A 55,057-nucleotide genomic window follows, 5' to 3' on the forward strand; every position below is an offset into this window, starting at 1 on the left:
CGCTTTGCAAAACATCTTGCCAAACTTCTTTTTTTCTAAGTATCGATGTTAATTTTTCCTCCCATTTGAATCGTAACGTAAGCTGATAGTCTTTAGCTAATGCTTCATTGACCGAGTGCATAATAGTCAAAGCATCAGAGGACGGTTTATTTTTAAGAATTTTTAATTTTTCACGCACAATTCGGCGTGGACCTACGAAATGAGAAGAATGATAACTTGAACTATGAATAAAGCTATCTACCTTATTCAAAAAGGTGAGGGCAGAGGGCTGTAGATAAACTAAGCGCCATGTTTTATTGCGTGAAATTTTTTTATTGTAATAACGATTAAACTGTTCAATTACTTTTTCTAAATTAAACATAAATATAATATTTTATTAATAAAAAGTTATTTTTTATTTAATTACTAAATATAAAAAATCATAGTCTATATTTTGTATTAAAAAATATAGACTATGCTTAAAAATTTACAAGAAAACTTTATTCACTTGAGCGCTCCCTTCTATCTTTTATAGAATATAGTTACATAAATATATTTTTTGAATCTACTTGAGTGAGATAAATAAAAAAGTATTCTCGAAAAAATAACTTTTATTATTGTTTGATTTCTTTATTTTCAGAGCGGTAGATAAAATTTAGAATTTCCTTCTTATCTCGATTTAAAATAACTTCTTGCTTACGAATACTAAAATTTGTTAATTTTGCAGCAGTAGAAGGTGCAAGTTTTTTTTCATCAACATACTGAATGAGCTTTGGGCTACCTAATAAACAAATCTTTTCAGCGTGCCGATAACTTTCTTTACAACCAAAGCCCAGTAAATTTGCCAAAATAACATCGGTTCGCCCCCTGACTCGGTCAGAATTTTGCCCAAGTTTAAGATCAGTACGCTCACCCTGACGATTACCAAGATACCGCTTCACGGCAATCCCGATGGCGGCTCGTTCGCTCAATAAAAAATTTTGGAGAAGTTCCGTCAACGAATATCGTTTTTCCAGTAAGCGGGAAAATAAAATCTGCCAGGCAGGAATGGTTTTCTTATCTTGTTGAGCGTAGATTAAATAAGTCGATGTATTTGCTATTAGTTGCCCATTTTCATCCACCAGGATAGGTCGCATTTGATTTAGATCAGGCTTAAGCTGACTCAATCGATTCAATTGCGCTTGTGTCGCACGGTACTGTACGCTATGTAAAGGAATCTTAATCAATTCAATAGACTGCTCTGTGCAAGGAAGACTTAGATTTTTCAACTGATGCCTTAACCAGGGGGAAACCAAATCTAAATGATTGATCTTCTTACCTGTATGCTCACGCATGTATTTTTCAATTTTTAAGGCATACAATAAACTCACTTCAATCAAGCCACGTCGCATTGAGCTTAAGTGCTCACGCTTGAGCGAAAGTACTTTCGCTGCACGGGTGACTGAGCCACATTCCTGAATAAAATCTTCTATAATATTATTTTCCATCACAGAGTCCTCCCGAAATTTTTATTTTTAGAGGCTTCTATTTTATAGAAATGTTTTGGAACATATTTTCCGCAAGCAAGGATCGTGTGCAGACAAAGACGTTAATAATTTTTTAGAAGAAAACTATTAGTGAAAAATCTTGATCAAGGGAGTAAGTCTTATTGAAAATCTATACCAAATTAATTTTTAAATGCATAATATATTAATATAAAAATGTATAAACCTTTGCTCCAATCAGGTAAGGTCATTGAAACATCAACATCTAAATCAATTGATATTAAATAGTGCTCCCCCTCATACATGTTGAATAGTCCTCTTTTTAAGAGATTCACCACTTCCTCTTATCCATAACAAAGGCAGAAGTATACAAAATATCTATCTGCTGATACACAGTATCAATTTTATCAAACAAATTTATTAAAGCACCTCCAACACGATAGGCTCATCCGATCAAAATGCCACTAAATTTATATTGATGAAGAATAAAACTAAAAGACAGCTTTATGAAATAGCCGGGAGATTTATCAATAAAATATTTAAGGTGTACAAATTTGTAAGAAAGGCTGACGGCAAAAAATTATTTTGAATATTGATCTTGGCGCCCCAGGCCGGATTCGAACCGGCGACCTGCCCCTTAGGAGGGGGCTGCGCTATCCAACTGTGCCACCGGGGCTTTTGTGCAAATCATCGCTGAATCATTATACCTTTTTTTGTAGGTATACTCATTTTATCTCTCTACGTTTCATTGGGTTAGAGCGGAAGAAGTAACGCTACAATTTACATTGTAAAAATCAAATTACTTTATTTAACATCGTCTTTTCTACTCACGGTGCATTGCAAGTGAGCTCACTCACGCGATGACGCCACCAAACCTTTCTTACGTGAAGGGATTGATAACAAACCATAACCGACTATCGCTGAAAGTGCGGATCCGGCCAACACACCCAAACGGACTAAAGCAGAGCTCTGTTCAGTAGAAAATGTTAAATTAGCAATAAATAAACTCATCGTAAACCCAATACCACAAATGAGCGCTGTCCCATGTAAATGTGTCCAGGTCATATTACTGGGTAACTTCGCCCATTTTGCCTTAATCGCAATCCAACTTGCGCTCATAATACCGATTTGCTTGCCTAAAAATAGACCCAGAATAATCCCTAAAGGCAAAGGATGTAGCAAATCAGCCCAACTCACTTTTGCAAAGGAAAGCCCCGCATTCGCAAAAGCGAAGAGAGGTAAAATGGCAAACGCTGTCCAAGGATGAAGACGATGCTCTAATTGTGTTAATAAAGCCGATTGCAACGATCTTTTTTTAGTCAAAGGGATTGTTAATCCAGCAATCACGCCAGCAATCGTGGCATGAATACCCGATTGTAAAATAAAAAACCATAAGGGTAAGGCAAAAAGGAGATAATAACGAAAACGATTGACATTTTTATAATTGAGAACGAGTAAAGCGACCACACAGAATGAGGCCCATACTAAATTTAGCCAAGCAATTTGTTGTGTATAGAAGATGGCAATCACTAAAATCGCACCTAAATCATCGATAATCGCCAAAGCCGTTAAAAAGACTTTGAGTGATCGCGGAATTTTATGATTGAGTAATGAAAGAACCCCTAAAGAAAAAGCGATGTCTGTCGCCATAGGGATAGCCCATCCTGACAGGTATTCCGCGGAAGGCCGGTTTACAAACCCATAGAGTAACGCTGGAACCAACATCCCCCCTATGGCAGCAACGGTGGGTAATAACGCTTTACGGACACTATTGAGTTCACCTTGCAGCAATTCACGTTTAATTTCTAAACTCACTAAAAAAAAGAATACGGTCATTAACCCGTCATTAATAAAATGTAATAAAGAAAAATGTGCTTCGCCGACGGTCAAACTCGCCGCGAGGAAGGTAAATGTCACGTAAATGGTGAATTAGCTAATAATAACGCAGCGAGGGTGGCTATCCCCAAAAGAATACCCGCTGAAGATTCAAGTTGGATAAAGTGATTGAAGAGTTTACGCATAGGTTTGAATTCCAGTTTTTAATCTACTGATTTTATTCTTGCGACCAAAGACAACGACCGCTTTGTTCTTTTAACTGCTTAAGAATATGGTGATGTGCGTGACACTCTTCCAATGTTGCAGCTAAAATCGGTAGTTCTGTAAACGGGTCAGAAACTTTATTGCTCGTGTGGTCCGTCACTGATTTGGCATAATCCACAGTCAGATCAATCGGGTGCACCCCATCAAATAAACTAGTTTGTCCGCCCGTCATGGCAAGATAAACTCGTGCCAACAACTCAACGTCAATTAACGCACCATGGCGTTCTCGCTTAGAGAGATCAATCGCATAACGTTTACATAGGGCATCCAGACTGTTTCGCTGTCCAGGATGAAGTTGGCGGGCGAGAGGAAGAGTATCTAATACCCGGCAATAATCGGTCATTTTTTTATAGTCTTTCTGACATAGCGCCAATTCTTGATCTAAAAAAGATAAATCAAACGGTGCGTTGTGGATAATCAATTCAGCACCTTCAACAAACGCAATGAAGTCATGCGCAATCATCGGGAAAAGTGGCTTATCTTGCAAAAATTCGGTGGTCAATCCATGAACCGCCAAGGCGCCAGCCTCACTCTCACGCTGAGGATTCACATAGCGATGGAAGTAACGTTCCGTCAAACGACGGTCCACCATCTCGAGGCAACCAATTTCGATAATTCGGTGTCCTTCGTTGACTTCTCGACCGGTCGTTTCGGTATCTAAAATAATTTGGCGCATAACAAGAGCTAAAAAAATAACAGAAAATAAGCGTTAGTTTTTGACAATTTGATATTGTATACAGAATGTTCAGCTAGTATAAAGGACTCAAGCCTGAAAAGTAAGGTTGAGTACCTAGGCATGAGGTACTCAACCTAAATTGATGACATCATGCTGAGGCATGAATTTAAATAACGGAATGACTGATTTCTAAAGAAAATCAGCTGTTTAGCAACTCAGGGGTTATCGAGGAACATAAGACTCTGATCTAACAGGAGAATAAACTTCATCTTGATCAAATTTTGTCTTTTTATACCCGCAAAATAATCCACATGTCCATTTAGAAAGCTTACCCTTGCCCTTATTTTTTTTCTTTTCAAGCGGCGTATCCAAAGATAAGGTACCATGAGAAGCAACTTTCAAAGGTATTGAGTACAGTGAAGACTTTGAAAGGCGCCGCTCTTGTGTAGAAGATAAATCACTTACACCTAAAGCCACATCATTTAATCTTAATTTACATTTTGATTCAGATTGATCTTTATTTGCGTTCATTACTTCCTGATTTTTAGGAGACAAGAAGTAATCATTGAACAATAAAGTACTTTCTGTACTTCCTCCCCTTTTTTCTATAAACAACTGCAAATTTTCTTCTTTAAAACCAAAAAAATTCATCATATCTTTAAAACAATGTATTTTATTAAATGTATCTGCGGGTAATTTTCTTTAATTACGCATATCACACTCAAGTGAAATAAAAAAAGGAAGAAATTTTTCGGCAGACAAAGAAATAGATGCTTGCTCGATAAGTCTATCATCAAACTTTGATCTAAACTGCTGAGTGAAAACTTGCTCCAGTTTCTCTTTAGAGCTATCTAAATTTTTATCTAGCTCTTCTTCAGGTTTATCCAATAAAATCAAATGTCTAGAAAAACTATCTGTTTTTTTATTTTCAGTTCGAAAGTTGTCTTTCAAGTATTCTTCACATTCCGTTTTCAAAGAATCAATACTCGGTTTAATTACTTTCGATTTTAAAGATTCTTTTAAATAGCTTTTTACTTTCTCTCTTGGCTCGAAAAGATATATTTTACGCTCCCATTGATAACTCTCACTATTAAAAATATAATTTAAACGATTATCAAAGGATTTTGTCAATCTTGAGGTCAACTTGAAGCTTAAACTAGAGACTAAATGACTATAAAAGTTAGTCTTTAAATTACGAATACCTACGCTATCTAAAGGTAATGGCAAATATGTGGCTGTTTGCTCATTTAAAGTTAATTTAACTTCATTTTTAATTACCTTATTAACCTGTTCCAACAGGTCAGGAACAAGAATTTCCAACAGGTCAGGGGCAAGAATTTTATTAATATTATCCTCAGTTAAACTCTCTAACCCTTCTATATTTTTTATTTTTGCGTCCAACATTTTTTGGAATGCAGATTCTATTTTTATACTCATATGAGAAACGAGCAAATCGATTAATTTTTCATCTTTCTTTGTAATGATCCGCTTTTCTTTAATAAAATCATTAAATATTGAATGCTCAAATTTAAATTTTTCTAATAAACTTTTCTTTTGATTATCGTCGAGACCAATCATTTTGAAAAATGACACTATGGAATAGGAATCTAAATCTAATTTAAATAATAGATGAACTGCTTCATCACCTAAAACCGTTCCTTTTTTCAAATTATAATCTTTTAAAATATTGATAAAATCAATAAATTTTCTTCTATCTTTTTGAAAAATATCTCGATTATCTTCGAAAACTTTTCGAAGATTTATCTCATCTGTAAAAATAGAAATACCCTTTATTTCAAGACCAAGTTTACTATTCACTTTAGGAATATCATTTAACTTTTCAGCTGGCATAACTAGCACCCTCAATATTATTATTTTTATGTAAATCTTAAGAAGGCAGTTAACCTTCAAAAATGACTAAACCATTTAAACTATTCTTACCTTCTAAGAACTAACTCAGGAGTGAATACTTTGCTATTTTCCTTAGAATACTCTAAATCTTGTTGTTTGTTTTTATTAATCAAATAATCGAATCTATTATTGAAATCATCAAAATAATATTCAGTATCCATTACATTTTCTTTTATTTTATTTAAAGCGCTCAGAAATCGCTGCGCGTTGTTATTTTTTTCAGATTGAGGAGAATCGCTTAATAGGGCTGCTATTTCTTTTTTTGAGGACTCACTCAGAATGCAATTATTATTATCTTCAATATCTAAATCCGTGACAGGGATTTTTTTTTGTTCAGTTAAGCTGTATTCAGATTTTTTTTCTAATTTCTGTTTAGCTAAGTCAGTTATATCTAAAATAAATGATTGGTAGGTATTAAATGCATTTTTAATATTTTTTTGATCATCTATATAAGACGAAGATTGACTGAATAAGATTGATGGAAAAAATTTTTCAAAATTCAAATTCATCTGATCGAGAATTTGTTTTAGGTCATCGTTATTTATATCCTTTGAAAGAAATAAATCATAAATCTCACTTATTATTTTGATATTTTCATTCAATTTTTCTTCGATTTGAGCTGGTAATCTTCTTATAGACTCTGACAATTGAGTGGATGAACATCCATTACTCAGAGTATCGACTTCCTCCCAATCTTGATCGTCAATCTTCGAAATACAAGCAGTTTTTACTAAAAAATTATTTTTTTCGTCGATCTTTCTTTTCTTGATAAGAATCCTTGATTAATAATTAATCCAAAACTGGGCTCTTTTACAGAGACTCCCCACTCAATTTCATCTGCTGTTAAAAGCCGATATGAACCAGGCAATCCACTCGGCATGCATTCTTTCTTTTCCAAAACAAAAATGTGCTTTAGGCGCGCAAAAAAAGAATGGTTATCTGACAAAGAAAGTTGTTTTTTATGTGTACTCTGCGAAGAAGCACTACTGATATTCCTCTTTAAATAAGGGCCGCTCAATAATGAAATAATCTTACTAACTTGATGTGGAATAGAGTCAGGAACTAAATTTTTTCGATTTAAAAATTTAAAAATGGGGTGAAACTTATTACTTATTGACATTTGTAGACTTATTCTCTTTATGCGGATTTAAAATTATAAAATATATTTTTAACAGATATTATATTTTTAAGCAAAATAAGTCAAAGGCTATAAGATAAAGTTTTATTTAATTTGAAATTAGATTTATTAACTATTAATCAGCTTATTATTTTTTAATTGTTGATTTATTGTTTCCTTGTAGTTTAATGACAGTGTCTTTTTTATAATTATTCTTTATAATAAAAACCTGAATAAAATAAATTTCTACTAAAATAATTTAATTGCTTTTAGTTTCATTTTCACTTAAAAATATGGAACGATATTCAAGATATACTTGATTGCAAATATAAAATAAGATAGCTATAGGTTTGCTTCACTTATATAGCAAAACAAAGAAAGGTTTTATGCAGTTTCTGTACCGCCTAGGTAGAGGGGATTATCCTCTACCTAGAGCTAGCAAAATGGCGCGTAGTGAGCTTAATGTTAATAACGTCCTGGGTCGGCATGGAGCTTGGCGCTGTCAAACCGATGTCGTGGAAAAATAACTTATTCACCTTGCTTGGTATTGCCCTGATCGCCAGTGCTGCGGCAAGCCTGAATCATCTTTTAGCTCGGCAACGTGACGCATTAATGCGTCGTACGCAATCACGTCCATTACCACAAAATAAAATTTCCACTCAACACGTGCGCAGCCTTGCTATTATAACGATATTTTTTGGTAGCTTATTACTCTACTTTTTTAGTAATTCATTAACACTTTTACTGAGCTTGCTGAGCTTATTCGGTTATTCGATTTTTTATACTCTTTATTTAAAACACGTTACCGTACAAAACATTGTCATTGGTGGATTAGCGGGCGCCAGTTCACCTTTGCTCGGCTGGACAGCGGTCACTGGACAAATTCAACCCGGTGGCTTGCTATTAACACTCGTTCTTTTTACGTGGACGCCCCCGCATTTTTTGGCATTAGCCCTGGCACGTTATCAAGATTACGTTAAAAGTGAATGACCTATCTTACCGGTAAGATACGGGATCCCTCTCGCTAAACAGCATATTTTACTTTATGTACTGTTATTAAGTACGGTCACTTTACTCCCTTTTAGCATTGGAATGAGTGGTTTTTTTTACCTGATTATTGCACTCATACTCAACAGCGGATTTATTTTAAAAACCACTCAATTAATAAAACAAAAAAAATCATCAATGGGCTATTAAGATATTTCATTATTCAAATTTTTACTTATTGATGTTGTTTATTGGTTTACTGATTGATCACTCATTAACACAGAGTACTGGATATGTTCGATTCTTCTGCTAATAAAAACAGATTATTGTTAATTTTGTCGTTGATTGCACTCCTGTTTGGATCACGTGTGAATACCTGGTATCGAACCCATCAAGCAACGACTCTGTCCTTTTCAGGAATAATGATTCAAAAACCATTAGTGGTACCTGCTTTTGAGCTGCAAGATGAAGCAAAACAACGTTTCACACAAAAAAATTTACATGGCCAATATAATTTTTTATTTTTTGGGTATACCCACTGTCGGGGGATTTGTTCTTTAACGATGATGAAGCTAACCGAGCTTTACAAACAAATCCAAATCAAGAAGCTTCCCATTCCGCGCATTTTATTTATTTCTCTCGATCCTAAGCATGATAAACCCGCTATACTCCGTAACTACGTTCAAGCTTTTCATCCAGCATTCAAAGGTGAGTCAGCAAATGGGTGTTGTTTATATTCGATCTCAAGAAGATAAACAGAATTCACAAGAAGAAATTAATCACATTGGTGCACTTTATCTAGTCAATCCGAAGGGGCAGTTAATCTTGATATTTTCACCGCCTCATAAAAAATCGACTTTATTACAAGACTATCAGCACTTAACGCAAAATTAATTCGTGACAAATCCCCCTATCCTATGTTAAATCCGACTTTTGAGCTTTCAGATAGGGTCTATAATGAATAACAAACGGGTCATGGTCGGATTATCTGGGGGCGTGGATTCATCCGTTGCGGCACTTTTATTGCAACAACAAGGCTATACCGTCGAAGGCTTATTCATGAAAAACTGGGAAGAAGACGATACGGAAACCTATTGTCCCGCCAGTATCGATAGAGCCGATGCCGAAGCCGTGTGTCAACGATTGGATATCCCGCTGCATACAATTAATTTTGCGGCCGAATATTGGGAACGGGTGTTTACTCATTTCTTAAAAGAATATAAAGCCGGTCGCACGCCGAATCCCGATATTTTATGTAATAAAGAAATCAAATTTAAGCTTTTTTTAGACTATGCTTTACATCGTGGCGCCGATTTCATCGCAACCGGTCATTACGCCGGGATAACACATCAAGATACGCACTATTTACTCTCTAAAAGTCGCGATACCAATAAGGATCAAACTTACTTTTTATATACGTTAGGACAAACTCCGCTAAAAAGGACACTGTTTCCGTTAGCGAATCATCTGAAAACTGAAGTGCGCACCTTAGCGAAAGCCGCAGGCTTACCTACCCATGCGAAAAAAGATAGTACAGGAATCTGCTTTATTGGTGAAAGGAAGTTCCGGCAATTCTTAGCTCATTATTTACCGGCCACGCCCGGCCTGATTGAAACACCAACCGGTCAAGTGATCGGTGAGCATCACGGTTTAATGTATTATACCTTGGGGCAACGACAAGGCTTAGGTATCGGTGGCCAAAAAAACGCCTCCGAACAGCCGTGGTATGTGATAGCAAAATACGTCGATCGCAATGTTCTCGTGGTGGCACAGGGGAAAAACCATCCAGCACTGTATGCACACACATTACGTTGTGCGCAGCTCCATTGGGTAACCGGGGAAAAACCAACCTTTCCTTACCGCTGTACCGCGAAAATTCGCTATCGGCAAGAGGAAACGCCCTGCTTCTTGACAGAAGAGAGCGCTGATTCCCTGCAAGTGGTTTTTTCTGAAGCACAATGGGCAATCACTCCTGGACAATCGGTTGTTTTTTATCAAGGACCCTATTGCCTAGGTGGGGGCATCATTCTTTGAGGCGCTTGCACAAGTGATCGCTTTTGTTTAACTTCATTGTAGAATGCTTGATTCTTATTCATTCCGTTTGAGCTTGCATCGCTACCGATTCAACTCAGATACGGTTTCATGGCCCAACGTGTTGGGTTTATTTGAGGTTATATGGTTGAACCGACTCCAACATCCCCACATTTGATCATCGGCTTAGGCCAAACCGGCCTTTCTTGTGCACGCTATTTTAAACGACAAAACGCTCCGTTTATCGTATTAGATACCCGACAACATCCACCGCAACAAGAAACATTTTTACAAGAATTTCCTGGTGTGCCACTTTACCTAGGGCATTTACCGGACTCAATCTTACCGACACTCAAATCACTGGTTGTGAGCCCGGGGGTCCATCGCACAGCACCTTGGTTCACGAACCTGGTTTCAGCAACACAACTGACACCGTATGGCGATATTGAATTATTCGCTCAACAAGCAAACGCACCGATCATTGCTATCACCGGAACGAATGCGAAAGGAACAGTCACGACCTTAGTCGGTGATTTCTTAAGTGCAGCCGGTTATAACGTGGTCGTCTGTGGCAATATTGGTCAGCCCGTATTGGATCAACTCACCCAACCCACGCCGGATTTTTATATTTTAGAAATTTCGAGTTTTCAATTAGAAACAACCGTCTCACTGCGTGCACACGTTGCGACCATTTTAAATATTAGTCCAGATCATTTAGATCGACATCAGAATCTGCATACCTATCAACAAACCAAACAACGTATTTATCAAGGTTGTCAAATTGCAGTTTGGAATCAAGTCGATCCTGCAACCTATCCACAAGCGGAGAATCTTGAAAAATCAGCAATCATTCGCTCTTTTGGTTTTGCAGCGGACGAACAAGAAATTGAGGCTTTCGGACTGCATGCGTTTGATAACAAACACTACCTAACTTACGGCAAAAAACCACTGCTCTGTGTAGACAGTTTATCGATTAAAGGCCAGCATAATTGGCTGAATGCCTTAGCTGCGTTGACGATTGGAAACGCTGTGGGTATTTCCGTTTCAACGATGAGTGATGCACTGCGTGCATTTAAAGGCCTCACCCACCGTTGTCAATGGATCCAAGAAATAAAAGGGGTCGCTTGGTATAATGATTCGAAAGCAACGAATGTTGGCGCAACGTTCGCTGCATTGCAAGGATTAGGGTCCTCGATCAGCGGAAAAATTATTTTAATTGCCGGTGGCTTAGGAAAAAATGCCGACTTTACTTTACTGCGTGACAGTGTGACGCGTTATGTCAAAACGGTGATCCTCTTCGGTCAAGACGCGCCACAGCTAAAGAAAGCATTACAAACCTGTACCGTGCTTCACTCTGCAGCGGATCTACGCAACGCCATGACTCTAGCCAAACAGAATGCCGAACCCGGTGATATTGTATTATTATCACCGGCCCGCGCAAGTTGGGATATGTTTAAAAACTATGAGGAGAGAGGTGATCAATTTATACAAATTGTAGAGGAATTCAGTAAAAATGCCAACTAAAATTTCCCCTAGGCGTGAAACCATGCAAATTTATGACCGCTATTTACTTTTTTCGATGGTCAGTTTATTCAGTTTTGGTTTATTAATGGTTGCTTCCACCTCAATTATGATTTCCGAGCGACATTATGGTCAGCCTTTCCACTTTTTTTTTCATCAATTATTTTATTTGATACTCGGTATCGTGACGGCGGCTCTTTTTTTTCAAATTAAAATTGAATATTGGAAAAAAGCAAGCTTGTCTTTGCTTGTGCTAAGCATCGTTCTACTCATTCTGGTTTTAATTCCAGGGTTAGGACGACATGTAAACGGGAGTATACGCTGGTTAGGCTTTGGTCCGATTGGCCTACAAGTCTCTGAATTTGTTAAATTAGCGATGATTATTTATTTAGCCGGTTATCTTGTCCGTCAAGAAGAAGAAGTGCGCACGCAAATCCGTGGTTTTTTAAAGCCACTGGCTTTATTGGGTATTATTAGTTTTTTACTTTTACTCGAACCTGACTTTGGTGCTACCGCGGTCATTCTGGTCACCAGTTTAGGGATGTTATTTTTAGCTGGTGTTCGAATTTGGCAGTTTGCGCTTTTATTTTGTGGTGTCAGCGGCGCACTGGCTGTTTTAGCGATCAGCTCACCTTATCGTTTGGCGCGTCTGACCACATTTATGAACCCTTGGGCAAATCAATTTGACTCCGGTTATCAACTGACACAATCTTTAATTGCTTTTGGTCGAGGAGGTTGGTTTGGCGTTGGACTCGGTGAGAGTATCCAGAAGTTATTCTACTTACCGGAATCCCATACCGATTTCTTATTTGCCATCTTAGCTGAGGAATTAGGCTTAGTCGGCGGTTTATTAATGATATTTTTATTTTCGGTTTTAGTCTGGCGCGCCTTATGGATTGGTTATCAATGTTTTAAAATACAGCGTTTCTTTTCTGCTTACTTAGCCTACGGCATTGGTATCAATATCGCGTTGCAAGTCATGATTAATCTAGGTGTAAATATGGGGGTTTTACCGACAAAAGGACTCACCCTACCATTAATGAGCTATGGCGGAAGCAGTTTGCTAGTAACGTGTATGATGCTTTCTATATTACTACGGATTGATTATGAGCGTCGTTTAGAAAAAAGAGGAATCCGTAATCCTTAACTAACAAACTCCTTTCCTAAAAAAGAAATCCATTTTTCTGAAACAGAGGATAAGGCCACGATTTAGATTGTGTTTTACGACACTCCCAATTACGTAAATAGTCTTGCGCAACTTTCTCATTCGAAATAAAAAGAATATTTTCAGCATTATGTTTTTGCGCTGAATCAGTAAAATTAAATGATCCAGTAATCACTTCTCGTTGATCAATAATCATAATTTTATTGTGTGCAATAGTCGGTTTGGTATCAATCCATACTGGGACACCTGATTGATGAAGAAAAGAGAGCATACTGTATTTCGATTTAACTTGGCTTTTATCTAAAATAACTTGCACGGATACACCTCGATTTTGTGCAGCAACCAATGCATCGGCGATGGGCTGGCTTGTAAACTGGTAAGCCTCAACTAAAATAGAAGATTGCGCTTGCATCAATTGTGCAGTTAACTTATCGACACAGTTTTGTCCTGGAGTAAAACAGGTCTCGACAGCGAGAGGAGTATTCAGTACTGGTTAGATCATTTTCTGTGTTATCCATACGATCCTTTCCTTTTTATGATGCCGAACCACATTAAATTGTGGTTCGGCAGGATAATTGAATTAAACTATTTTTTATTTAGAAAAATAGTTTAATTCAATGGTATAATTAAAACAAATTATATTGTTACATGCCTTTGTTTGTTTCGTAAACAGGAAAACTTGATCTATTTATTTTCATTATTAATCCTTAGCGTTAAACATTAATTATCTTGTATCTATTAAATAAATTATTATCTTTAATACGTAAACTAACTATCAATTGATTAGAAAATAAAATTACAATAATTATATCTAATTGATCTTATCGTGTAAAAATTTTTTGGGAAACGGAGTTTAATGACTCAACTTATGAAAGAGAAAGTGAAATACATTTATATTATTACGTAGAATAAAGAATAGTCTCGTCGAATAGATTTTTAAACTAAATATTTTGTAAAGACTCAATGAGGTTATTAATTGTTTTTAATCAATCCTTAAGAATCTCTGTGTTAATATCTTATACTATTATTAACCATATTATTTATCTATTATGTTTGAGATTAAAAACTTCAGTCGACTTTTCTTTGTCTTCAAAAATAAAAAACAACCTGTAAATACCTATGAAGATGAAAAAATATTAGCAATCTTCATGGAGTATGAATATAGAAAGAATCATGTAAAAATTAATGATCGCTATATAAAAGCGAGTGAAATAACTGATCATCTTAAAAAACAAGGATATCAGGTTGATTATATTTACACTGCCAAATTTAGCCAAAAAAATACAACGCCTTGGCCAGAAATAGAAAAAAAAGAACCGCTCGTATTATATAAATGGCTTTTAAAACATTTACCTGACGATCCTATCGAAGAAGATCACACGCTTAACGAGAAGATACAACAAGAAGAAAAAGCCAAAATTGATTGCATCAAACAAACTTTAGATTTTTTGTGGGAAAAATCATTTGCAATTGAAGATAACTTAATAAGTTGTCGACCTTCAACAAAAATAAGCGATTTTTTCTCTACCCTTAATGAAAAAGGATATAAAAATGAACATATTAGCAATGTTGAAGCGATCCTACAAAGCAAAACGGTTTTAACGAAAAGCTAAAAAAAGTATTTTAAAAAATCTTAGTTATTCTTCTGGAACTTATTCACTGATCTCATAGCAAAGATAGGTTAATGTAATCTAGTTTTTTCAGTATGCACGCTTATAGTGCATAATGCTTCAACATAAATGCCTTATTTATCTAGCAACGCACAGGACTACGGTGCAATGGCGCGCAGTTTCCATAATCAAACTCTGTTTGACTTGATTGCAACGTATTTGCAGAAGACTGTTTCATTGTAAATAACCCTATCCCTCGGCGATACATTTTCATCTATTTTGATTGAATAACTTCCTTTTTCTCATGATCAATTTTTTCTAATAATTCAGTCATCGATTGCTGAAGAGAATTAAGAAGGGTTAGATAGTCTTTCTTATCTGCATCCGACAAATTCTCGTAAGCGTTTTTACACTCTTCAAGAGCAGTGCAGATCCAACCTAACTGTTTTTCTAAATCTTTATATACGCTTTCTATATCATTAACCCCCTATCCAAATCATGCCATTTAGAAAAAGGAAGTAATATTTTTTAGGTCTTTGCTAAGGGGGCATAATGGACAAAAGAAGATAACAAAGCACTGAAAAGAAAACTCAAACAAACTTCTAGTTCATTACCTTTCGCCTTTTCTCCAAAAATTAGACTGAAATTACTTAGAAAAAACATACTTGTAGACAATAAGAGATAACCTAGATTCACTGGGATTTTCTGCAACCAATTCCCTTTCTCACTCAGTGGTTTTAATAAAGATTGAACCTTGCTATTAATTAGCGCCTGCACCAAACCTTAAACCTAAATCGACTGAAAAATAAATACCCCCTACGGCCATTTCACTCAAGTTAAAAATCATTCCTTTTGTTTTCGACAAAAAAATATTATTGATAAATAATCGCTAGAAAACAGGATAAATTTTTATATAAAAAATATATTATAAAAATAAAATATAACCTAAAAAATAAATTTTATTAACTTAATATCGAAAATGAAAACAAGCGCTATTATTTAAATAGGTAAGGATACTCAGCCCTATCTCTGATAGGGACATTCCCCACATTGTATTAAATAACATTTGCGGGGTAAATCTATTATTTCAAACAAAATAACGTTTAAATCGTTTTTTTTGCTAGGAAAATACCTCCTAACGCAACCAGTAAGCCGGTTATTTGAAGCAACGATAACTTTTCTGCAAAAAAGAACCATCCCGCCATCGCCGCGATCATCGGTTGCACTAACAGGGTGGTCGCAGCAAAAGTCGCTGGCAAATAAGGAAACGCGTACGCGATTAAAATATGTGAAAAAAACGCCAAGCCCAATAAAACGAACCAACCCGTCAGCGACACAGGGAACCAAACTTCTCCGGTTCCCCACATCAATAATGCAAGGAAAAGCATACTCGAAAAACTTGCGATAGCCATGCTCACCACCGCACTAAATATACGGCGCGCACGATTCATCGCTAATAAATAAGCCGTGTAATAAAAGGAGGTAAAAAAAGCCAGCGCATCGCCACGCCATGTGGATTGACCCAATTGCAAATTGGGATGAACTAAAATTGCCACCCCTAAGATCGCTAAAACCAGCCCCCAAACTAATTGGGCCTGAGGACGCTGGCCTAAAACAAGCCATCCCCACAACGCTAAAATAACCGGAGAAAAATTGGCTAACAATGTCGCATTGGCCACTGTTGTATAATGAATTGAGAAGTGCCACGTTGCAAGATCTGCGCCAAACAATACTCCAGCGAACAAAATCCAAGCATAATCACGCCAAGAAATCGGTTGGCTTGTATCGGGCTGTGTCGTTCCTTGATCGATAGAAAATAACGTTAACAAAGGAAATGCCAGCGCTACGCGCCAAAAACCAGTGGCAATAGGCCCCACTTCACTTAAACGAACAAAAATGGGTGCAAACCCAATGGCGACGGCACCCAAGATGAGATAAAACAAAGGAAGTCTATATTGACTTTTCAAGAGAGAAGTCATCTGAGTTTGCATGGATGAATCCTTGTATGGATAATTTTAAAATAATGGTTAAATAGAAATCAAAATATCCTTTAATCTATCAACATTAAGCTGTTTTTTATACCCTAAGCCTCGCCGACACAAGAATTTTTGCGTAAGCATCCGGCCACACCGTTTATAGAGGCTTGCCTTCTCTTTCGTGATAAAAAATACTGGCTCATTTTTCGTTATTATTTTGCACTTAAGTAAGACAGTCTGTCTATTTTTAAAGCACCCCTCAGAAAATTTTCTTTCTAAAAGGCTCAAGTCGCTTAAGAAGAAAAAAGTTTGGACAAGTATAGCGATCCATTTCGTTTGGAAAGCTAACGGCCTAAAGTTCTGCAAAATATAAACTATGCTAGATATAATTACTATGAATGCTCCGCATGAAGCCGGCTTACTCTTGTTTTGTTTTTGTCTCAGTAGTTGCAAGGTCGGGCCTAATTTTCATCCACCGATTCCTCCATCGAGTAAACACTATTTACCGACACCGATTGCCCAGCGAACGATACAAACATCTGGTCATGCCGGCGCTGCGCAATGTTTTTTACCCGACTATGGCTTACCCACCTCCTGGTGGCGATCGTTTCGTTCACCAAAATTAAATCGTCTGGTGTGTCGCGGATTAGCACATAGCCCTACGCTGCAAAAGCGGGATTACGACAAGCCAATCAACAATGGAAAGCGAGTGTGGGTAATTTATTTCCAACACTCACCGCTCAATTTTCAGCAGAAAGAGACTCTAGTTCCAGTTTTTTAGGTTTTAATATTTCCTCTGCCGGCAGGAATAATTCAACAATGATATTTAATGAGTTTAATACTTCTGTCGATATCAATTATGTATTTGACGTGTTTGGTGGTGTGCACCGCGAAATAGAAAACTTACGCGCACAAGTTGATGATCAGTATTTCCAATGGAAAGCCGTGCAGCTTAACCTGATCAGTAAAGAGCAAGAACAACAATGGTCGATCATGAAAAAACAATTTATCTTGGGAGGCGTTTCGGGTGCTGATCTTTTTGCGCAAGAGAATCAAGTTGCACAAACTCGTGCGACACTCTCTCCCTTAGAAAAACAAAAAGCACTTCTTCAACATACTTGTCAATTCTATCCGATGATTTTCCAAGTACTCCCTCTATCCCATTTATTGCTCTCAATGAATTCACCTTACCTAAAAAATTACCTTTACGTCTTCCCTCTCAATTAGTTCGCCATCGTCCAGATGTGCTTACCGCCGAAGCTTTATGGAAAGCCGCTAATGTGCAAGTACGCGTAGCGACTGCTCAGCTTTACCCACAATTTACGTTAACCGGAATGAACGGCCATTCTAGTCCAGTTATCAATCAATTTCTGAGCTCACAATACGCTTTATGGAATTTAGGTGGTTCGCTATTACTAACCGATTTTTAAAGGGGGAAACTTAGGAGCACAATGACGTGCTGCAATCGCCACTTATCATCAAACGGCAGCCGAATACCGTATCGTTGTGCTGCAAGTATTTAAAAATGTCGCCGACAGTTTACGCGCACTTGAAATTGATGCACGCACGCTGCATGCACAAAAACAAGCAAATATGCAGCACGTCAATATTTACTGATTGCACGACAACAATTCCAATTAGGTGACATCAATTATTTAACCCTGTTAGACGCACAACGCCAATATTAACAAGCACGAATTCAGTTAGTCCAAGCCCAAACACAACGCTATGCCGACACTACCACTTTATTTCAAGCGTTAGAAGGAAGATGCATTGGTTAAAAATTTTAAGGGTCACACTTTCTGGCATACCGCTTCCTGGAATCAGTTTAGGCGATGCACTCGATAGTCTTAAAAAACAGGGTAAAAAAACTTTCCCGCCCGATTATTTCGCAGATTACGCGCGCCAATCACGACAATATCAACAAGAGCGCAGCGTATTAATCTTAACCTTTTTTATCGCACTGATCATTATTTTTCTCTGTTTAGCGGCCCAATTCGAAAGCTTTCGTGACCCGCTGATTATTTTGATCGGTGTTCCGATGTCGATTTGCGGGGCTTTAGTATTCATTAGTTTAGGGATAGATGGGCGAGCTTAAATATTTTTACAGAAGTCAGTTTAGTTACATTGATTGGACTGATCAGCAAACATGATATTTTGATCGTTCAATTCGCCAATGATTTACAAAAAACGGGTCACAGCAAACAAGAAGCGATTCAACTAGCAGCTGGTATACGATTACGCCCTATTTTAATGACGACTGCCTGCCGCAACTGTTTTTGGCGTCATTCCACTTATTACTGCAACAGATGCCGGTGCCATGAGCCGTTTTAACATTGGTTTAGTCATCGCCACGGGTATTTCGATCGGTACTTTACACTTTGTTTGTGGTGCCAGCGATCTATTTACTGCTGGCTGGCGACCATTCTTCTTCACCGCCCGTGAAAACAGCAATTTAAAATTAAAATTTCGCTAAGATTGTTTTTTTAATATCACTAAAACTATATTGGCTGGCTGATTTATGATGTGAAGAGGATGCTTTATTTTTTAGCATCGCATCATTGGCTGGCTCAGAAACCGCACGACGATGACGCCAATTTTCGAGGTACTGTTTTGCTAATTCTGCATCATTAATTACTAATAAATTCTCTGCATTACGATATTGAGCCGCTTTTGTGAAGTTAAACGATCCCGTAATAATTTTTTTTTCATCAATTATCATGACTTTGTTATGCGCAATCGCAGGCTTATAATCAATCCATACCGGTATTTTTTGATTTAAGAGAAAACGTGCCGCACTGTATTTTTCACTTTTCTGACTTTTATCGAGAAGCACTTTGATGTCCACGCCGCGTTTTTTTGCCGCAATTAAATGTTTGGCTATCGGCTCAGAAGTAAAGCTATACGCTTGAACTAAAATTGAGTGTTTAGCATGATCTAAGGCTTGAGTAATTTGCGCCGTACAATCTTGTCCTGGAGTAAAACAAACCTGAATATCTGCCTTACTCACAGAACGCGCCGCCGCATACGCGGGCGATAATTGAGAAAAAATAATTAAAAAAAGATAAATTAAACGCATAAAAAATTCCTCTTATTATTTTTGATCAGTCTATCAAATACTAAAAAATTAGTTTAAATAAGGCTATCCCCGAAGTCAGAGTAAACACCGCATTCAAACAACCCCAAATCCATCCAAGCATGACCCCTTTTCTTACCGCTGCAAATGAAAAAAGCGTCAGGAAAAGTCCACCTAGAAAGTAAATAGCGGGGTACGTAATGGCATATCCGATTGCTAAAAAAATTAAGCCTAAACAACCTATTTTATTCCAAATATCGTCCAACAAGCCTTTTTTAAATAAAAACAAGATAACAAAAACACTTAGACTAATCGGGACCATGCAAACGCGATGAGCGCGCCCGAACTAATCACTATTTGCAATAAACTAAAAAATAACTGGCGTTCTAAAATAGAAGATAATAATAAAAATAATCCTCCAACCAGATAACATATCTTTTGAGGATAAACCGAGGTCGTTAAAGTTCCTGCAATAATAATCAGCATTCCCACAACGCCCAAGCCAATGTTAGCGTAGTGGTTTCCCCATGATTTAGGTAAAGTTAATTCACTCATTTAGCGATCCCCCCTGTCTTAAAAAGGTTTATTTAGCAATGTGTTTAAGAGTAGCGCATGTTCGCGTTTTTGCACGTCACTGCGAAGACGACGTACTCTTAAAATTGCATTGAGGTCCGCTAAGGCACTTGCAAAATTATCATTTAACACCAAATAATCGTATTCATCATAATGAATTAACTCCGCACGCGCCTCTGCCATGCGTCGTTCAATGACCCGTTCATCATCCTGAGCTCTTAGACGAAGTCGCTTTTCCAATGTTTCCCAAGAAGGTGGAAGAATAAAAATACTCACCGCTTGTGGGATCTTTTTTCGAATTTGCTGTGCGCCTTGCCAATCAATTTCTAAAATAATATCTATGCCCGCTTGTAGTTTTTCTAAAACCCAAGCAAGAGACGTACCATAATGATGATTAAAAACCAGCGCATGCTCTAAAAAGACATGCTGCGCGACGAGTTGATCAAAAGAAGTTGGGTCAACAAAATAGTAATCCACCCCATTTTTTTCTCCAGGTCGAGGCGGCCGAGTGGTATAAGAGATAGAAATCTCCAAATTAGAAACCGATTCTAGCAACGCATTGACTAGACTGGTTTTTCCACCGCCCGAAGGGGCTGAGATGATATAGAGTGTGCCAGGAATGTTCATAAGCTATTCGATATTCTGCACTTGTTCGCGTATTTCTTCAATAAGGATTTTCATATTGATGGCTAAAAGACTTAATTGAGCATCCGGTAACTTCGAAGTGATGGTATTTGCCTCGCGATTTAATTCTTGAAGTAAGAAGTCTAACGATTTACCTTGCGGTGTATCCTGCTGCAAACATTTAGAAAACTCACGCAAATGAATCTGTAGACGATCCAGCTCTTCGGTAACATCAATTTTTTGGGAAAAAAAAGCATTTCTTGTTCTAAACGCTCAGAATCTAAGCGAATACTTGCTTCATGAAAACGCTTCACCCATTTTTCGCGTTGCATTTTACGTAGCAGGGGTAGCTTTTCTTGTGCAACATCGATCAAATTTTGTAGGCGCTGTAAGCGTGGTTCAATCACTTGCGCAATGGCTTGACCTTCGCGAGCACGCAATAAACAGAAGTCATATAAAGCTTCAGAAAAAAGCGTCATTAATTCTGGATGAAAAGTAGAATAGGTGATTTCAGGTAGTTTCAGCACATGAGGCCAGCGAAGCAACTCCGTAGGATCCAAAGGCTGTGACGAGGAAACAATCGTCGCTAACTTCGTATACGCCTCGATTAACGAAGCGATCAAATTTTGATCGATTTCTAGACTCGCCGCAGCATTAGGCACTACTTTAGTGCGTAGCTTGATCTCTACCTTTCCACGCCGCAAAGATTGCGTTAATTGTTGACGCAGCGTCGGCTCTAAGTAAGTAAAGACATCGGGTAGAGAAAATCCTAATTCAAGGTAGCGGTGATTCACACTACGAAGCTCCCAAACGGCATGCCCCCATGGTGCTTGTTTTTCTTTTCTTACAAACGCAGTCATACTACAAGTTGTCATCTTTCACCCAAAAAGTATATTTTATTTGCTTTAACCGTTTATTCTAATTACTCTTGTCATAAAATCTAGCTTTATCTCCAAGGAAAATAATGATGCGCGCGACTTCACGCCTAGCAAATGCACTTCGCACCGTACGCTTAACTCGTCACTACATCCCCTACGCCGAAGGCTCCGTTTTAATTGAGTTTGGTCAAACGAAAGTATTGTGTAACGCAAGTTTTGTTCCAGGGGTACCACGATTTTTGAAAAATAGCGGGCAAGGTTGGATTACCGCTGAGTATGGGATGTTACCCCGTGCCACACATTCACGGACTGAGCGTGAAGCACGCTTGGGCAAACAAACCGGACGTACCTTAGAAATTCAGCGTTTAATTGGCCGTGCGTTACGAACCAGCGTTGATTTAAAATGCTTGGGAGAAAACACAATTGTTATCGATTGTGATGTACTGCAAGCCGATGGTGGAACGCGCACTGCGGCCATTACTGGTGCTTCAGTTGCCTTAATCGACGCACTGAACAAGGTTAGGAAAGCAAAAAAGATTATGCGTGATCCGATTCGCTTTTTAGTTGCGGCGATTTCGGTCGGAATTTATCAAAATCAACCTATTTTAGATTTAGACTATACTGAAGATTCCAATGCAGCGACCGATATGAACGTCGTAATGACGGAAGAGGGCAATTTCATCGAGTTACAAGCCACTGCTGAAAAAAAATCCTTCCGTAAAGGCGAGTTTGATGCGCTCCTTACGTTAGCCGAAGAAGGTATTCAACAATTGTTTGCGACACAGCGTGCGGCGTTAACTGAAATGGAAGCGACACAAATCGCTTGCTAACTAGACTTTGCCGACAAAATGTTATCCTAATAATAAACTAAACGACTCGGAACAAAATTGTCGGCAGATATTACATAGGCTAAAACGAATATTTCCATATAAAACAGTATGCGGGAATTTCAATATAAGCGATTTTTCTAAAAATTGGTTTTCATTAATTAAAACTTTCTGCCTATCTTGTCAGCCAAATAAAAAATAAAAAATAAAAAATAAAAAAAATTTTTATATACTCATTGTTTTCTAGATAAAAGTCTAGATCAGTAAAAATAAATCTTTTTATAAAATATAAAAAAGCGCATTCTTGTTTAAATTAAGACGCTCGAAAACAAACTCTTAAAGCGTAACAAACAAATTTAGAAAAAATCTGCTAAAAGCTACGAAAAAAGTTAACTGATCTTCTTTTAATAAACTCTTCCCTAACATTCACACTATTCTACAAAAGTGTGGTCAAGTAAGCGATTATTGAGCATCTCTTCTATATAGACTATTTTTGCACGACAAGACAAGGTATCCTCATAAATACCATCTAGAATAAATAAGAAAGCGCGTGTGTCCCAATAAAGTAAGTCCAAGCAACACCTAGAAAATAGTTTTATCGATACTAGATAAGGAGATAGTCGGTGTTAAAACGTGATATATCCACGGTAAATGTCCTAATCGCAGCAGCAGGCGGTATGATTGGCTCAGGATGGTTATTTACCCCGTTTATTAGCGCACAAATCGCTGGCCCAAAAGCGTTATTGAGCTGGATTTTAGCAGCGTTATTTATGATTTTTATTGCGTTACCGCTTTGTGAATTGGGGGCAATGTTGCCTTTATCCGGGGGAATCGCTAATTATCCTACCTTTACACATGGCCGGATACTCGGTTTTTTATTTTCATGGATTACTTGGCTCTCTTATGTCGTGATGACACCGATTGAAATTCAAGCCATACTACAATACAGCAGTCATTTTTTTCCGCAATTATTAGTTAAGGAAAGCACTTATTTTAAACTATCAGGGCTGGGCTACTTTGTCGCAATTTTAATCATGTTTTTTGTCGTCCTATTAAATAGCTATGGAATTAAATTTTTAGCACAGTGTAATAAATATACCAGCATACTCAAATTTATTTTACCCGCTATCGCTATTTTTGCTTTATTAAAAACAGCGCCTTCCTTGCAAAATCTACAGCCGAGTCATCTTGATCCAAGCTGGACTTCTATTTTTACAGCACTTTCTACCGGGGGGATTGCGTTTGCATTCACTGGCTTTCAAAACGGCTTAATGCTCGCCGGAGAAGTACAAAACCCGCAAAGAAATATTCCTATCGCCATTCTTGGCGCAATTTTTATTGGATTTATTCTTTATTTTTTATTGCAACTAAGTTTATTGGTGGCGATTCCCGCTCCTTTTTTACAAAAAGGCTGGACTTTATTAAGTTTTCCAGGCGATAGTGGGCCATTAGTCGGCTTAACATTGTTGCTCGGCTTAAACGTTATTGCTTTTTTATTGCTATTTGACGCGGCATTTTCACCGTTTGGAACCACCTTAGTGTATACCGCTGCAACTTCCCGTATTTTATATGGTATGGCGACCAATCACTATTTACCGTCGTATTTCTTAAAACTCAATCGTCATAAAATTCCTTACGTTACATTATATGCAAATTTTATCATGGGGTGTTTTGTATTTTTACCTTTTCCAGGATGGCAAAAGATGGTCGCGTTTCTTTCTTCAGCCAGTGTTTTATCTTATGGAATTGGGCCGATCTGTCTTTTAGCCTTACGGAAGATTCATCCAGAGAAAGCACGTCCTTTTTATTTAAAACAAGCTACTTTTTTCTGTTACTTCGCTTTCTATGTATGTAATTTAATGCTGTATTGGTGTACTTTTGCCGTATTATGGAAATTATTTGTCGCCATTCTCATTGGAATAGGCTTAAGTTATTTTTTTCAATCTAAAGAACAGGCCGCAAATAAATTGAGTTTATACTGGTTCTTTATTTATTTGAGTACTTTAGTCTTTTTTTCTTATTTAAATACACTTCCAGGCTCTTTATTTCGATTTCCTTTTGATCTGATTCTACTTTTTCTATTTAGTTGTTTAATATTGTATACGTCACAACGCTGTTTAGTCGCCGAAGAAGCGCGCGCGGCGGCGAATGCTTCGTTAAATAGACAACTTCGCGAAAATTCTTAACACTGCGGTTAAGGATGACCGACGATATGCACTTCAGGAATGAGCGTAATATTTTGTTGCTGAGAAACGGTCTGTTGAATGAGTGTAATCAATTGTTCAATTTCAGCGGCCGTCGCCTGACCTTCATTCACAATAAAATTCGCATGCTTCTCTGAGATCACTGCATCACCAATTCTTGTTCCTTTTAACCCACATTGCTCGATTAAACGCGCGGCGTATTGCCCAGGTGGATTACGGAAAACCGAACCACAGCTCGGTTCATTGGTCGGTTGCGTGCGCGTACGATAATCCAGCAAAATACGAATTTTTTCTAAACTCGTTTCTTTTTCGCCAGGCATCAATTCAAAGTGCGCTGCTAAAAAAATTCATCTTCTTTAGCCTGCACGCAACGATAAGCTATTGCATAATCCTTAGGATAACGTATTTTCTTTTCACCATGGCGATTGACCACTTCAACCGTTTGCACAATTTGCCAGGTTTCTTGTTGATTACAACCCGCATTCATGGCCAGTGCTCCACCGATTGTGCCAGGAATACCTGCTAAAAATTCAGCGCCGCTCAAATAATGACGTGCAGTAAAACGAGCAAAAGCGGGCGACGCGACGCCCGCTTCGGCACGCACCGTGGTGGGTTTTAGTTGTTCCAGTTTCTGTAATGCGCCTTGCGTAATGATCACCGTTCCATGAAACCCACCATCCCGAATTAACGTATTACTCCCCAGCCCCAAAAAAAGTAACGGTTCTTTTTCAGGTAATTGTTTTAAGAAAGCGATTAAATCATTACTATCTTGAGGCAAATAAAGCTGTTTAGCTGGACCCCCGACCCGCCAAGACGTATATTCAGACAACGGCGTATTCGATAATAAGCGTCCATTGAAACTCGTCATTTTGCCCCATCCACTTTTGGAAATGAACGTGCTAATTCTTGCGCAAGCCCTCCTACGTCACCCGCACCTTGGAGTAATAAAATATCGTCCGTTTGTAATATGCTTGCAAACTGACTGGCTAATAAACGATGATCCATTACAATTTTGGGGTTCAAAGTTGTTTTTTGAGCCAAACGTTCTACTAACGCTAGACTATCGGCACCATCAATCGGTGTTTCACCCGCTGAATACACATTCAGTAAAATGAGCGCATCAACCTCCGATAATACGGAAACAAAGTCATCAAATAAATCACGCGTACGAGTATAGCGATGCGGTTGATAAACCATCACGACACGTCGCTTCGGCCAAGCCTGGCGAATGGTTTGCAAGGTGGCCGCAATCTCTCGAGGATGGTGACCATAATCATCCATCAACAAAACTGACCCCGTCGGAAAAGCATATTCACCCCAAATCTGAAAACGTCGATCAACACCACTAAAGTGAGCCAACGCAGCATGAATCGTCTGATCATCAATATTTAGCTCTGTAGCAATCGCAATCGCCGCGACCGCATTGAGAGCATTGTGTCGTCCAGGAATATTTAAAACGACCTCCAGTGGCGAGGCATCCTTACGTAATACCGTAAAATGATTTTTAAGTCCTTTTTGTCCAAAGTTTCGAATTGTTACATCGGCATCTTCACTAAAACCATAGGTAATCACTGGGCGTTTAATTTCCGTTAAGAGTTCACGAATCGTCGGATCATCCACACATACAATCGCTACGCCATAAAAGGGAAGCTGTCTTAAAAACTCGATGAAATTTTGTTTAAGACATTCAAAATCTCCTTGATACGTTTCCATATGATCCGCATCAATATTCGTTACAATCGCTAACATTGGCTTTAAATAAAGAAACGATGCATCACTTTCATCCGCTTCTGCGACAAGATAACGTCCAGAACCCAATCGAGCATGGGTACTCGTACTATTGAGTCGTCCGCCTATGACAAAAGTAGGATCAAATTGACCTTCATTCAAAATACTGACAACTAAACTGGTTGTAGTCGTTTTGCCGTGCGTGCCCGCAATCGCGATGCCATAACGAAAACGCATCAGCTCGCCCAACATTAAAGCGCGTGGAATCACCGGAATATGGGTTTTTTTAGCCGCAATTAACTCAACATTTTCAGTAGACACTGCGCTTGAGTAAATCACTACGTCTGCGTGCTCAATATGGTACGCCTCGTGACCGAGATAAAATTGGACTCCCAATTTTTGTAGCCTTCGGGTCATACTATTTTCCTGGAGATCGGACCCGGATACGGTATAGCCTTCATTGAGTAAAATTTCCGCAATACCACCCATCCCCGCACCACCTATCCCCACAAAATGTAGGTGTCGAATACGTCCCATTGGATTTTCTATCAAAAGTGGTTTCATGCGCTAAAGACCTATTTATTGTCATAAAGGGACCGGTATTGTGTCACTAGTTATTGATTAGCTCAATGTTGAACAATAAAAAAACAGCGGATTATTCACTGAAAAAGCAGCCTACTAAAATGTTTTATTGCATAATTAAGTGAGCAGGCTTTCTTTTAAAAATAGCTAAAAATGAGCGATTTTTCTATTTTACTTGAATTACCCATGTCACCCTATTGCGTTCATAACGATTGAGAATAAAAACCTTCGATGAGATAAAGAGAGTAGAACTAAAGCAAAATAAAGTCGAAGAGTCCGCGATAGGTGTGCGTTGACCGGCGAAGCTGGCAATGCAGGACACCATAAAGTCTGGTCGGGGAGAGCGGGGGTATGCGCCAAACGAATCACGGCCTACTTTCAGCTGTGTCATTCGAGATCATTTCAGGCACAATGTTAAAATTTTTCGCGGGAATAGCGCCTCGCTTATAAAAAGGCTTTTTAAGTTTATTCTCTTTGTTTAGCTTAAGTTTATTCCCGAGGAAAATATAAAAATATTTTTAGGAAAGACGATAAAATAGATAGAAAGAATAAGCTAAGATGTTAGTAATTATATAAAATCAAGTTCATTGACTTATTCACAAAAAGTTTCAGTCACTCGATCAAAAATTTATTGTACCACATCATTAAAAAATTCGGTTGCGATAGGCTTGTATCTGGTTCAGAGTATCCTCTGGAGTGCATATCTCAGATCAACTCCACAATAGCTCACAGTCCAGGATATTCCCTATTTCACAGGTCAATACACACTTATCGCCCCCTCGAGCATGAACCTAGTTTTTTCACTCGTTCATCACATATTATAAAAGAGAGTAATATTTTATCTGAAATGTTACTCTTATTTTCAATCAAACCTTTAATGGACAAAACTAATTAAGATTTTGGATCAAGTTAAAACGACGATTGACTAAACTAATCTTTCTTCCTATAAAGAAGAAAAGTCTATGCTATCGTGATTAATTTGATCTTTGATATCAATCTTAATATCAGTTGCTGAAAAATTAGGACTCTGATTCTTAAACATAAATTTAATAGAATATTCTTTACCTAATTTAATTTTATCTGGTAATGGCTCAATAAGCTCTCCGATAATCGAAATGCTCTCAACTATGATTTCTTTACCGTTTTGGCTACCAACAATCTCTACCCCTTTTTTATATTCATTTTTTTCTAAATATTGAGCTTCGTCATAGTTAATCCAGGTACCTAATTTAAATAAACCTGAATCGTTAATAATCACCTTCCCTTTAACACGAAATTGTCGATAACTATCTAATACTTTTTCATTTTTTTGTTTCAGATTAAATTCTTCAAGAGAAAAATCATTAATTTTTTCAACTACCTCAAATTTTTCGTTGATTGATTCTTCAATAATTGTAATATCTTCCAACACACCAGGGATGATATTAATATCAGTTGCATCAAGCCCATATTTATTAATAATTAAAAATTCAACTTCATGCTTACTCTTTGCTGCCACTTTTTCTGGAATAGATTTTATCATTTCAAGATTAAGCTGAACTTGTACGACTTCTGTTTTAGTAAATAAATCAATTGAATCTCCTTCTTTATATGAAAAAGAGACTGATAGTTTTTCTTCTCCGCACTTTTTAGCAATAAACGTTCCAACCAAAATTACCGAGGATTCTTTTTGTAAAGAATGTCCAATATTTTTACTATCTTCTTCATTTAAGACAAAATATTGACTCGTATTATTTATAACATCAAAATTATTCTTATCTATAGTTAAGTAAGAACCTTTATCGTTATTATTTTCTTTCATAATATTCCTCAATTATTTATTATATTTTCCTCTACACCTATTTCGAGACATTTTTAAAAATTAGAGTGTTTGATATCTATGTTAATTTCTGTTATCGAGTAACTTCCTTCATTTTTAAATAGAAAAATTACTTCCGTTTTCTGCCCAAGTTTCATAAGCTCCGGCAAGCTTTTTTTGACAATACCCTTTACTGAAGGAGGACTTTTGACAGTTAAAGTTCTCTTTATCAGATCGACTTTAAGTCCTCTATTTCTTGCTGCCACATAAAGTGTAAGTTGATGATTGCCTGGGGTTTGAGGAGAAAAAATGATACTAAATTTTTTGCTTTGAGTTTTTGATCTCATTAATAATAAATTCGTATTGTCTCCAAATTTAAAACTATCTCCTTCTAATACTATGGATCTATCTGTAGGCAAAGATAGTTTTAACTCATACTTACCAATATAGGTTTGTTTCGTAAAGTAGTCCTTTTCTATAGTTAGAGCGCAACTATCCTGTTCTTGTAAGCGAGGATCGATTTTATTTTCTTCACTCGTATCGGTAAAAGCCATAAATTATTCCTTTAATTATTATTAAAACATATTCATTTTAAACCTATTAATCTTTTTAACTAAAGATATAACGTAATGAGAAGAATATATCATATCCACTGTTTCGATCTTTAAGGAATTGTCCTTCTGAAAAATGTTTAACTGATTCCCCACTAGTGATCTGACCAAAATTATTGTAACGATAACCCAAACCACTCCATATATTTTTAGTTAACTGATAATCAACACCAACCCCTAAACTATAACTCAAATTCGATTTGGCTTTATTAGGAAAATAGGGGTTAATATGCTCAGAATCTAGCATAGACAATTTACTTTCATCATATGTAGTAAATTGATTCCAACTCATACCAATACCTGCTACGATATAAGGCATCCAACCTCTCCAACAATATAAATTCGCTTTCCCAAGTAAATGTAAATTATGATGGGAAAGTTGATAATGATAGCCAAAATGAATATCTTCATGCGAAGAATAATCTTCAATAAATCCGGAAATTTTTCCTGAGAAATAACGAGCATATTCTAAACCCAAGCTAACAAAAGGCAAAAAGGAAGTCGATCGTGACCAAACATAGCCGCCTGATAACAAAGCTACGTCGACATCCTGGATCGAAGATGTATTATATTTATCAGGCAGTTCTTCAGAATTTAATAAGTTAAACGTTCCTAATTTTTGTTTAAACATCGTTCCCAATCCCATATCTAGATACCACTTCGATCGACGATCTATTGAAGCGATACAAGTTAGATTTGATTTTTTTTCGACAGAACAACTACGGCTATTAGTAGCGTTAGCTAAGCCAGGTATTGCTATAAAAAAACGAATGATAATATCTTTAAATAGAAAGTTCGCATTCTAATCTCCCTGAAATAGATGGCTATATTTTTTATAACAAAAATAGATAAAATATAGCTGCGGAAATAGATTAACTTAAGCTTATGAAACTAATTTAAATTAATCAAATAAAATTAGCGGTGTTACATATGAATACAAAGAATTATATTATCTAATATAGATTATACAAAAAATATGGTAAATTACTTTCTAAAAATATTAGATTTAATTTGTAAGCATAATTTATAGTGCGATAAGCTTAAATATGAATATTAGCATTTCTCTTATCGTTAACAACAATATATCACTATTCAAGGTCGACGTTGTAATCCCTACAATCAAATAAAAATTGAATCAAAACTATTTTTTGTCCTTATATTAATCATTTTAAATTTTTGAAAAAAATAATTAGGATTGGGTATCACTAAAATAGGATCAAATTATATTTATTTGAAATATATAAATAAATAACTAGGGGAGAGGGGTCACTATGTTCATTAAAAATTTTGGCTATCATACTTTTGCCTCATTCCGTATTTTTTTGGAAATTTCCTAATTTTTCTATTTTTTCTTGTAATTCAGCTAGCTTAGGTTCATTTTTTTCGTTAATTACTTAATATATCTCTGGATATTCCTTAGCATCACCTCTCAAGTCTTCTTCTAAATCGTCAATACAATCAATTGTTTCTTCTAAAAAATTAGGCATGTATTGAAACGTCAAAACAACCTCAGGATCAAGATCCTTTAAATAAAAAGTCCCATTTTTATTTAAAATACAATCCTTATATTTTTTTTATACTCCTTTAATTTAACGCGTATTATAGCTGCTTAATCTTTGTCCTCAATAAAATAACTTTGATTTTTCAAGCTATCTAAATTTATTTTTCCTGTTCGCTCTAATTTAAAGGCGGTATTCTTTGATTCAGCCACAGCATTGATAATACCGGTTTTATCTAATAACAAATCTTTTTTTAAAACTAAATCCGTATGATTCATAAGAAAATCCTTTTATTTCTAAATAATTAGAGATTATTATTCTAATATAGAAAGAATTAATATACTTATATAAATAAATATATTGTTATATTTCATGAATAAATAACCAAAGACTGTAATCATCTGATAGATAAAATTTATTATAAGTTCTATTCATCGCCTATTTAATTAAATATCTTTTCATCCTTTTATTTTACATTCATAATCTAATAGCAAGCAGCTTAAATTCTATTTTATTTATAAAAATAAAATTATTAATTTAATATATAAATAAACTTTACAGTCATAAATATATATTTAACAAAATAATTAATAATATATTATTAGTACTAATAACTACTTAACTTCTGATAAGAAGTAATAAATGAGAATAAATACAACATTCGATGAGACAAGGAGATCATTGCGAAAGCAATGCGCAGTTGAAGAGCCCGCGATAGGCGTGCGTTGCTGGGCAAAGCAGGCAACGCATCACGCCGTAAAGTCATGGTGGGAAGCGCAGGCATGAAGCGCTTCGATAAAGTGCAGGTGCGTGCCAGACGCCGGACGAATCGTGGCCACTGCCGTCGCATGATTCGAACTAATTTTGGGGCCAGGATGGCCAAAATTTTTCGTGAGAATAGCGACTCGCTTCTTTATAAACATCATCATCTATAAATGTGTATTTAAAATCACTATGATAATATATCTAGTACGATACGATATTAAATAGAATCTAATTCATGATTAATACCTACTTAAAGTACTCCTTAAATAAAAAATTCTTTTTATAAGAATTTTACAAATCTAGATTCATCAATAAGCTATTCTTATAAACTCTATGCTATAAATAATAACTTTTATTTTCTCTTTAGTTTTACAATTTACACTTAATTTATGATTTAAAGATATATATTATATTTTCTTGTACCTAATCGTCTTTTTATTCATGATTGAAATCAAATAATTAATAAGCTTTACAATGAGAGAAAAATAGAATTAATTCTTATTGGGAATATCTTCTAAAAAATATATAAATAAAAATAAATATCAGAATATCTTATATAGATTGTATTACCCTGTAAAAAATATACCATTGATTTCTAATTATTATTGCCTGTTCCAATATGTTGAATCAAACTAATAAGTTTGAAAATGTTATAATAATTTATTTCTATCTCAAAGGACAATGACGATATGGATCAATTTACCTTCCCAAATAAAAAGGAAAATGAAAAATGTATCGAATTAGATACATTAGAGCCTATAAAAATAGAATCTTTATCTCCTGGCCAATCTTATCTAATTAAAACTACTTTTTGCCCATTAGTTCCTGGTCAACTGATGATACAAGCAAACTTTGATTACAAAGAAGGTGAAACGATACAGTAGTTGTCATAGTAAGCCATATTTTACTTCGACTAAATTTACATTTTTAATTATATTAATAATAAATTATTATAAAATTCATTTATGAGAATTTTAAATTTTATTTAACAAAATAATGTTTATAAATAATTGATGAAAAATATTAAAATTAACTTAAAAAATTGCAAAATATTTTTCACTTAATCTCTAAGCAAACTCTACAGAATAGCTTTGATATCAGCTACTGTTTTTGTATCAGAAATTTTATTTAAACCTTATTGGATAATTTTATGATTCTTATCGAAATAGAACATATCCGATACTGAATTTTACGGCTGAGAGACATAACCTGAATAGTGGAACGAAAAAAAGTTAAATGATTATCACGTAAAACTTAAATATATTTAATATTATAGTTGTTGACTTTTTGGCTGTATCACCAAATAACTGACCGTATAAACTATTTCTGACCTTACGTTTTTCTATGGCGACATTCTCATCTAAAATACTTTTTTGAATGTCGAGATTTTTTTGTTGTCTGGCGGTAATGTTTTCGGTATTACGTTGTGTGGCATTAAAACTCGGTAATGAGAATGCCGCGCCACGCGTGGTCATTTGTGCCGTTTGTCGTTGAATGACTTTATCTAAACTATCTAAGTTACTTAAAGTAGATTGCTGATACTGCAATTCATTTTGTTTAGCTTGCAGGTCAAGTTGATTTTCTTGTGCTTTGGCTGCTTGTACTTCCATAACACCTTTTATGACAACTCTACAAGCCTATATACAAAAACGTAAAAAAGAAAAGGTAAAAATGCGGGCTGTCAATTACCCTTTGCAAATTGTTCGGCGTATTTTGAATTTATTTGCTGAAGAGTGGAAAGACGAATATAGTTTAAGTTGGTTACCCTCAGCGCCAAAAATCAAGCTGGAATCAGAAACAGATAAGCACAAACCTTATCCCTTATCGCCAGAAGAGCAAATAAAACTGTTTGATGAACTTCCTATTCATTTACGAAGAATGGCTATCTTTGCTGCCAATACAGGATGTTGAGATCAGGAAATAGGTGCGCTGCAATGGGAATGGGAAACTAAAATACCCGAAGGATCGGTATTTCTAATTCCTGACTGGCGAGTTAAGAACAGAGAAGAGCGACTGGTTGTACTTAATAGGATAGCCCATCGCGTGATTGAGGAAGTACGAGGAATTCATCCTGAGTATGTATGTACCTTTCGAGGTAAATCTGTAACAAGGATGTTAAATTCGGCTTGGAAGAAAGCGCGTGTACGAGCAGGGTTAGCTCACGTAAGAGTGCATGATCTTAAGCATACTTTTGGACGACGTTTACGCGCTGCGGAAGTTAGCTTTGAGGATCGACAGGATTTGACTAGGCCATAAGAATGGGCGGATTACTACGCACTACTCAGCAGCTGAATTGGCTAACTTGATTCGAGTAGCTAATAAAGCTTGCGATACGGCAAATCAATTGATTGCTCTAAAACAAAAGGAAACGACGCTAGCTCCCACAAATCTCCCGCAAGGAAATTTAAGAGAAGATCTCTGCATTGCTAATTATACTCAAATTGACTACAATTCGGGGTCTTTTGAAGAAAGCCGATGTAGCTCAGTCGGTAGAGCAACTGATTCGTAATCAGTAGGTCGGACGTTCGATTCGTCTCATCGGCACCAGTAAAAATCCTTTAAAATCAGGCAGTTACACTAAAGTAGTCGGCGCCCTTGCTTTGCGCTAAATTAATCGGGGTTCCTACAGGGGTTCCTCTAATGTACTTGCTAGGCATCTTGTTTTAAACAATACTTCATAAAAGTTAATTTTTACTGGCAAGTATGTGCCGAAGCTTGAATGAGAAAGTAAACGAGTTTGATTAGTCACTTTTATTTAAATTCCATTTCATTGGCCATTATTGACCATTAATTGTTTAAATTAAAAGAAAAAATAGCGAGTCTATTTCCACCACTCACCCGATTTGGGTTACGGCGAATTGTTAATAAATAGCTCAATTTCTTTTATGATGTAAATTAAATCTATACCCGCTTCATCGCATTCCTTTTTCACCTCATCGACGGAATGTGCAGTCAGTACAAAAATAGGTAAATGAGGCTTATTCTTCTTCGTTTCCCACTGACGATATTCTTTACAAGCCTCAGTTCCTTTGAGTTTAGGTAAACCAATATCGAACAGTGCCCAACAAAAAGAATGGGTTTTTTAATGCCTCTAACGCCGCTTGCCCATCCATGGTGACCATTACCTCATAGCCTGCTTCCTCTAATTGATTCTTCAGTACACGTAGCACAATCGTGTTATCTTCAGCAATGAGCACAGAACCGGTTTTACCTTGAGATTTTTTGCTGGACGCTAATACTGTTTCTGCTTTATCCAGATTTTGATGCGCCAAAGGAAAGGTAAACGATAATGTAAAACAACTTCCTTTTCCTTCTTTACTCGCTACGTTTATTTCACCGCCTAGAAGAGTTAATATTTCCTTAACCAAATATAACCCCAAACCGTAGCCGCTATATTCTGCTAAATAAGAAGGATGTTCACGGTAGAAGCGGTCAAATATCTTATTGATATTTTCTTTTGCAATTCCTATCCCGGTATCGGCTACTTTGACCTCTACTTTTGCGCAACCCTTTTCTATCTCTAATAACTTAATAGTAAAACGTATTTCACCGATCTTGGTAAATTTAACTGCATTCGATAAAATATTGAGGAAGATACGTTTTAATTTGATTCTATCGCTCAAAATAAGTGGTAAATTTTGTTCAACATCTAAAACTAGTTTTAATCCTTTCGTATAGGCAGAAGGCTCCATTAGGGCATAAAGTTCTTTCGTTAAGCCCGATAAATCTAATGGTTCTACTTTTACAGAATCGGTCATTTGTTCGGTATCAATCACCTTGATTACGGCATTGAGCAAGTCGAGTAATTGATTGCCTGTTTCGTAGATCATTTGACCGTATTCTTTTGATTCCTCTAATGATTCTAACCCCTCTTTTTGAAGCTGCGCTAACCCAATCACTCCAGCTAAGGGCGTTCTAATATCATGTGCCATGTTTTGTATAAATTCTTGTTTGGCAATATGGGCTTGTTTTTGTTTAGTGATATCAAGTGAAACTCCAATAACTCCCTGGATTATAATATTTTTATCTACTAATTCTTTAACAGGCGTTCTGTTTGTCAAATAAACTCTTTGATCAATACCTCTTTCTTCAACGATTTGCTCCTGTCCTTTCTCCAAAACTTTTTTACAAGCTTCCCACTTATCATTACCCCAGTGTGAAATATGTCTACCAATAAAGTAATCTTCAGTTTTTTTTAATATATCAATCATACGAGAGTTAACCCAAATTAAGTAACCCTCTTTATCAACAATAAAAACATTTACAGGTAAGTAGCTTATAAGAAGACGATAAATGATAGGAAAAGATAAGGAAAGTAAATTAGATTTATTTTTCATAATTTATTACTTATGGCTTACAAAGCTTGAGTATTTCATAGAGTATTCTATATATAACTCATTAATAAGCTTTATTTGTTCTTCTTGTTTTAATTTATTAAGTTCAAGAAGAATATTTTTTTTTATATTAGTATTTTGATTATCTATTCCGACTTCTTTAAAAAAACAACTATTAGAAGATTTCAACTTAGATAAATCATTTGGATTTTCAATTTTATATTCAACCCATGGAAGTGGATTATTTTCTCCAAAATATTTTCGATGCACATATCTTAGCGCAGCATTCCCTGCCCCAGGATAAAGTTGATGTGTAAAATCATAATGCACTAATTTAAAAATAATACTTGACTCTTCTAGTAAATAATTACGAGCTGCTTCTAAGCATTTATCATCCAGCTTTCTATTTTTTTCTGGGTCATATTTTTCTAATAGTTTTTTCGCATATTTCTTAGAAAGATGTTCAACATGACCCTTAAAACATTTATCAGTTTCATACGTTTTTTTAATATCAGATAAATATTCACAAAAAGGCTTATCTTTCTCATTAAGCTGTGTTTCAAGTATCTCTTTCCAAGAAATAATTTTTACAGGCATCTTTAGTTTGTTAATTGATTCTTTTTGTTCTTCTCTCCACTCAATTCCTAATTGAATTGCTGCTAAGTCAGATTCCTCAGAAGAAGAGAATTTAGAATCTAAAGCAAGATAATGACGTTTTAAATATCCAGTTTCAATGATTGTAACTTTGTGGCAGTGTCCTTCTTTATATTCTTCATTCATTTTCAAACAAAATGCTTCAAAATCTTCTTTTTGCTGATATATTTGATCAATACTAATAATCATTAAAACAGAAGCGGTTTTTCCATCTGCACTATGAAGATGTTTTTTTAATTTGATAGTTGGGAACATAATTTATATTTGAAAAAAATACCATTGTGAATTTTAAGTTATATTATATTTATTTTAAATATAATGTTACTATTACTTTAAATAATTTATTATCTTATAGAATATATTCTATCTTTATAAATAATTATGCTATCCTAATTTTAATAAAAATTGAATCACAAAAATAGTATAAAAAAATAAAAAATTTATCTAGTTTTTTTCTTAATTTATAGGGAATTTTTTGATTAAACTTTCAACCATATTCCTTATAAATTCTAAATTGTCGCATAATGCGGATAAATAATAATGGATAGTTTCTGATGAATAATCCAAAAAGTCATCTGATAAAGTAAGTTGGGCTTGGGCAATTGCTTTTTTCAGATGCTCAAGAATAAGCTTTTGTTGATCAATATGATCCATAATTTCAACAGATAAGTTCTCTTTTAAGTGAGGATAGGTCATAAACTATTAACTTTTCTTTGAATATAAACTTTTATGTGTCGAATATTCTGAGTAATTAACTTATCACATAAATCATTTTGAAAGTGAGTTCCTGTGCATTTGAACGCCGCTTCAACCATATTTTTACAACCTAACTTTCTGATGCTTCTTTTTCGATAATATTTCACCGTATCAGGATGAATCTCTAATATTTCTGCGGCATGAGCTATCGATTTGCCTTTAAAAGATAAGTATAAACATTTCATTTCTTGTAGGGTAAGCTTATCTGGGAAAGTGAATAAGCAGTTAGAAATAACATCAGTGATTAACTTCTTAAAAACAACCAATTGATTGTTTGAAGGTTTTCTATTCCCTAAATAAAGTAAGTAATCTCGAGCAAGTTCGTCATAAAGCACATGTTGGGTTTTTTTAATTGACTAGAAAAATAGTCTAATTCTTCATCTGAATGCATTATTTTATCCAAAAAATAAGTTTTATCTAGTATTTTATCATTAAGATTATTTAATGAGATCAGGAATTACCTCTAGTAAAGTTGATAGAGATTCATCTTCCTCTAAAACATCTAAAATAAAAGTTTTTTCATCGAAAGAAATTTTTTTGAGATATGTATGATTTGATCGATCACTCGTGATTAAATAAATTAGTGCTGTTCTGTTTTTGCTCATTTCATTTCGGATAGAGTTAATGAGGGAAGAAATATCCTGAAAAAAATCATCAATTTTAAAGAGAATAAATTGATAGGGTACTTGTAATACTTGATGAATAATTTCTTCCTTACTTTTAACTGAATGAATTTGATAGTTGATCATTTGCTCAAAAAAATCTGAAAATAATTTCTGTCTCTTATCACATGAGTCAAGAATCAGTCCATATTTGACTTCAGAAATAATTGGTAATAATTCGAAAAAACGATTTTTTAAATGTTTTTTTATATTTTCAATCGTCAGTTGGAGAAGCCATATCTCTCATCAAAGTATCAACTATATCATTGATAACATAATTATTAGGAACAATATTTCTTTTTTTTGCATATGTTCTTCCTTATTATTAAATTAATTTGATTAAAAAGAAGTTACTTTAAACTTGCTTATAGATTCAATATTTTTTAAATAGACGTATGTTCTATTTCCTCTATTTCTATCGTTTGGCTCGCTAATTTCCCTGCTTTTACAGGTAGATATCCAAGTTGAGTAGCAACGAATATAGCCTCGTTAACTTTTTCACAACGTAGTTTATGGCAAGCAGTCGCTCTTATTTTTATAATTGAGCTCTCTGTCTTTTTTAATAAAATTGCTATTTCTTTCACTTCTTTTCCGCAGGAAGCATAATAGAGACATTTTAATTCATTAGATGTTAAAGGCTTTGAGATAAGAGCTGTTTTTTTAGGTGAAATATGAGATAGGTAGCTTATTTTTTCATTGATTTCATCCTTGCTAGGAGCAACGATTCCTTCTTCAGATAAGCAAAAAATTGCCATTGCTCTATAGTATTGCTCTTCAATAGAAATTAACTTGTACCAAGCCTCATCACGAGCTAATCTACTAATAGCCATGGCCAACTCCAGTTAGTTGTTTATGGTTAGCATCACTAAAGTATGACTGTACTTTAGTGATGTGAAGGGCGCGTTTTTTTATGCGCCCTTTTTCTTTAATAAATAGCTTATGGGAAAAAAGAAAATCTTGAAATTGTATTCTTAGACAAGAATTAAGCTGTAATAATTGCCTGTATAAACAATTTTTATAATAGAAATATTGTCTGTAAAGACAGTAAAAGTTGCTTCGATCAAACGATCGAGATACGATTGACGTAACCATGATTTCAATTCTCCTGGAATTGGGTTGTGGCCAGACAGTGGTAGGGTGTTTGCGCACTCTATCGCTGTCCCCCTTAAGTGGGGTCTGGCAGTTTTTAAGGATTAAAGTTTTATACGTTGTTAAAAAAAGACTTTAGATGTGCTCTTCCCTCCTTCTTTTTAACTCTTGTTCAGCTAAAGACTGATATTCCTTGTGATTGGCGGCCAGCCATTGCAAATAAGCCTCTGGGATTTCATCTATACGTTTACCTTTGTATTTGCCAGTCGACATAATGGGTTGTTCCGTTACGGGTTTATCTTCTCTTAATTGCTGATGTAATTCCTCAATTAAGTACTGACTCGTTTGTTGAGAAGGTACTTTTTCTTCTTGCACATAATCTTCGACTTCTTCACGAATCGTTAAGCCTTTCAACACATCGGCAAAGGCATCGCGCAGGGCGTATCCACGGGCCCGCATTTGTAGCATGCGGTTTCGATAGTCTTGCCAAGGCCCAGGTTTTTTAAGTAACCCCGCTTTTTGTGCGTCTTCTAGACTAAAGGTGCGTGTGATTGCTTTGGCCAAACCTTTACGTTTAACTCGACATAGTGCAACGGTTCCTTCCATCACTTCTTCAATGCTCTCTAATTGACCTGAAGCTTGCACAATCGCCAGTGCGCCATCTCCCCATAAGCAAGGACGATGGTTGATCACCGCAATGTTTTGCGCATGGGTTTTAAACCGACTTCTAAGCCCATTTGCATCGCCACGAGGATATCTTCGGGTTTGTGCTGATAATCTCTTGGACAAAAACGACTCTTAGCAATGGCATTGGCAAACTGCATTGCTTCGGCCCAGGACTGAGGGATCAGACTATGAGATTGTACGGATAGGGAAGTTGACATTATTATTCTCCTTAAAGCTTAAAGGCGTAGTGAGGTAAAGATATTTCTTGAACGGGGTAAGCGGGCCATTCATCGGCTTCTAAGCACTGTTTATAGTGCTGTAATAGATCGCTGAAGGCTTCTTGACCCTTTTCCAAGGCCGCTTTGTCCAGCTTATAGGTTGAGACCACATACGGTGCTAATTTCTCAATCACTAAAAACCAAAAACATTGCATATCCACTCCCTTGATAGCCTGTAAGGCTGAACGAATCATTGCCGCTTGAATATGATAACCGTAGTCGTGCACGGCCTTAGAAAACGACCAGGCGCTGCCATCTTGGGCTGTTTTAAGATCAACCACTAATCCGTTGTGTAGGATATCTGGGCGGCATTTACATAAAATCCCGGTATCCGGATCGTTCCAATAAATTGATTGCTCTATTTTCGCATTTTGAATCAACTGTACAGCCAGAGTGTTTTTCTCAAAACTGGCTTTCATTACGCATAATTCTTCATATTGTGCTTCAGTGAGAAGGCTTCGATTACCCATCGTTTCCTGTAACTGTTTCCATTTCTCAGCACCGGCCTTGGTTCGTTTATCTACTTTCGGTAAAACAATGAACTGCTCTTCAAATTTTTCAGGTTCTAAAATTGCCGTATGTAATGCATGGCCCAAAATTTGAGCTGGGGTAGGGGACTCAGGGATGTAATCTCTATTGATCCATGAACGTTATTTCCCCTCTATCCACCACTGACCGCGGGCTGAACGGCTTTTGAGTTGTGTGAGTCTGCAAGCGTTTGATTATTATTTTCTCTTCTCGATTTCGTTCCCCACTCTCCAGTATGAGGATTTCTATTGCCTTTCGTCGACCCATTATTATTGAAATTACCATCAGGATTACTGCGATAATGAGGCCTCACGGAAGTTCCATCTTTACGATGATAGCCGTGAACAAACACATCGCAATAAACGCTACATGAAATCAAACTGCAGAGTATAAATAAAATCCATTTTTTTATTATTAAGTTCTCCTTTTATACTTAATATTATCGGACATTTATAATGTTAGCATTTTAAACATACCAACTGAAACTCAAAAACAACGTGATTATTTGTAATAATAATCAAGTAAATTAGTGTATGTTTTTATTTAAAGCGGATCACTATGAAAAGTAGAAGTGAATATACTCTCATCACAAAATAAATTTATTTTTAAAATAATTTAATTTATTTTTAAAAAAATTATGAAGGATATATAAAATAATTAATCTTTAATTTATACTCAAAACTGCTACGCAAAAAATAAAAGGAGTTGGCATGATTATTGAGACGTTAACCGCTTTTAGTGCAGGTAGATTCGTATGGGAAACACTTGAAATTTTGCATTTGATTCATGTAGGCAAAATAAGTGGCAACGCGGCTTGTAAAGGGGTGGGTTCTATTTCACATCTTATGCAAGAACAAATCAATAAATGGAAAAAACAAATAAATCCAGGCCGACAATGCGAGATAGAAGCAAAAACACCTTACTACTTTACATCAATTGACGATGATAATTATCAAAAAACTAAGGAAAAAGCTGATTCTTATTTGACTAAATTGAATCATAGTGTTGAGAGCTTAAAAAATGCAAAAATATATTTTTTAAAAATCTATAAAAGCGTAATACAACTCGCTGCCAAGGATAAGAAAACGTTCTTAAGTAATTTATTAGATTTTAAGATTAAATTTCAGTCATTCAAAGATGAATTGAACCAATTTTTATTGTCAATTGAAATACCACCCCGCCAACTATTGTATATCGCCAACTTATCAAATCAAAGATCAGGTTCAGGTGAGCTTGGAGTAATTGAAAAGTTTAATGGATATTTAGAAGATATTAAAGCTTGCTTCAATGAGATGGAATACACAAAAAAAGATATGTTTGACAAGCTTAAAGAAGGGTTTATTCTCAATCCAGAAAGCGCAGATCTAAATCTTTCTGAACAATTCCAGCACAGTATTGATCAGCTATCAGAAATAATGCCTGCGATCCCACAAGAAAATACAAAATATCTGACGGTCCGTGAAGCTATGGTTGAAATATCCGCTGTATTTCAACAAACTGATTATAATAGAGGATCAGGTTGAAGAATGGGCGAGTAATCCAAACTGGTGGCCATTACTTACTGAAGAGAAACAGATTGAAGTTGGGCAACGTATTTTTCTGCATGTAATGGATCAAAAAAAATTCTTCCGCGGATAAAAAATTACTGATCGCCCAAATTTTTCTGCGTCAGCATGTTTCAAAATATGCATTCGATCAAGCTACCATTGATTTATTAGCACATGAATTAGCTATACTTTTATGTGCTTTACAAATCGAAAAATGTGAAAGTCTTATCGGTTATCTTAAGAAACTGGAGCTAGGCACGGTGTTACCCGATCAGGATCCTGATGGGCTACTCGAATGGCTCAAAACTAAAAGAATGGGGCAATGTCCAACTAAGTTGTTTATAGAAATCCTCGTCGAACCTTATTGTTTCAATAAGCTCTGCTTGGAATCAGCACTACCAAGACTTAAAGAAATTTTACCTGATGAATCTGCTGAAATACTGATTGAAAACTATAAAGAAAGCTCTTGGGGTTCCATCCGAGAAAAAAGTGATGCATTGATTCAGCTTTCGAAATCATTTAAGGTAAAACTGCTTCCGAGAGACTATATTTTAAAAGATAAACCATTCGAAAACACTCACGTCGTTTCTAAAATGATGCATCAACTAGCTGAAAAGCTAGTTAAGACTCTTGAGAGTTTAACAGGAGAATTAAAGAAGAACTATAATTCTTTAGATGGAAAGCTACTGGCCTTAACTATAAAACAAGAAGAAGTTTCTGAATTAAAACAAAATCAAGAGCATAAAAATGGTGTAGCACGCATCAAAAAATTCCATCAAATTATAAAAATAATTAAATCTCCATTACCTTTATAAAGCTAAAACAATTAATGAAAACGAAAAAAAGCAGCAAGTGGCTACGGTTGATGATTTATTGTACGTGATTTATAAAGGCCTTGATCCCAATGGAGTTTGTTTCTGGAAATCTTCTTCTTCGCAACCCCATTCTGAATGTAATCAACTCTTATATTATTTCTTACAGAATCAACAAGATGATTCTCGGGCAAAAGCTCTAGGTCGGCACCTTTATTTGGTAACTTGCTATCTTTTATTGACCGCCCTTTATTAGCGCTAGAAAATACACCTTCATCAGCAGTTCATTTCTCAGCAAAAAATGTGCTATCGATAGATGTTATTTTAAAAGATCCTAATAAAATATGTTCGATTTGTGATGATAGTAAAGCACTAAAAGAGGTGTCCCCAGAAAATAAGCAAGAAGCTGAAACCGCTTTAAAACAATTGCAAAATTATCAAGTATTAGCTTTAACAAGAATTAATCCTAAGTACATTCACAAATTACCCTTTATTGAACAATTGAAACACTTAATTCAAAATTTATTTAAATCTACTTGGGAGATTAGACAAGAACGATTGGAGAGTGTACGAATATTTATTGGAGATTTATGCACCGTATTATCCTTAGAGGATACTGAAATCATTAGCCACGCTTTAAATAATTTTAAAAGAAATTATGATGGTCGGTATAATCAAGCCAAAAATGTATATAAAAGTGTCTTATATAAGATCATGCTCAGGTTAGTCTCTGGCCCTATTGCAGAACTTATAAGCCATTTTCCGGTACAGGAACAAAAACAGTTCAGAATAGAAGAAAATAAAAGCGAATTGCAAGAAACTATAAATGAATTAAGAGAACATGTAAGTGAGTTAATAAAAGAAAGAGAAGAAGCTGCAGAAACTTCCAAAGAATCGGAAGCGAAACGATTGCAAGCTCAAACGAAGTTAAATAAAGTCAATGCGAAATTAAAAGTAGTCGAGATGAAATTAAAGGAAGTCCAGGCAAAATGATTGCAAGATCAAGCGAAGTTACAGGAAGTCGAAGCTAAATTGGATAAGTTATTGACTCTTTCAAATCAACAACCTGAACCTGCATCAAACTCTTTGAGATCCGATGCAAATACGTCGGAAAATAGTCATACTCGTTTCTTTAAATCTTAGTTAAAGGAGGAGGAAGTGCCTAGGAGGATATGTTGAGTCAATTATTGAATCAAATGGATGCGTATCTATCCAATAGACCCTTTAAACGTCGTTGGTGGTCGAAAAGATGGAAATCCTATATGACCATTCATCCTCCTTTAAGCGAGGAGGCTCCTTTATGGAAGCGGAATCTAGATGAACTTCGTTCATTACGTTTATTTGATCTAACTCCAGAAGAACTGGGTCGAACAATAGAATGCTATTGGAAAATGCCGCGTTGGCGCCGTTGGTTTTCTTATTTTGGGATGAATAAGAAGATTGATGTTTGGAACTACTATCAACGTTGTTTAGCCTATCAAGCGGTACGTCCCGATCATTTGGAACAAGCAAGCGTAGTGATGCCGAGCGCGCATACGTCATTCTTCAATAAATTAGCATTATGTTTGTATCAATACCATGTCAGATTTGAAACTTATTTAGAAAAATATTTACATCATCCGCAGTGGACAGAACAACATTTTTTAGAGGAAATTAAAGCTCATCTGCCTCAATTAGACAAAATATTTTTAACGAAGCTGTCTAAATATTTAAAAAATATAGAAAAGGAAGGAGAACGATTTGCTCTAAAACAACAAGCTGAACAGGAATATCAGCAAGTCAAGGTGATTATGTTTCGTTATTATCATCAAAGGTTAACTAACTTTTTTTCACAGCCATTGCCAGGAAATCTTATCCCAGAGAGAGCCAATGAAGTGATTCAAGACGAGGAGTGGGAGGATCTAGAAAAGGATGTGTTAGAGCCTAATTTAGAGTCGGATCGAGCGTATGTCATGGTGGTTGTTCCGGATTCTTCACAGCCCGTGTCTTCTTCGTCCCCATTGCCTGTCCCGAGGGAAGAACATAAAAATGAAATTAATTCATTAGGTGAGGCTACAGAAAGAATAAAAGAACAAAGACAATGCTTAGAATCATTGGTAAAAAAGATGCGCTACAAAAAGTGGAAGATCTATTACAGACTAGCTTCAATCAATTTAAAACGATCATTGAGTTACATTTGGGATATTGTGAAACGGTGCTTGCAGAGATTAAGGGTAAGCCAAATGATTTAGATCATTTACAGAGCCAATTAAAACCATTATTTAAGGGAGGGATATTATTATTTCACCCCGATCATATGATAAGTTCAATGTCTTCACAAATGATGAGGGCCCTGATCTGTCGTTACAGTCAATGTTACATAGAGCAAAGTCGGTACTATTTAAATAAATTTAAAAATTACCCTCTGCGTATTAAAGAATTTTGTAAGGATTCACAGACCACGTTTGAAAGACAATCCTCAGAGGACTGGTTGGATATTACACGTCGTATTGAGGAATTAGAAAAGACAATCAAAGACTTAGAGCAATCATTCAAGGATCTGAAACAATTATGCATAGAATTCAAAAAGAAACAATTACAAGATGAAGAAAAGTTAAATGAAGTCGAAGCGAGAGTAAATGAAGTGAAAGCGAAGCAATTACAAGATCAAGAAAAGTTAAATGAAGTCGAGGTGAAAGTAGATAAGTTATTTATTTTATCAACTGAAAAATCCACATCAAATTCTTTGAGACCGGATGAAAACACCCCGGCAAGTAGTCAGAGTAACTTTTTTAAACCTTAACTGGAGCCTGTAACTTGGCTAGCACTATTAAACTGTCTAGATTAAACTGTCTAGATTAAAAGCTATCTTTATTTTGGATCAGCAACGTTTTAATTCCATTAGCCTCATGAACCCAAGCAACTTTAGTCAGAGGTCTTTTTGTGTAATGCCCTTTTAGGGTTGCCCTTGGAATGGCCATTACTACTCAGGCTAGTTGGTAGTTCATTTTCTGTTTTTTCCTTCTATTTTTCAGGATAGAGCAAAAATAGCTTGTGAGATGCGTGAGATTTGTGAGATCGTGACAAGCCCTTTAAAATCAAGATCTCAAAAGCCATCTTCTCTCACAACTTCATTTCTTCCATTTGTGAAATTTGTGAGATCATGTTTATTTTATGTACAATTAATTAGATTCCTCACATTCCTCACAATCTATAAAACAGTTACCGTGAGAGGAAATATAGTAAAAATACGATTAAAGCAATAAGTTATATTAGTCTCACAAACCTCACGTCTCTCACATGCCCTTTTCGCTAATCCCCCATTTTTTCTGCTTTCTTAGACCCAATAATATTAGAAGAAAAATGATATAAGCGCGCTGTCTTGCCTAACGCGGGAACATAAATTGAAGCATCTATTTTGCCATTTGATGGATGTTTCACTAGGAAACCTTTTCTTAATAACAGTGCTGTCACTGCCTGAGGCTCAAAACCTTTGCAAATCTCTTTTCTATATGTTTCTGGAAAAACGTAATAATCACCTGAGGTGGGTTTATGTTGTGACTCATCCTCAAATCCAGCTCTATTACTTTTTGGGGATGATTTTGTAAAAAAGGGCTCAAAGCGCGATGATTGAGATAAAAAAATATGACGAACTTGTTCTAATATTTTGTGTTTCTTCTGAAGAGCTAATACCGGCTTCTCTATTATCTTTAAACCATGACTCAAAACAGGCAATACCGGCTTGTGTAGCATTTTCTATCTTCCAACCTGTAATATCCCATTCTGAAGCTAACGTACCGGCCAAGGTTACTAAAGCAAATCGCTCTACAACGCGCTTAACTTGACCATGAGCTTTTTCACCTTTTACCCGCTCTAAGAATTTCAGTATTATTGCCTCTCTTAATTCTCTAATTCGGGCCTTATCTTCATTAACTAAACGCGTTAAAAAGGCATCCATAGCACTGCCATAATATTGCTGACATTGTTTCTTGAGGTGGTTAGATAAACTTGCACCCTCTTTAAAGTCGTGTAATACATCAAATACACCATGACCCTTATTTGCATCTGCCGAGATATTGACCGAACGAATTTCTTGACCTGCTTTAATGATTTGTCCAGTTGATTCCAGATGGGATTTTAATGACAACTCGCCACTCGTTAGAAAGAGTAAACGCCAATAGTGCCTATTTCTCGCTTGTCCTGTTTTAAAAGCACGTGATTTACTTTGACCATTCGCTAGCATGTAAAACACCTCGCCGGCAATACGAGGGTTAAGTTGCGATAATTCATCCAAAATAAGTAACGCATGATTATGTTGCGCGGCTAAACCTTCTAAGGCATTATCCGTAGCACGGAGATTATGCACATACTGTTCTCCTCCATACACCGAAGCCGCTACCGCTAATAGCGTACTCTTTCCGATACTACTTTCCCCTAGCAGATGAAAACCGCCACTTTCTAAGCTTAATAAACCCACTAAAGGACCTGCAAAGGCAAGTGAAACCGCGAAAGTAAGTCGCGTGTTATTAATACATAACGAGGCAATATTATTTTTCCAGTCCTTTAAACAGCCAGATTGTCCATAATTATGTAAGGTATAATCACTTTGATAGAGTAAAGTTTCTTTAGCGTTAGTTTCAGCCGGACTATATACTTTAGCCGGTAATACAAACGATTGCTCGTACCAGCCTGTATGAGAAACACAACGCACTTTAGTTTCTACCTGGGTTGTCCCAATATATTCTAGAAGATATCTTCTTTGTTTTTGTCCGGTATGGAGATTAAGACCTAGACGTAATAGCTCACTTATCGCTTGCTCACCATTTCCTTTTAAATAGGTATCAGGCATATTCCAACAATGAAACTGTCCATCTGCATCACTAAACTCTAACATACGCCCCCAGTTCTCATTATTAGGGTCACGAGTTAAGGCTGTTATTTCTAATCTTGCACAAAGCCAGATAGGTAATTTTCCTTCTTCTTTACAATAAAACACTCCGTCATCTTTCACCTCAAGCGGGCAAAAAGGAACGACTGTAGCTGCTAGGCTGAGCGGATTGACTAAAGGTAATTTAAGCTTCTGGAAGGTTTTAAGCGATCAACATCGACCCAAGCCACTTGACAGCCTAATGCTTGCAGTTCGGCCGTAACATTCTCTCGATACCTCATTCCTGACTCATCCAAATCGCAAAAAAAGTTAATCTTTCGATTGGCCAGAGGTGTAAAATCAGTCGTATTGACTGAACTAGCAGAGCCCGATGTTGTCGCTAATAACCCGTAAGTTTCTATAGCCTCTACACAGCTTTCCCCTTCACAGAACCAAATAACCTCATTACCTCGCTCAACTAGCTCAGGCAAGCGATATAAGGGCTTGCCTTGATTAAATTTAGGTTCTCCCAGAGTATAATTTTTTCGTTCGTTATCGTAGTGAAAAGGCCTTATCCACTTTTTACCGGTGCTAAAGTTCTTGAGACGGATCTTTAAAAATGCGATGGATCTATCTTTATTACAATAAACATGCGTGCCTATGTGTTTATAATCAATAAATAAGCCTTTTAGTTCATTTTTTGCAAACTGATTAATTAAATCTTCGGTAATTTCTTGTGTGGGTAAATTATTCATACTTCCATGCTCCTAGTTCAGTGACCGCTTTCGTGAACTTAATTCCGTGTAAACGCATGTGAAACGTGAGAACGTTTCCTCCTCTTGCACCACAACTAAAACAAAAGAACATCCCATGTATTAAATTAACAGAGAAAGAAGGAATTTTGTCAGGATGAAACGGACAAAGTGCCGTGGCTTGTTTTTCTTGAGGATAGAATTTCTTTAACACCTCCGTGTAATATTCACGAGGGCTAGGAAGCAAGTTTGGATCAAATTGTCGTCGTTTTTGATTAGAAAGTGGTGTTAATGTCTGCCTTGAGGTAGCATGGTAATGTGTTTGGTATTTATGAAAGGGCTGAGTACGGCGAATACCCGGTCCTTTGCTGTTTTTAGACATCATTATTAGCCTCCTTCTTCCTACCCAAATAGAAATACTGACCAACACGATGTATTACTCCATTGGTATCAGGTTCATCTACCCAGTACGTTATAATAAAATGGCCTTGCTCTCTTAATTCTAAAGTCCTTCCTGATGGGTATAATATTCCTAATTTATCTCTAGCCTCTATAGTAGAAAGTTTAGAATTAACCGAAAACCATTTTAAAATTTTTTCCCTCTGATTAGACAGAAAATTACTATAATCAAATACTGTTTTGTAATGTTTAGGCATTATCATCTCCATGATTAAAAATAGGTTCGCGAGTCATAACCCACTTTTCAAACTCCTCTCGTAACCAGCCCACTGAGTGGGTAGAGAGTTTTCTGCGTTTAGGAAATTGGCCGTTGCGTTCAAGTCGCCAAATAGTAGTGCGACTTAAACCTGTTGCCTTTTTTATATCAGGGAAACGTAGTAAATAAGGTTGATCCATAATAATCCTCCATGCATCTTAAAAATTGAATGAAGCATAAAGAATTACATAAAAAACACTGATAAAAACAGAGGGTTTATTACCCTCCCCCTGAAATTTAAGCAGATATTAAGGGGGAGGGGGCTTTATTTCCTACTATAAAAATAGTGGTTTTATTAAAAAATTAGGGGGGCTCTCTTTCGCTCATTTCTCCTAATAAAGAATTACTTTAAAGCTGCTTGCGCGGTCTATTACCACCCGCTTTAAGCTTATCTGGCCTTATATATTTATCCATAAATTCAGCTTCTTCTTTCCCAGTACCGTATTTTTTTACAATATTTGCTTGTATAACCTCTTGTATAGGACGCGTTATTTGATCGCGCTTTACATAATATTCAATATATAAATCATATAATCTTTTCATTCTTATCTGAACTTCTCGTGACATTTGCTTATAAGATTGAGCAATCTCTTCTAATTCTTGTTCTACCTCCGAAGTTACTTTTATTTGTTCTTGTTTAAGAAAACCGTCAATCTCTCTTTCATTAATCCATACATCTTTAATTCCCAAAAGCGGCGCATATTCTGGGATAGTTTCTGTTATAAAACCCATTCCCATCCGCTGTTGCGCCTTCGCTAATACAATTTTAGGGTATTTTTCTTGTGTTTTTAATATAAAGCTTAATATTTTCTTTACTTGCCTCCATCAGCAGTCGATTAGCAATATGTTCATATTGGCTATATTTTACCGTTAGCAAAATTAAATCATCCTTATTAACATCAAGCATCAACTCTTCTCCTTATTTATTAAGTTGAGATAACTTCCCATAGTTTTAATCCCCAATCTTCTATGGCTTGTCGTTTTTCTTTGTCGTAGCTATGGCGGTCATAAATCGCGGTAACACCTTTTTCAACATGGTTTAAAAGCTTGCTCACTACCAACCGTGAAATACCTAGGCTAGCAATATGACTTGCCGCGGTACGGCGTAAATCGTGCGGTGTAAAGGGTTTAACAGAGTCAAGAACTTGCAGATTCTTCAAAAGGGCATGATCAACAGCCGAACCCGTTAGAGGTTGATTTCCAACACGGGAAGGAAATAACCAAGATGTATGTCCAGAATATTTTTTTAACTCTGTTAACAAAGAAATAGATAATTTTGACAACGGTACACGGTGACTATTTCGATTTTTTGCCTTATGGCTAGGAATCGTCCACCAACCTGTATTGAAATCTATTTCTTGCCACTCTGCAGACACAACTTCTCCTTTTCTTTGAGCCGTAGCTAACTGTAGCTTTAAAACTAGCTTAATTAGCTCAGAACAATTAAACTTATCTAAACAAGTCCATAATGTGTTTATTTCTTCAAAAGAAAGTACTCGATCCCGTTGATTCTCCAATGCAGGCGCTTTCAAATTGTAACAGGGAGTTATAGGTAATATCGAGCGCTCGACTGCAAAGTTAAACATTTTACGAATAACAGCTAAGGTTCTATTTGCTGAAATCGGAGAACCTCGCTCAATCACTTTGTCTAATAAAGAAATAACATCATGTTTCTTGATATCTTTAGCTTTTTTCTTCCCCCAAGAAGAAAGTACATCTTTCTTTAATATACGCTCGTCTTCTTTCCAAGAGCGCTTACGTTTTTTAGCCCATTTTTCTAAATACTCTTCAACAAGACCAGGAATAGTCTCAGCATTTATTGATGCTAACTGAGTTGCTCTTTTAATTACGTTCGGGTCTTTCCCTTCAGATAATAAACGTAAAGAGTCAAAATGCTTTTTTCGTGCCTCAGTCAAAGAAACAATAGGATAAGCTCCTAATGTCATTCTTTTTTTCTTTCCTTCAAAGTGATAAAGGAAAATCCAAGATTTTTGACTAGAAGGAAAAATTCTAATACCAAACCCTTGGCCACTTTTTTCCCTTACGTCATAACGTTGTGGCTTTGGCTTAAGGGATTTAATTAGCTTATCTGTAAAACGAGAATTTTCTTTTTGGGGTTCCTCTCGGGGTTCCTCTCGGGGTTCCTCTAATGACATGGCAAGCACCGTATTGTTATGAAATTAGATGAAACACTATAATACAATAACTATTTTTTTTATGATATAAAAATAGAGTTTTTAAGAATAGTTGGAAACGTAATAGAAAACATTGAAACAAGAATATGCCCTGATTCGTAATCAGTAGGTCGGACGTTCGATTCGTCTCATCGGCACCAATTAAATCAATGGTTCATAGCCAATCTCTTCCAAGCCCGCTTTTTCTGTGTCGAATATGTGTCGAAGTTTGGAGAAAAAAATGTGGGTAGTTAATATATCATCCATCGTCATATTGAGATTCACTTTCTTATCAAGTGCATAATAACCTTTAATCTTATTGATTTCTGAAATAGCTCGAATAGAACAGGGTAATGCACTGTAGTTAATCGTACCATCGTCAGAAATACCAGCTCTAACCATGCTCACTAACTTTTCCATCACCCAATCGATAGTAATTAGCGCCGAATAAGTAGAATTTTCTTGAAGAGATTTGAGGTAGACCTGACCTTCTATTTTTTTTAAAAGTCGGCTAGCAATCCGTGAAGTACTTGTTGAACTAGCCGCTTGCTTAGCGTCCATCCTGCCTGTCTCATTTATTTGCTCGATTAATCGGTTATAGAAGGCAAACTGACGCTGGGTAAGTCCATTTGGTACAAAGTAAGCAGTTAGGATATTCTTACTTGTTGTCTTGTTATTCATCATCTTTATTCTTTTCTATTGATTAATTGAATAAGCTATAAATTAGACCTTCTGAAACAATCAGAATAAAGGCTAATCCAATACTCCATTTCAGAAAAGACCATTTAACTTTATAAAGACTCGCTTCTAAACGATCTAATTTCTGAGTTAAGCGAAATTCGCTGTCTCGATTGAAGCTTAGATTATGCGTTTTCATATGATTCCTCGTTATTGAAGGGTTGTTTGTTTTAAAGAAGCCTTTTTTTGTTTAAAGACTTTTCTGATTTCGTCTTTATCTTCTGCAGTCAATTGAAAGTAGTAGAAGATTATGTAACAAAAACCTACCCTCTTTCCTTACATAATACTGTGTTAAATACCATCCTAGGAGATGAAAGTGCCATGTCAGATGCTATTGATCAAGTATTAAACAGTCAAGTGCCTGGATTAAGTAACCAGCGTGCTAATCTGTCCGGCCCGTATGAAGGCCGAACAGAATTACTCAATATAGCGAAGGAATATCAGAAAAACCCTGCCGAGAAAAATAGGAATCGTTATATTAATCTTGCTCAGGAAGTGGCTGAAGCTAGTAAGAAATAGCATTGGTATCATCCATAGATTTATATATGCTATCCATTAATAGCATTAAACTATTTAAATATTTTTGCTAAAATATTACAGCTCGCAATAGATTTATGCTGGAAAAGAAAACAAAATGCTCTCCATTAGGTTCTTAAATGAATTAACCGACAACAATCATTTGAATTTCGGAAGTAAATGGTTACATCTTTCAGAAATGTATAACGCAGGATTCCCTGTACCACCTGCTTATGTTATTCCACCCGAAGCGATGGACATAACTATAAAACAAAGCGGAATACAATCTGAGATTAATAAAGCCCTTCTCTTATGTGATCATTCGAGTTTAAACAAAATTGGAGAGATAAGTAAAAGAATCCGAACACTTATTGATAACATTGATATTCCAGAAAACATTACACGGACTATAATTGATGCTTTTAAAAAACTGAAAGCGCCGTATGTTGCTGTGCGCTCCAGCGTCACACTTGAAGATCAAGCAAGCACGAGTGCCGCAGGACAATTTGATAGTTTCCTCAACATTAAAAGATCAGAATTATTGTATCATATTAAGCGCTGCTGGTCTTCTACTTATAGTAAAAATGTATTGTGGCATTATCGTGATTTACCAAGCTCGCTACGTCGCTGTAGCGTTATTGTCCAAAAAATGATTGATGCCACAGCCGCGGGCGCTGTGTTTTCATCGCATACTGGTTTTTCTGATCAAATGGTTATTGAGGCAGTTTTTGGCCTTGGCGAAGCCCTAGTATCCGGCAGAATCACACCGGATCGGTTTGTTATTGACAAAAAAACAGATGTATTTTTGTTGAAAAAAATTACTGGGCAATCTAAAGCTTTGTGCAGAAATGGGTGGGTACAGCTCTCAGAAGAAGTTGGAAGGCGTCCAAAATTAACCGATAAAGAAGTAGTTCATTTAGGACAACTCGTCAAAAAACTTGACCGTTATTATGGTTACCCAATTGATGTCGAATGGGTAAAATCAAAGCATCACTTTTATATCGTCCAATGTCGCCCAATTGTTAAAACGCCTAAAATAAAGAAATGCGTTAATGTCTCGACATATGATTTTTTATGGCAAACGGGGTTTTCCCACTTTTTCTGTTCGGTTTATTTAGAATCCGGTTATTTTGGCGGTGACTTTATCAGCTATCATTCGGGTTCACAACAAACATTGTTTATTTCTAAAAAATATAAAAAGATATTGGGGGAAAAATCGTTACCATTTTATACCTATGGTTTTAAAGATTACGAAAAACGTATTATGAAGAAAATTCCTTTCTATGAAAAGTTTTTTCCTTCTCTTAAGGATTATTTTATTACAGAATCACACAGCACTGAGGTGATTGCAGCACTTGTTGAAATTAATAAAGATAATAGGTGGGGAAAAAATCTCGAATGTATGGCAAAATTAAAATTTATTCAACGTCAATACCTTGATTATACGATGTATGAGCCATCTATTTTTCAACCATATCTATACGAAATTGAACGTCGGCTTAATCCACTGCAAACTGTTTGGAGTTATACGTGGCAAGAGCTTGTACAAGGTATGTTGGAAGCCAGGCTATTTCCTAATACAGATCGGCTAAGCTCCTCGATTCGAGGAAAATTCTCAAATTGGGAATTTATTTACGGTATTAAAGCGGATCTTTATTATCAACAATTAATGAATACCAGCCGAAGTACCACGATATTGAGAGGGGATATAGGAAACAGTGGGTGGTATATTGGTCGTGCTGTTGTAATTCATCACACAGAAACAGGCAATGAAGATGAGCTAGATAAACGCATCGATAACATGGAACAAGGTAGTGTGCTTATTTCAGGTTCAACAGGTCCCGAGTTAATGATTGCTTGCAAAAAGGCAGGTGCTATTGTAACGGATGAAGGAGGAATTATTAGTCACGCTGTGTTGATTTCTAGAGAACTAGGCATCCCATCTATTATTGGAACTCAGTACGCTACGCAACTCATTAAAGATGGCGTATTGGGTTGAGGTCGACGCTAATAAGGGGATTGTAAAAATTATGCAAGCTGCATCATTTCATACCTGATAAAGTAGCTTGCTTGTATCTATGAAGAAATTATAATGAATTTATCGCTTTAAAAGCCTTTTCGTAACCTTTTTAGTCGATCGTGTGCCATATCAGCCCTAATGTTATTTTAGGCAACCTGATGGATGGAAATTAATTAATTTTTATTTATTGGGTTGCGTATGCCAGATGTTAATTTAGAAGCCGCGTGTCAATTATTTGATACCGAAGT

General features: G+C 36.1%; 72 protein-coding genes, 2 tRNA genes and 1 pseudogene (1 of these 75 running past the window's edge). 26 read left to right on the top strand and 49 right to left on the bottom strand.

The features are described 5' to 3' along the window. The 9 genes from S3O_RS0105115 to S3O_RS0105155 form a co-directional block, all read right to left on the bottom strand. Window positions 1–361 carry the start of a hypothetical protein gene (locus tag S3O_RS0105115; RefSeq protein WP_010598004.1) on the bottom strand. The gene continues 1,475 nt to the left of window position 1, outside the view, so 361 of the gene's 1,836 nt are visible here — the first part of the coding sequence; its start codon is at window positions 359–361; its stop codon lies off the left edge, out of view. Window positions 362–593: 232 nt separating this feature from the next. Further along, on the bottom strand, window positions 594–1,466 hold the full coding sequence (locus S3O_RS0105120; RefSeq protein ID WP_010598005.1) for a hypothetical protein: 873 nt from the start codon (window positions 1,464–1,466) through the stop codon (window positions 594–596). A 596-nt stretch (window positions 1,467–2,062) separates the two neighbouring features. Then, a tRNA-Arg gene (locus tag S3O_RS0105125) sits at window positions 2,063–2,139 on the bottom strand. 173 nt (window positions 2,140–2,312) lie between these two features. After that, on the bottom strand, window positions 2,313–3,380 hold the full coding sequence (gene nhaA / locus S3O_RS13915) for a Na+/H+ antiporter NhaA (RefSeq protein ID WP_010598006.1): 1,068 nt from the start codon (window positions 3,378–3,380) through the stop codon (window positions 2,313–2,315). Window positions 3,381–3,516: 136 nt separating this feature from the next. Beyond that, the gene (dnaQ, locus tag S3O_RS0105135) at window positions 3,517–4,239 is read right to left on the bottom strand and encodes a DNA polymerase III subunit epsilon (protein WP_010598007.1); all 723 of its coding nucleotides are present in this window, start codon (window positions 4,237–4,239) and stop codon (window positions 3,517–3,519) included. A gap of 222 nt (window positions 4,240–4,461) precedes the next feature. Next, the gene (locus tag S3O_RS0105140) at window positions 4,462–4,890 is read right to left on the bottom strand and encodes a hypothetical protein (RefSeq protein WP_010598008.1); all 429 of its coding nucleotides are present in this window, start codon (window positions 4,888–4,890) and stop codon (window positions 4,462–4,464) included. A 51-nt stretch (window positions 4,891–4,941) separates the two neighbouring features. Continuing rightward, a complete protein-coding gene (locus S3O_RS0105145) occupies window positions 4,942–6,090 on the bottom strand; it encodes a hypothetical protein (protein WP_010598009.1) in 1,149 nt (382 codons plus the stop codon). 86 nt (window positions 6,091–6,176) lie between these two features. Further along, window positions 6,177–6,797 (bottom strand): hypothetical protein, encoded by a 621-nt coding sequence (locus S3O_RS0105150; RefSeq protein ID WP_010598010.1) that lies wholly within the window; start codon window positions 6,795–6,797, stop codon window positions 6,177–6,179. 83 nt (window positions 6,798–6,880) lie between these two features. Beyond that, on the bottom strand, window positions 6,881–7,270 hold the full coding sequence (locus S3O_RS0105155; protein WP_010598011.1) for a hypothetical protein: 390 nt from the start codon (window positions 7,268–7,270) through the stop codon (window positions 6,881–6,883). Window positions 7,271–7,729: 459 nt separating this feature from the next. On the opposite strand from S3O_RS0105155, the gene S3O_RS18855 reads away from it, so the two are divergent. The 6 genes from S3O_RS18855 to ftsW all read left to right on the top strand — a co-directional run bounded on the left by S3O_RS18855 (window position 7,730) and on the right by ftsW (window position 12,953). Next, window positions 7,730–8,257, top strand: coding sequence for a protoheme IX farnesyltransferase (locus tag S3O_RS18855; RefSeq protein WP_010598012.1), 528 nt, complete (start codon window positions 7,730–7,732; stop codon window positions 8,255–8,257). A gap of 290 nt (window positions 8,258–8,547) precedes the next feature. Further along, window positions 8,548–9,009 carry an SCO family protein gene (locus S3O_RS15450; RefSeq protein WP_010598013.1) on the top strand — a complete coding sequence of 154 codons (462 nt, stop codon included), beginning with the start codon at window positions 8,548–8,550 and terminating at the stop codon, window positions 9,007–9,009. Further along, window positions 8,975–9,148 (top strand): thioredoxin domain-containing protein, encoded by a 174-nt coding sequence (locus S3O_RS17245; protein WP_010598014.1) that lies wholly within the window; start codon window positions 8,975–8,977, stop codon window positions 9,146–9,148. The genes S3O_RS15450 and S3O_RS17245 overlap by 35 nt, the downstream gene beginning before the upstream one ends. Window positions 9,149–9,211: 63 nt before the next feature. Further along, window positions 9,212–10,288: a tRNA 2-thiouridine(34) synthase MnmA gene (gene mnmA / locus S3O_RS0105175; protein WP_029463665.1), complete on the top strand. Its 1,077-nt coding sequence runs from the start codon at window positions 9,212–9,214 to the stop codon at window positions 10,286–10,288. Between the two features lie 141 nt (window positions 10,289–10,429). Then, window positions 10,430–11,809, top strand: coding sequence for a UDP-N-acetylmuramoyl-L-alanine--D-glutamate ligase (gene murD, locus S3O_RS0105180; protein WP_010598016.1), 1,380 nt, complete (start codon window positions 10,430–10,432; stop codon window positions 11,807–11,809). Next, on the top strand, window positions 11,799–12,953 hold the full coding sequence (ftsW, locus tag S3O_RS0105185) for a putative lipid II flippase FtsW (RefSeq protein ID WP_010598017.1): 1,155 nt from the start codon (window positions 11,799–11,801) through the stop codon (window positions 12,951–12,953). The genes murD and ftsW overlap by 11 nt, the downstream gene beginning before the upstream one ends. 16 nt (window positions 12,954–12,969) lie before the next feature. Here the strand turns inward: ftsW and S3O_RS13925 are convergent, their stop codons facing one another. Continuing rightward, a complete protein-coding gene (locus tag S3O_RS13925) occupies window positions 12,970–13,383 on the bottom strand; it encodes a phospholipase D family nuclease (protein ID WP_010598018.1) in 414 nt (137 codons plus the stop codon). 637 nt (window positions 13,384–14,020) lie between these two features. On the opposite strand from S3O_RS13925, the gene S3O_RS0105195 reads away from it, so the two are divergent. Then, a complete protein-coding gene (locus S3O_RS0105195) occupies window positions 14,021–14,584 on the top strand; it encodes a hypothetical protein (protein WP_010598019.1) in 564 nt (187 codons plus the stop codon). Between the two features lie 525 nt (window positions 14,585–15,109). On the opposite strand, the gene S3O_RS0105205 is transcribed toward S3O_RS0105195, so the two are convergent. Next, entirely contained in the window at window positions 15,110–15,358 is a 249-nt protein-coding gene (locus tag S3O_RS0105205) for a hypothetical protein (RefSeq protein ID WP_010598020.1), read from the bottom strand. Between the two features lie 326 nt (window positions 15,359–15,684). Further along, window positions 15,685–16,572, bottom strand: a complete 888-nt coding sequence (locus S3O_RS0105210; RefSeq protein WP_010598021.1) for a DMT family transporter — start codon at window positions 16,570–16,572, stop codon at window positions 15,685–15,687. A gap of 379 nt (window positions 16,573–16,951) precedes the next feature. On the opposite strand from S3O_RS0105210, the gene S3O_RS15455 reads away from it, so the two are divergent. The 6 genes from S3O_RS15455 to S3O_RS20420 all read left to right on the top strand — a co-directional run bounded on the left by S3O_RS15455 (window position 16,952) and on the right by S3O_RS20420 (window position 19,033). Then, window positions 16,952–17,338, top strand: a complete 387-nt coding sequence (locus tag S3O_RS15455; protein WP_010598023.1) for an outer membrane efflux protein — start codon at window positions 16,952–16,954, stop codon at window positions 17,336–17,338. 38 nt (window positions 17,339–17,376) lie between these two features. Continuing rightward, window positions 17,377–17,784: an outer membrane factor lipoprotein domain-containing protein gene (locus S3O_RS17760; protein WP_010598024.1), complete on the top strand. Its 408-nt coding sequence runs from the start codon at window positions 17,377–17,379 to the stop codon at window positions 17,782–17,784. 17 nt (window positions 17,785–17,801) lie between these two features. Then, a complete protein-coding gene (locus S3O_RS17765) occupies window positions 17,802–17,987 on the top strand; it encodes a hypothetical protein (RefSeq protein WP_010598025.1) in 186 nt (61 codons plus the stop codon). A gap of 338 nt (window positions 17,988–18,325) precedes the next feature. Beyond that, complete coding sequence (locus S3O_RS20410; RefSeq protein WP_010598027.1) at window positions 18,326–18,655, top strand: efflux RND transporter permease subunit; 330 nt, start codon at window positions 18,326–18,328, stop codon at window positions 18,653–18,655. 29 nt (window positions 18,656–18,684) lie between these two features. Continuing rightward, on the top strand, window positions 18,685–18,891 hold the full coding sequence (locus S3O_RS20415; protein WP_408005647.1) for an efflux RND transporter permease subunit: 207 nt from the start codon (window positions 18,685–18,687) through the stop codon (window positions 18,889–18,891). Continuing rightward, window positions 18,878–19,033, top strand: a complete 156-nt coding sequence (locus S3O_RS20420; protein ID WP_010598028.1) for a hypothetical protein — start codon at window positions 18,878–18,880, stop codon at window positions 19,031–19,033. The genes S3O_RS20415 and S3O_RS20420 overlap by 14 nt, the downstream gene beginning before the upstream one ends. Here the strand turns inward: S3O_RS20420 and S3O_RS0105250 are convergent. From S3O_RS0105250 to S3O_RS13935, 6 genes are read right to left on the bottom strand one after another with little or no spacing between them, the layout of a single operon-like run. Then, window positions 19,019–19,636, bottom strand: coding sequence for a phospholipase D family nuclease (locus S3O_RS0105250; RefSeq protein WP_010598029.1), 618 nt, complete (start codon window positions 19,634–19,636; stop codon window positions 19,019–19,021). The two genes, S3O_RS20420 and S3O_RS0105250, sit on opposite strands and share 15 nt — an antisense overlap. A gap of 40 nt (window positions 19,637–19,676) precedes the next feature. Then, on the bottom strand, window positions 19,677–19,955 hold the full coding sequence (locus S3O_RS0105255; protein WP_010598030.1) for a hypothetical protein: 279 nt from the start codon (window positions 19,953–19,955) through the stop codon (window positions 19,677–19,679). Further along, the gene (locus S3O_RS0105260; RefSeq protein ID WP_010598031.1) at window positions 19,937–20,188 is read right to left on the bottom strand and encodes a hypothetical protein; all 252 of its coding nucleotides are present in this window, start codon (window positions 20,186–20,188) and stop codon (window positions 19,937–19,939) included. The genes S3O_RS0105255 and S3O_RS0105260 overlap by 19 nt, the downstream gene beginning before the upstream one ends. Window positions 20,189–20,206: 18 nt before the next feature. Beyond that, window positions 20,207–20,833: a guanylate kinase gene (gmk, locus tag S3O_RS0105265; protein WP_010598032.1), complete on the bottom strand. Its 627-nt coding sequence runs from the start codon at window positions 20,831–20,833 to the stop codon at window positions 20,207–20,209. Between the two features lie 3 nt (window positions 20,834–20,836). Further along, window positions 20,837–21,028 carry an endoribonuclease YicC domain-containing protein gene (locus tag S3O_RS16445; protein ID WP_235776170.1) on the bottom strand — a complete coding sequence of 64 codons (192 nt, stop codon included), beginning with the start codon at window positions 21,026–21,028 and terminating at the stop codon, window positions 20,837–20,839. Next, window positions 20,974–21,705, bottom strand: a complete 732-nt coding sequence (locus tag S3O_RS13935; RefSeq protein ID WP_083827658.1) for a YicC/YloC family endoribonuclease — start codon at window positions 21,703–21,705, stop codon at window positions 20,974–20,976. The genes S3O_RS16445 and S3O_RS13935 overlap by 55 nt, the downstream gene beginning before the upstream one ends. Window positions 21,706–21,797: 92 nt before the next feature. On the opposite strand from S3O_RS13935, the gene rph reads away from it, so the two are divergent. Then, entirely contained in the window at window positions 21,798–22,538 is a 741-nt protein-coding gene (gene rph, locus S3O_RS0105275; protein WP_010598034.1) for a ribonuclease PH, read from the top strand. A 428-nt stretch (window positions 22,539–22,966) separates the two neighbouring features. Here the strand turns inward: rph and S3O_RS17250 are convergent, their stop codons facing one another. Beyond that, window positions 22,967–23,110 carry a hypothetical protein gene (locus tag S3O_RS17250; protein WP_156792755.1) on the bottom strand — a complete coding sequence of 48 codons (144 nt, stop codon included), beginning with the start codon at window positions 23,108–23,110 and terminating at the stop codon, window positions 22,967–22,969. 48 nt (window positions 23,111–23,158) lie between these two features. Here S3O_RS17250 and S3O_RS0105280 point away from each other — a divergent pair, with 48 nt between their 5' ends. Next, a complete protein-coding gene (locus tag S3O_RS0105280) occupies window positions 23,159–24,721 on the top strand; it encodes an APC family permease (RefSeq protein WP_010598035.1) in 1,563 nt (520 codons plus the stop codon). Between the two features lie 8 nt (window positions 24,722–24,729). Here the strand turns inward: S3O_RS0105280 and murB are convergent. From murB to S3O_RS17770, 8 genes and pseudogenes are all read right to left on the bottom strand, one after another. Continuing rightward, window positions 24,730–25,607: pseudogene (murB, locus tag S3O_RS13940) on the bottom strand (UDP-N-acetylmuramate dehydrogenase). Further along, complete coding sequence (gene murC, locus S3O_RS0105290) at window positions 25,604–27,031, bottom strand: UDP-N-acetylmuramate--L-alanine ligase (RefSeq protein ID WP_029463670.1); 1,428 nt, start codon at window positions 27,029–27,031, stop codon at window positions 25,604–25,606. The pseudogene murB and the gene murC overlap by 4 nt, the downstream one beginning before the upstream one ends. Before the next feature lie 961 nt (window positions 27,032–27,992). Further along, a complete protein-coding gene (locus S3O_RS0105295; protein ID WP_010598037.1) occupies window positions 27,993–28,850 on the bottom strand; it encodes a hypothetical protein in 858 nt (285 codons plus the stop codon). A 53-nt stretch (window positions 28,851–28,903) separates the two neighbouring features. Beyond that, on the bottom strand, window positions 28,904–29,401 hold the full coding sequence (locus S3O_RS0105300) for a hypothetical protein (protein WP_010598038.1): 498 nt from the start codon (window positions 29,399–29,401) through the stop codon (window positions 28,904–28,906). Window positions 29,402–29,456: 55 nt separating this feature from the next. Further along, complete coding sequence (locus S3O_RS0105305; RefSeq protein WP_192805889.1) at window positions 29,457–30,089, bottom strand: outer membrane protein; 633 nt, start codon at window positions 30,087–30,089, stop codon at window positions 29,457–29,459. A gap of 978 nt (window positions 30,090–31,067) precedes the next feature. Next, complete coding sequence (locus S3O_RS17255; protein WP_156792756.1) at window positions 31,068–31,235, bottom strand: hypothetical protein; 168 nt, start codon at window positions 31,233–31,235, stop codon at window positions 31,068–31,070. Window positions 31,236–31,564: 329 nt separating this feature from the next. Next, window positions 31,565–31,723, bottom strand: a complete 159-nt coding sequence (locus S3O_RS17260) for a hypothetical protein (RefSeq protein WP_192805890.1) — start codon at window positions 31,721–31,723, stop codon at window positions 31,565–31,567. Beyond that, entirely contained in the window at window positions 31,707–31,880 is a 174-nt protein-coding gene (locus S3O_RS17770; protein ID WP_192805891.1) for a hypothetical protein, read from the bottom strand. The genes S3O_RS17260 and S3O_RS17770 overlap by 17 nt, the downstream gene beginning before the upstream one ends. A gap of 531 nt (window positions 31,881–32,411) precedes the next feature. Here S3O_RS17770 and S3O_RS0105325 point away from each other — a divergent pair. Further along, window positions 32,412–32,606, top strand: coding sequence for a hypothetical protein (locus S3O_RS0105325; protein WP_010598040.1), 195 nt, complete (start codon window positions 32,412–32,414; stop codon window positions 32,604–32,606). Window positions 32,607–32,954: 348 nt separating this feature from the next. Here S3O_RS0105325 and S3O_RS15470 read toward each other — a convergent pair whose 3' ends face one another. Continuing rightward, entirely contained in the window at window positions 32,955–33,332 is a 378-nt protein-coding gene (locus S3O_RS15470; RefSeq protein WP_010598041.1) for a hypothetical protein, read from the bottom strand. Between the two features lie 10 nt (window positions 33,333–33,342). Between S3O_RS15470 and S3O_RS17775 the strand changes: the two genes are divergently transcribed. From S3O_RS17775 to S3O_RS0105340, 3 genes are all read left to right on the top strand, one after another. Beyond that, window positions 33,343–33,633 (top strand): hypothetical protein, encoded by a 291-nt coding sequence (locus tag S3O_RS17775; protein WP_010598042.1) that lies wholly within the window; start codon window positions 33,343–33,345, stop codon window positions 33,631–33,633. Window positions 33,634–33,735: 102 nt separating this feature from the next. Next, the gene (locus S3O_RS20425; protein WP_408005663.1) at window positions 33,736–33,978 is read left to right on the top strand and encodes a hypothetical protein; all 243 of its coding nucleotides are present in this window, start codon (window positions 33,736–33,738) and stop codon (window positions 33,976–33,978) included. Between the two features lie 215 nt (window positions 33,979–34,193). Further along, window positions 34,194–34,269, top strand: a tRNA-Thr gene (locus S3O_RS0105340). A 488-nt stretch (window positions 34,270–34,757) separates the two neighbouring features. Here the strand turns inward: S3O_RS0105340 and S3O_RS0105345 are convergent. From S3O_RS0105345 to S3O_RS17270, 10 genes are all read right to left on the bottom strand, one after another. Then, window positions 34,758–36,059 carry an ATP-binding protein gene (locus S3O_RS0105345; protein WP_010598043.1) on the bottom strand — a complete coding sequence of 434 codons (1,302 nt, stop codon included), beginning with the start codon at window positions 36,057–36,059 and terminating at the stop codon, window positions 34,758–34,760. 6 nt (window positions 36,060–36,065) lie between these two features. Beyond that, on the bottom strand, window positions 36,066–36,965 hold the full coding sequence (locus S3O_RS0105350) for a hypothetical protein (RefSeq protein WP_010598044.1): 900 nt from the start codon (window positions 36,963–36,965) through the stop codon (window positions 36,066–36,068). Window positions 36,966–37,166: 201 nt separating this feature from the next. Then, window positions 37,167–37,406, bottom strand: coding sequence for a hypothetical protein (locus S3O_RS0105355; protein ID WP_010598045.1), 240 nt, complete (start codon window positions 37,404–37,406; stop codon window positions 37,167–37,169). Further along, on the bottom strand, window positions 37,403–37,801 hold the full coding sequence (locus S3O_RS0105360; RefSeq protein ID WP_010598046.1) for a helix-turn-helix transcriptional regulator: 399 nt from the start codon (window positions 37,799–37,801) through the stop codon (window positions 37,403–37,405). The genes S3O_RS0105355 and S3O_RS0105360 overlap by 4 nt, the downstream gene beginning before the upstream one ends. Window positions 37,802–37,903: 102 nt before the next feature. Further along, window positions 37,904–38,215, bottom strand: coding sequence for a hypothetical protein (locus tag S3O_RS0105365; protein WP_010598047.1), 312 nt, complete (start codon window positions 38,213–38,215; stop codon window positions 37,904–37,906). A 296-nt stretch (window positions 38,216–38,511) separates the two neighbouring features. Then, complete coding sequence (locus S3O_RS0105370) at window positions 38,512–38,958, bottom strand: helix-turn-helix transcriptional regulator (RefSeq protein WP_010598048.1); 447 nt, start codon at window positions 38,956–38,958, stop codon at window positions 38,512–38,514. A gap of 394 nt (window positions 38,959–39,352) precedes the next feature. Further along, window positions 39,353–39,910 (bottom strand): recombinase RecT, encoded by a 558-nt coding sequence (locus tag S3O_RS15480; protein WP_050816841.1) that lies wholly within the window; start codon window positions 39,908–39,910, stop codon window positions 39,353–39,355. Continuing rightward, complete coding sequence (locus S3O_RS15485) at window positions 39,907–40,101, bottom strand: hypothetical protein (RefSeq protein WP_050816842.1); 195 nt, start codon at window positions 40,099–40,101, stop codon at window positions 39,907–39,909. Before S3O_RS15485 ends, S3O_RS15480 begins: the two co-directional genes overlap by 4 nt. An 11-nt stretch (window positions 40,102–40,112) precedes the next feature. Beyond that, entirely contained in the window at window positions 40,113–40,802 is a 690-nt protein-coding gene (locus tag S3O_RS0105380) for a PD-(D/E)XK nuclease-like domain-containing protein (protein WP_156792758.1), read from the bottom strand. Between the two features lie 20 nt (window positions 40,803–40,822). Further along, window positions 40,823–41,002, bottom strand: coding sequence for a hypothetical protein (locus tag S3O_RS17270; protein WP_192805892.1), 180 nt, complete (start codon window positions 41,000–41,002; stop codon window positions 40,823–40,825). 397 nt (window positions 41,003–41,399) lie between these two features. On the opposite strand from S3O_RS17270, the gene S3O_RS0105385 reads away from it, so the two are divergent. The 5 genes from S3O_RS0105385 to S3O_RS17275 all read left to right on the top strand — a co-directional run bounded on the left by S3O_RS0105385 (window position 41,400) and on the right by S3O_RS17275 (window position 45,830). After that, on the top strand, window positions 41,400–42,212 hold the full coding sequence (locus S3O_RS0105385) for a hypothetical protein (RefSeq protein ID WP_010598050.1): 813 nt from the start codon (window positions 41,400–41,402) through the stop codon (window positions 42,210–42,212). A 284-nt stretch (window positions 42,213–42,496) separates the two neighbouring features. After that, window positions 42,497–43,051 carry a hypothetical protein gene (locus tag S3O_RS0105390; RefSeq protein ID WP_010598051.1) on the top strand — a complete coding sequence of 185 codons (555 nt, stop codon included), beginning with the start codon at window positions 42,497–42,499 and terminating at the stop codon, window positions 43,049–43,051. Window positions 43,052–43,273: 222 nt separating this feature from the next. After that, on the top strand, window positions 43,274–44,041 hold the full coding sequence (locus S3O_RS0105400; protein ID WP_010598053.1) for a hypothetical protein: 768 nt from the start codon (window positions 43,274–43,276) through the stop codon (window positions 44,039–44,041). Window positions 44,042–44,220: 179 nt separating this feature from the next. After that, window positions 44,221–45,279 carry a hypothetical protein gene (locus S3O_RS0105410; RefSeq protein ID WP_010598054.1) on the top strand — a complete coding sequence of 353 codons (1,059 nt, stop codon included), beginning with the start codon at window positions 44,221–44,223 and terminating at the stop codon, window positions 45,277–45,279. Between the two features lie 239 nt (window positions 45,280–45,518). Next, a complete protein-coding gene (locus tag S3O_RS17275) occupies window positions 45,519–45,830 on the top strand; it encodes a hypothetical protein (protein WP_156792760.1) in 312 nt (103 codons plus the stop codon). Window positions 45,831–46,339: 509 nt separating this feature from the next. Here S3O_RS17275 and S3O_RS17280 read toward each other — a convergent pair. The 11 genes from S3O_RS17280 to S3O_RS17290 form a co-directional block, all read right to left on the bottom strand. Continuing rightward, window positions 46,340–46,753, bottom strand: a complete 414-nt coding sequence (locus S3O_RS17280; RefSeq protein ID WP_156792761.1) for a hypothetical protein — start codon at window positions 46,751–46,753, stop codon at window positions 46,340–46,342. Continuing rightward, the gene (locus tag S3O_RS13955) at window positions 46,644–48,023 is read right to left on the bottom strand and encodes a DUF927 domain-containing protein (RefSeq protein ID WP_010598056.1); all 1,380 of its coding nucleotides are present in this window, start codon (window positions 48,021–48,023) and stop codon (window positions 46,644–46,646) included. The genes S3O_RS17280 and S3O_RS13955 overlap by 110 nt, the downstream gene beginning before the upstream one ends. 65 nt (window positions 48,024–48,088) lie before the next feature. Beyond that, window positions 48,089–48,649 carry a hypothetical protein gene (locus S3O_RS0105430; protein ID WP_010598057.1) on the bottom strand — a complete coding sequence of 187 codons (561 nt, stop codon included), beginning with the start codon at window positions 48,647–48,649 and terminating at the stop codon, window positions 48,089–48,091. After that, window positions 48,642–49,031 carry a CHC2 zinc finger domain-containing protein gene (locus S3O_RS11605; protein ID WP_033227275.1) on the bottom strand — a complete coding sequence of 130 codons (390 nt, stop codon included), beginning with the start codon at window positions 49,029–49,031 and terminating at the stop codon, window positions 48,642–48,644. The genes S3O_RS0105430 and S3O_RS11605 overlap by 8 nt, the downstream gene beginning before the upstream one ends. Beyond that, window positions 49,021–49,302 carry a helix-turn-helix domain-containing protein gene (locus tag S3O_RS11610; protein ID WP_010598059.1) on the bottom strand — a complete coding sequence of 94 codons (282 nt, stop codon included), beginning with the start codon at window positions 49,300–49,302 and terminating at the stop codon, window positions 49,021–49,023. The genes S3O_RS11605 and S3O_RS11610 overlap by 11 nt, the downstream gene beginning before the upstream one ends. Beyond that, a complete protein-coding gene (locus S3O_RS0105445) occupies window positions 49,295–49,501 on the bottom strand; it encodes a helix-turn-helix transcriptional regulator (protein ID WP_010598060.1) in 207 nt (68 codons plus the stop codon). Before S3O_RS0105445 ends, S3O_RS11610 begins: the two co-directional genes overlap by 8 nt. A gap of 208 nt (window positions 49,502–49,709) precedes the next feature. Continuing rightward, window positions 49,710–50,093: a hypothetical protein gene (locus S3O_RS0105450; RefSeq protein ID WP_192805893.1), complete on the bottom strand. Its 384-nt coding sequence runs from the start codon at window positions 50,091–50,093 to the stop codon at window positions 49,710–49,712. A gap of 34 nt (window positions 50,094–50,127) precedes the next feature. Next, the gene (locus S3O_RS17285; protein WP_156792762.1) at window positions 50,128–50,268 is read right to left on the bottom strand and encodes a hypothetical protein; all 141 of its coding nucleotides are present in this window, start codon (window positions 50,266–50,268) and stop codon (window positions 50,128–50,130) included. Window positions 50,269–50,287: 19 nt separating this feature from the next. Then, window positions 50,288–51,517 (bottom strand): tyrosine-type recombinase/integrase, encoded by a 1,230-nt coding sequence (locus tag S3O_RS0105460; protein WP_010598062.1) that lies wholly within the window; start codon window positions 51,515–51,517, stop codon window positions 50,288–50,290. Window positions 51,518–51,697: 180 nt separating this feature from the next. Then, complete coding sequence (locus S3O_RS0105465) at window positions 51,698–52,219, bottom strand: terminase small subunit (protein WP_010598063.1); 522 nt, start codon at window positions 52,217–52,219, stop codon at window positions 51,698–51,700. Between the two features lie 19 nt (window positions 52,220–52,238). Next, a complete protein-coding gene (locus S3O_RS17290; protein ID WP_156792763.1) occupies window positions 52,239–52,412 on the bottom strand; it encodes a hypothetical protein in 174 nt (57 codons plus the stop codon). Between the two features lie 182 nt (window positions 52,413–52,594). On the opposite strand from S3O_RS17290, the gene S3O_RS0105475 reads away from it, so the two are divergent. Both S3O_RS0105475 and S3O_RS0105480 read left to right on the top strand, forming a co-directional pair. After that, a complete protein-coding gene (locus S3O_RS0105475; RefSeq protein WP_192805894.1) occupies window positions 52,595–52,792 on the top strand; it encodes a hypothetical protein in 198 nt (65 codons plus the stop codon). Window positions 52,793–52,907: 115 nt separating this feature from the next. Beyond that, entirely contained in the window at window positions 52,908–54,788 is a 1,881-nt protein-coding gene (locus S3O_RS0105480; protein ID WP_010598065.1) for a PEP/pyruvate-binding domain-containing protein, read from the top strand. Window positions 54,789–55,057 lie beyond the last annotated feature (269 nt).

Origin of the sequence: Rickettsiella massiliensis 20B (assembly GCF_000257395.1) — a bacterium.
In the GTDB taxonomy this organism is placed as follows: domain Bacteria; phylum Pseudomonadota; class Gammaproteobacteria; order Diplorickettsiales; family Diplorickettsiaceae; genus Diplorickettsia; species Diplorickettsia massiliensis.

What these genes read in the sequence shown, in the direction of transcription:
- dnaQ (WP_010598007.1), bottom strand. Translation starts at nt 4,239, where the DNA reads ATGCGCCAAATTATTTTAGATACCGAAACGACCGGTCGAGAAGTCAAC.
- S3O_RS0105255 (WP_010598030.1), bottom strand. Translation starts at nt 19,955, where the DNA reads ATGGTCCCGATTAGTCTAAGTGTTTTTGTTATCTTGTTTTTATTTAAA.
- S3O_RS11610 (WP_010598059.1), bottom strand. Translation starts at nt 49,302, where the DNA reads ATGCCTAAACATTACAAAACAGTATTTGATTATAGTAATTTTCTGTCT.
- S3O_RS0105350 (WP_010598044.1), bottom strand. Translation starts at nt 36,965, where the DNA reads ATGTTCCCAACTATCAAATTAAAAAAACATCTTCATAGTGCAGATGGA.
- S3O_RS0105450 (WP_192805893.1), bottom strand. Translation starts at nt 50,093, where the DNA reads ATGGGTTTTATAACAGAAACTATCCCAGAATATGCGCCGCTTTTGGGA.
- rph (WP_010598034.1), top strand. Translation starts at nt 21,798, where the DNA reads ATGCGCGCGACTTCACGCCTAGCAAATGCACTTCGCACCGTACGCTTA.
- S3O_RS15470 (WP_010598041.1), bottom strand. Translation starts at nt 33,332, where the DNA reads ATGGAAGTACAAGCAGCCAAAGCACAAGAAAATCAACTTGACCTGCAA.
- S3O_RS0105475 (WP_192805894.1), top strand. Translation starts at nt 52,595, where the DNA reads ATGTCAGATGCTATTGATCAAGTATTAAACAGTCAAGTGCCTGGATTA.
- S3O_RS0105355 (WP_010598045.1), bottom strand. Translation starts at nt 37,406, where the DNA reads ATGACCTATCCTCACTTAAAAGAGAACTTATCTGTTGAAATTATGGAT.
- ftsW (WP_010598017.1), top strand. Translation starts at nt 11,799, where the DNA reads ATGCCAACTAAAATTTCCCCTAGGCGTGAAACCATGCAAATTTATGAC.
- S3O_RS0105365 (WP_010598047.1), bottom strand. Translation starts at nt 38,215, where the DNA reads ATGATCAACTATCAAATTCATTCAGTTAAAAGTAAGGAAGAAATTATT.
- S3O_RS15485 (WP_050816842.1), bottom strand. Translation starts at nt 40,101, where the DNA reads ATGTCAACTTCCCTATCCGTACAATCTCATAGTCTGATCCCTCAGTCC.
- S3O_RS13925 (WP_010598018.1), bottom strand. Translation starts at nt 13,383, where the DNA reads ATGCAAGCGCAATCTTCTATTTTAGTTGAGGCTTACCAGTTTACAAGC.
- S3O_RS0105210 (WP_010598021.1), bottom strand. Translation starts at nt 16,572, where the DNA reads ATGCAAACTCAGATGACTTCTCTCTTGAAAAGTCAATATAGACTTCCT.
- S3O_RS20410 (WP_010598027.1), top strand. Translation starts at nt 18,326, where the DNA reads ATGCATTGGTTAAAAATTTTAAGGGTCACACTTTCTGGCATACCGCTT.
- S3O_RS15455 (WP_010598023.1), top strand. Translation starts at nt 16,952, where the DNA reads ATGAATGCTCCGCATGAAGCCGGCTTACTCTTGTTTTGTTTTTGTCTC.
- murD (WP_010598016.1), top strand. Translation starts at nt 10,430, where the DNA reads ATGGTTGAACCGACTCCAACATCCCCACATTTGATCATCGGCTTAGGC.
- mnmA (WP_029463665.1), top strand. Translation starts at nt 9,212, where the DNA reads ATGAATAACAAACGGGTCATGGTCGGATTATCTGGGGGCGTGGATTCA.
- S3O_RS17285 (WP_156792762.1), bottom strand. Translation starts at nt 50,268, where the DNA reads ATGCTTGATGTTAATAAGGATGATTTAATTTTGCTAACGGTAAAATAT.
- S3O_RS17775 (WP_010598042.1), top strand. Translation starts at nt 33,343, where the DNA reads ATGACAACTCTACAAGCCTATATACAAAAACGTAAAAAAGAAAAGGTA.
- S3O_RS0105480 (WP_010598065.1), top strand. Translation starts at nt 52,908, where the DNA reads ATGCTCTCCATTAGGTTCTTAAATGAATTAACCGACAACAATCATTTG.
- S3O_RS17770 (WP_192805891.1), bottom strand. Translation starts at nt 31,880, where the DNA reads ATGTTTATAAAGAAGCGAGTCGCTATTCTCACGAAAAATTTTGGCCAT.
- S3O_RS0105145 (WP_010598009.1), bottom strand. Translation starts at nt 6,090, where the DNA reads ATGCCAGCTGAAAAGTTAAATGATATTCCTAAAGTGAATAGTAAACTT.
- S3O_RS0105385 (WP_010598050.1), top strand. Translation starts at nt 41,400, where the DNA reads ATGATTATTGAGACGTTAACCGCTTTTAGTGCAGGTAGATTCGTATGG.
- S3O_RS17290 (WP_156792763.1), bottom strand. Translation starts at nt 52,412, where the DNA reads ATGAAAACGCATAATCTAAGCTTCAATCGAGACAGCGAATTTCGCTTA.
- S3O_RS0105325 (WP_010598040.1), top strand. Translation starts at nt 32,412, where the DNA reads ATGGATCAATTTACCTTCCCAAATAAAAAGGAAAATGAAAAATGTATC.
- S3O_RS0105155 (WP_010598011.1), bottom strand. Translation starts at nt 7,270, where the DNA reads ATGTCAATAAGTAATAAGTTTCACCCCATTTTTAAATTTTTAAATCGA.
- S3O_RS15450 (WP_010598013.1), top strand. Translation starts at nt 8,548, where the DNA reads ATGTTCGATTCTTCTGCTAATAAAAACAGATTATTGTTAATTTTGTCG.
- S3O_RS0105120 (WP_010598005.1), bottom strand. Translation starts at nt 1,466, where the DNA reads ATGGAAAATAATATTATAGAAGATTTTATTCAGGAATGTGGCTCAGTC.
- murC (WP_029463670.1), bottom strand. Translation starts at nt 27,031, where the DNA reads ATGAAACCACTTTTGATAGAAAATCCAATGGGACGTATTCGACACCTA.
- S3O_RS17245 (WP_010598014.1), top strand. Translation starts at nt 8,975, where the DNA reads ATGGGTGTTGTTTATATTCGATCTCAAGAAGATAAACAGAATTCACAA.
- S3O_RS11605 (WP_033227275.1), bottom strand. Translation starts at nt 49,031, where the DNA reads ATGATGTCTAAAAACAGCAAAGGACCGGGTATTCGCCGTACTCAGCCC.
- S3O_RS0105445 (WP_010598060.1), bottom strand. Translation starts at nt 49,501, where the DNA reads ATGGATCAACCTTATTTACTACGTTTCCCTGATATAAAAAAGGCAACA.
- S3O_RS0105410 (WP_010598054.1), top strand. Translation starts at nt 44,221, where the DNA reads ATGTTGAGTCAATTATTGAATCAAATGGATGCGTATCTATCCAATAGA.
- S3O_RS0105370 (WP_010598048.1), bottom strand. Translation starts at nt 38,958, where the DNA reads ATGGCTATTAGTAGATTAGCTCGTGATGAGGCTTGGTACAAGTTAATT.
- S3O_RS17260 (WP_192805890.1), bottom strand. Translation starts at nt 31,723, where the DNA reads ATGACTTTACGGCGTGATGCGTTGCCTGCTTTGCCCAGCAACGCACGC.
- S3O_RS18855 (WP_010598012.1), top strand. Translation starts at nt 7,730, where the DNA reads ATGTTAATAACGTCCTGGGTCGGCATGGAGCTTGGCGCTGTCAAACCG.
- S3O_RS0105295 (WP_010598037.1), bottom strand. Translation starts at nt 28,850, where the DNA reads ATGAAAGAAAATAATAACGATAAAGGTTCTTACTTAACTATAGATAAG.
- S3O_RS0105305 (WP_192805889.1), bottom strand. Translation starts at nt 30,089, where the DNA reads ATGTTTAAACAAAAATTAGGAACGTTTAACTTATTAAATTCTGAAGAA.
- S3O_RS17255 (WP_156792756.1), bottom strand. Translation starts at nt 31,235, where the DNA reads ATGAATCATACGGATTTAGTTTTAAAAAAAGATTTGTTATTAGATAAA.
- S3O_RS0105250 (WP_010598029.1), bottom strand. Translation starts at nt 19,636, where the DNA reads ATGCGTTTAATTTATCTTTTTTTAATTATTTTTTCTCAATTATCGCCC.
- gmk (WP_010598032.1), bottom strand. Translation starts at nt 20,833, where the DNA reads ATGAACATTCCTGGCACACTCTATATCATCTCAGCCCCTTCGGGCGGT.
- S3O_RS0105460 (WP_010598062.1), bottom strand. Translation starts at nt 51,517, where the DNA reads ATGTCATTAGAGGAACCCCGAGAGGAACCCCGAGAGGAACCCCAAAAA.
- S3O_RS20420 (WP_010598028.1), top strand. Translation starts at nt 18,878, where the DNA reads ATGAGCCGTTTTAACATTGGTTTAGTCATCGCCACGGGTATTTCGATC.
- S3O_RS17760 (WP_010598024.1), top strand. Translation starts at nt 17,377, where the DNA reads ATGATATTTAATGAGTTTAATACTTCTGTCGATATCAATTATGTATTT.
- S3O_RS0105140 (WP_010598008.1), bottom strand. Translation starts at nt 4,890, where the DNA reads ATGAATTTTTTTGGTTTTAAAGAAGAAAATTTGCAGTTGTTTATAGAA.
- S3O_RS0105465 (WP_010598063.1), bottom strand. Translation starts at nt 52,219, where the DNA reads ATGATGAATAACAAGACAACAAGTAAGAATATCCTAACTGCTTACTTT.
- S3O_RS0105300 (WP_010598038.1), bottom strand. Translation starts at nt 29,401, where the DNA reads ATGGCTTTTACCGATACGAGTGAAGAAAATAAAATCGATCCTCGCTTA.
- S3O_RS0105260 (WP_010598031.1), bottom strand. Translation starts at nt 20,188, where the DNA reads ATGAGTGAATTAACTTTACCTAAATCATGGGGAAACCACTACGCTAAC.
- S3O_RS13935 (WP_083827658.1), bottom strand. Translation starts at nt 21,705, where the DNA reads ATGACAACTTGTAGTATGACTGCGTTTGTAAGAAAAGAAAAACAAGCA.
- S3O_RS0105345 (WP_010598043.1), bottom strand. Translation starts at nt 36,059, where the DNA reads ATGAAAAATAAATCTAATTTACTTTCCTTATCTTTTCCTATCATTTAT.
- S3O_RS0105195 (WP_010598019.1), top strand. Translation starts at nt 14,021, where the DNA reads ATGTTTGAGATTAAAAACTTCAGTCGACTTTTCTTTGTCTTCAAAAAT.
- S3O_RS0105430 (WP_010598057.1), bottom strand. Translation starts at nt 48,649, where the DNA reads ATGAATAATTTACCCACACAAGAAATTACCGAAGATTTAATTAATCAG.